Here is a 57,671-nt window from a genome sequence, read left to right as displayed (position 1 = left end):
CACCTCGGGGTGGCGCTTCAGCGCGTCGGCCACCACCGCAGCCGTTTCCGCGGTGTGCGGACTACAGGTCGCGTACCCGATGACACCGCCCGGACGGGTCGCCGCGATCGCCGAGTCGAGAAGCTCGCCCTGGAGGGTCGCCAACGGCGGCACATCGGCGGCGGTCTTGCGCCAACGAGCCTCCGGACGGCGCCGCAGCGCACCGAGACCGGTGCACGGCGCGTCGACCAGCACCTTGTCGTAGGTGTTCGGCTCCTCGCGGCCGAGGTCGCGGCCGTCGCCGGTGCCGATCATCACCTCGATGCCCGAGCGCAGCGCGGCGTCCATCGTGCGGCGCACCAACTCGGTGCGGTGCTCGCTCGCCTCGTTGGCGAAGAGCACCGAATCCTGTTCTGCCGCAAGGCAAGCCAGCAGCGCTGCCTTACCGCCCGGCCCGGCACACAGGTCGAGCCACTCCTGCTGGTCGCCGTCGACCGGCACCGACGCGAGCGCGATCGCCAACAACTGCGACCCCTCGTCCTGCACGGCCGCGCGGGTCTCGCGCACCGCACGGATCGCGCCCGGGTCTCCGCCGGACAACCGAGCCGCGAACGGGGAGAGCGTCGAGGCGACCGCGCCGGCGTCGACGAGTTCTTCCACCGTTGCCAAGTGGGGCCGAGCCACCAAGGTCACGTCGGCCGGGTCGTTGTCGGCTGCCAACAACCGACCGAGTTCGGAATCGGCCGACTCGGCATCGGCGACGCCCGAACCGATCAACGCACCACGCAGCGCGCGGACGACCCACTCGGGGTGCGAGTGCTCGACCGCCAGCGCATCGAGCGGCTGCCGTCCGGCAGTGACCTGCGCGACCCACTCCTCGCGGGTGCGTTCGCTGATGCGGCGCAGCACCGCGTTGGTGAAGCCCGCCGCTCCCGCGCCGTTCACCTCGCGCGCGAGCGCGACCGTCTCGGAAGCCGCCGCATGCGACGGCACCCGCATCGCGAGCAACTGGTGGGCGCCGAGCCGGATGGTGTCGAGCACCGGTGGGTCGATCTGAGCGGCGCCGCGTCCCGCCGCATGTTCGATCACCTTGTCGTAGAACCCCCGCATGCGCAGCGTGCCGTAGACGAGCTCGCTCGCGAAGGCGGCATCGCGACCATCGATCCGCTTGTGCCGCAACGCCTTCGGCAGTGCCAGGTTGGCGTAGGCGCCGTTCTCGTGCACGTCGCGCAGCACCTCCCAGGCGATCCGACGCGTCGGGTCGCCGGTGCGCCGCCGCTGCGACGGTGCCTGCGCCGACCGCGCGCGATCGGAGGTGCGGCGCGCATCAGGCCGCTGCCGTCCGCGGGCGTTGCGATACCCGGAGTCGCCGGGGTCCGAGCCGTCCGCTCCGTGATTCGGTCGGTCGCTCATTCCAGGCCCTCGCCTTCCTCGATGCGGGCGCCGCGCGCCCAGTCAGCCGCCGCCACGGCCTTCTTCCCGTGTGGCTGCACCACGCCGAGCTCGACCACACCGGCACCGGTGCCGACGAAGACCTGCTTCTTGGTGACCCGCAACTGTCCCGCATCCAGGCCGTCGACCGCCACTTCGGCGTCGACCGGGGTGGCCTCGGCCACCTTCAACCGGGCGCCGCGGAACATCGTCCACGCGCCCGGCGCGGGCGTGCACGCGCGCACCCGGCGGTTCACTGCGAATGCCGGCTCGTGCCAACGGATTCGGGCATCGTCGACGGTGATCTTCGGCGCCATCGAGATGCCCTCCGACGGCTGCGCGACCGGCGTGATCGTGCCGTCGTCCAGCGCGTCGAGGGTGGCGACGAGCAGGCCGGCGCCGGCGCCGGCCAGGCGGGTGAGCAGGTCACCGGCGGTGTCGCGCGGACGCACCTGCTCGGTCATCGTGCCGAGCACCGGCCCGGTGTCCATGCCTTCCTCCAACAGGAAGGTCGTCGCGCCGGTGACGTCGTCACCGTGCAGCAGCGCGTGCTGCACCGGCGCCGCACCTCGCCACGCCGGCAACAGCGAGAAGTGCAGGTTGACCCAGCCGTGCACCGGAATGTCCAGCACCGGACGCGGCACCAGGGCGCCGTACGCCACCACCGGGCAGACGTCGGGTGTCAGCGAACGCAGCCACTGCTGGAAGTCGTCGTCGCGCGGATGCCTCGGGGTGGCGACCGGCAGGCCCTCCCGCAGCGCCACCTCCTTCACCGGCGACGGACGCAGCGTGCGGCCGCGACCGGCGGGTGCGTCGGGACGGGTGACGACACCGACCACCTCGTGCCGAGAGGCGAGCAACGCCTCCAACGACGGGACGGCGGGCTCGGGGGTGCCGGCGAACACAACGCGCATGGTCACTCCCCCGTGTGCAGCGACCGGGCCGAGCGCTCGACGAACCTGCTCACGCGACCGGCTTGAGGTTGTAACCGCGGGCGATGAGGTCGGCCCGCAGGTCTTGCGGTCCGGTGAACTGGATCGCGTCGAGACCCGCCTCGACGGCCGACTGGATGTTGGCGATCGAGTCGTCGATGAACAGGAAGTCTTCAAGTCCGCCGATGTGCTCGGTGCGTTCGGCGAGCACCTCCCAGATCTCCGGGTCGGGCTTGACCACGCCCTCCTCGCCGGAGACGACGATGTCCTCGAACACATCGAGGAAGTCGTAGCGGTCGACGGCCTTCTGGAAGAGTTCGGCCGACCAGTTCGTGAGCGCGACCAGCGGAACGCCGGCCTCGTCGAGTTCCCGCAGCACGGCCACCGACTCCTCGATGGGGCTCAGCGCCGCCTCGAAGTTGTCGACATACGCCTGCGCCGACCCCTCGAGCTCGGGGTGCTGCTCGCGCACGAACGCCAACGCGTCCGCGATCGACCGACCCGCGTCGTTGCGCAGATTCCAGGCCGCGAAGTCGAACTCGGGATGCTCGACGAACTCGCGCGCCTTCTGCGCACCGAGCACGGCGGCGACGGCGTCCTGCGGCACCCACCGGATGAGTACGTTGCCGAGGTCGAAGACCACTGCATCAGCCGGTGCGGGGGCGAACCGCTCGTCGTCGAGGTCGACATCCAGATCCATGTCCGAAACCGTATCGCCCGACGGCGACGCGACGAAAACGCCCGCGTCGACGCCGCCGCGGCCCGTCAGAGGGTGGATCCGTCGAGGTCGACCCGCACCGCGAGTGTGTCCTTCGCCTTGCGCAGGCTGCGCCGCACCCGCAGCGCCGACACCTCGGCCGCCGCCTCGCGCGATCGTTGCAACGGCGCGCGCAGCAACAGACGTACTTGTCGTTCGGGCGGCAAGGACTCGCCGGAGGCGGCAGACGCGGCAGACCCGACCGGCGCACCCTGCGTCACCGGCGCCGGACCGAAGCGCTCCAACCACTCGGGCATCGACGCCGCGGCCGCCTCGACGCTGTCGGCACTGCCGGTGAGGGTCGCCGTCCACCTCGTCGGAGGCAGGTCGAGGGCGGCGCGCTGCGCGAGTTCGGTCTCGGCCATCGCCGCTGGGGCCCATCGCACGACGGTCTGCACCACCGGGTTGGTGGCTTCGGCGCCCGCCAGCACGACGACGCCGCCGGCAGACGCGGGCCGGCAGAGCGCCGCCGCCGCCAGCCACTGGCGCAGCGCCTGCTCGTTGCTCTGCAGCGACGGGCGATCAAGCATCGCCCACGCATCGAGCAACAGCACCGCCGAATAGCCTTCGATGGCAACGGGTTCGGCGCCGGGGGTGGCGATCACCAGGGCGGGCTCGGCGGGCACGTCGTCGCGCACCTGCCCTGCACCCGACCGGATCACCGGCACACCGGGGAACGCGCGTCCCAACTCCTCGGCGGTGCGCCGGGCACCGATCACCGAGGCGCGCAGACGGGTGCCCTCGCACTCCGGGCAGCCGAAGGGCCGCGCCACCGTGTCGCACCACGCGCAGTGCGGCGCATCATCGACTCCGGTGAGCTGCACCGGTCCATGGCAGGTGGCACACTCCGCGCCGTGCCCGCACTCGGCGCAGCGCAGCCGCGGCACGTACCCGCGCCGGGGCACCTGGATGAGCACCGGCCCCGACTTCAGCCCTTCGTGCGCGGCCTGCCACGCCGTGACCGGCAGCCGCGCCCTCGCCGCCGCAGGACCATGACGTGCGACATCGCGGTCGTCGCCGGCCACCGCGATGCGCGGCAGCAGCGCACGCACCGGACGGGTCTCCACCGCACGCACGCGTCCTTCGACCAGCCACTGCTGCACCGCCACCGAACGCGCGAAACCACCGAGCACCAGCGCCGCACCGCAGTCGAGGTGGCGCCGCCACAGCACGTCGCGGGTCGTCGGGTAGGGAGCGCGGGGTTCGGTGAGCAGGTTGTCGCCGTCGTCCCAGCAGAGCATCAGCCCGAGGTCGTGCACCGGCGCGAACGCGGCGGCACGGTTGCCGAGCACGCAGCGCACCTGCCCGCGCAGCACCTTCAACCACGCGGTGTATCGCGCCTGCGGGCCCTGGTCGGCGGTGAGTCGCACGTAGGCGTCCTTGCCGATGAGGTCGTCGAGTTGCCGGGCGACCCGTTCGACGTCGCGGTGGTCGGGCACGGTGATGATCACCCCGCGCTTGGCCGCGAGGCAGGTGTGGGTGGCATCGGCGAGGGCGCGCGGCCAGTCGAGCGTCTCCTCGACGCTCGGCAGGGCGAGCCACGACGCCGCGGGGCCCTCGCCGTCGGCGATGCGGCGCAGCAGCGCCGGGCCGGCCGGGTAACGCGCCCAGGCCGCGCTCGGTTCGGGGGCGGGTGTCCACGGCACGGCGGCCTCGGCGGCGAGGGCCGACTCGGCTCGGGCGTGCCGGGGCGGCACCGCGAGCCGCACGACGTCGGCCACCGAACCCGCCTGGTCGGCCGCGACGTGCTGGCACAGCCGCAGGATCTGCGGGGTGAGCACGGGTTCGTCCGACACGACCTTGCGCAGCGGCGACAGTTTGCCGACGTGTTCGGCCTCGGCGCGACGCTCGAGGAGATAGCCGGTGACATCCTGCGGCCCGAAACGCACTTTCACGCGGACGCCGGGCTGTGCGGCGGCGTCGAGGTCTGCGGGCACCGCGTATTCGAAGGTGCGATCGAGATGCGCCAGACCGAGGTCGAGCAGCACGACCGCCACCGGGTCGGTGGCGGCCTCGGTCGCCTCGGCAGCCTTCTTCGGGCGCGCCGACGCGTGCAGCAGCTCCAACTGCTCCGCGGTCGCCGGGTGCTCACTCACACGTGAGGTTCTACCAGTCGGTCACGACAGACGGCGTGGTCGCCCCGGACGGCTGTGGACCATTCCATCGAAGCGATGTGTTGCAAACCGCGGTTCGGCCGCACCACGTAGTGCAAACCGCGCTCCATAGCCCGCGGTTTGCACTACCCCGGGCCCCGGAAACGACGAGGCCCGTGCACTGTCAGCTCAGTGCACGGGCCTCGATCGCGGGCGGAACTACTTCGCTGCGGCCTGCAGTTGCTCCACGCGGTTGGTCTGCTCCCAGGTGAACGGGTTGTCGACACCGTCGGCCTTGGTGCGGCCGAAGTGGCCGTACGCGGCGGTCGGCTTGTAGATCGGACGCAGCAGGTCGAGCTGCTCGACGATCGCGGCCGGACGCAGGTCGAAGACCGAGCTGATCGCTGCCTGGATCTTGTCGGCCGGCACGGTCTCGGTGCCGAAGGTCTCGACGTACAGACCCACCGGCTGCGCCTTGCCGATCGCGTAGGCGACCTGCACCTCGCAGCGCTTGGCCAGGCCCGCGGCGACGACGTTCTTGGCAACCCAGCGCATCGCGTAGGCGGCCGAGCGGTCGACCTTCGACGGGTCCTTGCCCGAGAAGGCGCCGCCACCGTGACGGGCCATGCCGCCGTAGGTGTCGACGATGATCTTGCGGCCGGTGAGGCCGGCGTCGCCCATCGGACCACCGATGACGAACTTGCCGGTGGGGTTGATCAGCTTGCGGTAGTTGCTGAAGTCGAGCGAGTTGCCCGAGTCGGCGAGCTCCTGCAGCACCGGCTTGATGACGTGCTGGTCGATGTCGGGCTCGAGCATGCCGCTCAGCGAGATGTCCTCGGAGTGCTGCGTCGACAGCACGACGGTGTCGAGCCGCACGGCCTTGTCGCCGTCGTAGGCGATGGTGACCTGGGTCTTGCCGTCGGGGCGCAGGTAGGCGAGCTCGCCGTTCTTGCGCACCGTGGTGAGGCGCTCCGACAGGCGGTGCGCGAGGAAGATCGGCAGCGGCATCAACTCGGCGGTGTCGTCGCACGCGTAGCCGAACATGAGGCCCTGGTCGCCGGCGCCCTGTGCGTCGAGCGCCTCGGTGCCGCCCTCGGCACGGTGCTCGTGCGCCTGGTCGACACCCTGGGCGATGTCGGCCGACTGCTCACCGATGGAGATCGAGACGCCGCAGGAGTGGCCGTCGAAGCCCTTGAGCGAGCTGTCGTAGCCGACCTCGACGATGGTGTCGCGCACCAGCTTGGCGATCGGCACGTAGCTGTCGGTGCGCACCTCGCCGGCGACGTGCACGAGACCGGTGGTCACCATGGTCTCGACCGCGACACGGGAGCCCGGGTCCTGCGCGAGCATCGCGTCCAGGATCGAGTCGCTGATCTGGTCACAGATCTTGTCCGGGTGTCCCTCGGTCACCGACTCGGACGTGAAAAGGCGTGCCACCTGGTTATCTCCTTCGTTGCAGCGGCTGCTGGCTTGCCACCCGACCCGCGTCCGGACGTGGCCGGGCGACGTAGGAACAGGGTGTGTTCGGTGGTCCGGTCAGGACCGCCCCCGAGTGTACGGGTCAGAGCAGTTCCTCCTGGACGGCGTCCCACACCGTGTCGGAGATCACGTTCTTGTCTGCGGGGCCGACCGTGACCGGCTCACGGCCCGGCCGCAGCAGGTGGACGGTGCTGGAGTCTTGGCCGAAGGTCACCCCGGCGCCCACCTCGTTGGCGACCAACAGGTCGCACTTCTTGCGTTCGAGCTTGGCGCTCGCGTGGTGCAGCACGTCCCCGTCGGCGTCGCCGGTCTCGGCGGCGAACCCCACGATGTACGGACGCCGCGCCTCGCCCCGGGCTTCGACGAGCCCGGCGAGGATGTCGGGGTTGCGCACGAGTTCGACGGTGGGCGCCTCGGGGTCGCCGGCACCGAACTTCTTCTTGATCTTGGTGGCGCCGACCTCGGCCGGTCGGAAGTCGGCCACCGCAGCGGCCATGACGATCACGTCGGCGTCGCCGGCGCGGGCGTTCATTTCGCGCTGCAGGTCGAGCGCGGTCTCGATCGGCACCAGTTCGACACCGCCGGGCACCGGCAGCGACGCGCTGGACACCAGCGTGACGCGGGCGCCACGTCGGGCGGCGGACGCGGCGAGCGCGTAACCCTGCTTGCCCGACGACCGGTTGCCGAGGTAGCGCACCGGGTCGAGCGGCTCGCGGGTGCCGCCGGCGCTGATCACGACGTGCCGACCGACCAACGGTCCCTCGGTCACCGACTCCAGGTAGCGGCGGCAGTGCTCGAAGATGTCCTCCGGCTCGGGCAGCCGGCCCGGGCCGGTGTCGGCGCCGGTGAGGCGCCCGGAGGCGGGTTCGAGGACGTCGATGCCCCGCTCGCGCAAAGTGGCGACGTTCGCGGTCGTTGCCGGATGCGTCCACATCTCGGTGTGCATCGCGGGCGCGAGCACCACCGGGCAGCGCGCGGTGAGCAGCGTGTTGGTGAGCAGATCGTCGGCGAGGCCGTGGGCGGCCTTGGCGATCAGGTCGGCGGTCGCGGGGGCGACGACGACGAGGTCGGCCTGCTGGCCGATGCGCACGTGCGGCACCTGGTGCACGTCGTCCCACACCTGGTCGCTGACCGGCTTTCCGGACAGCGCCGACCAGGTGGGTGCACCGACGAACTTCAGTGCCGACGCGGTGGGCACGACGGTGACGTCATGACCCGATTCGGTGAACCGGCGCAGCAGCGTGCATGCCTTGTAGGCGGCGATGCCACCGCCGACCCCGAGGACGACCTTCATGGAAGTCGGGGAACCCTCAGCCCTCGACCTTGTCGACGTCGAGCAGCCCCTCGTTGAGCTCGCGCAGCGAGATCGACAGCGGCTTGTCGTTGATCTGGCTGTCGACGAGCGGACCGACGTACTCCAGCAGTCCCTCGGACAACTGCGAGTAGTACGCGTTGATCTGGCGGGCGCGCTTGGCGCCCAGGATGACCAGTGCGTACTTGGAGTCGGCGACCTGCAGCAGGTCGTCGATCGGCGGGTTGGTGATGCCCTCGGGGGCAGCCTTGGTGCCAGACACGAAGAAGCTCTCGTTTCCGTTTCGGGGGTGTGCTAACCAGCGGCAGACGCGTGCCGCTCCATCAAGTCTACGAGTTCGGCGGCGGCAACCCCAACATCCTCGTTGACGATCGTCGCGTCGAACTCCATCTGTGCGGCGAGTTCGGCCCGCGCCGTCTCCAACCGGACGGCTTGTTCCTCGGCGCTCTCGGTGCCGCGTCCGATGAGGCGGTGCACCAGTTCGTCCCAGCTGGGCGGGGCGAGGAAGACGAAGAACGCGTCGGGCATCCGCTCACGCACCTGGCGGGCGCCCTGCAGGTCGATCTCCAACAACGGCAGTCGGCCGGCCGCGATCGCGTCGAGCACCGGTTTGCGGGGGGTGCCGTAGCTCGCCCGACCGTGCACCACGGCGTACTCGAGCAGGTCGCCGTCGGCGGCCATCGCGTCGAACTCGGCCTGACTGACGAAGTGGTAGTGGACGCCGTCGACCTCACCCGGGCGCGGCGGACGGGTGGTGGCCGACACCGACAACCACACCTTCGGGTAGTGCTCGCGGATGTGGGCGGCGACGGTGCCCTTGCCGACCGCGGTCGGGCCGGCGAGGACGAACAACGGGGCGGCGCCCGGCCCGTTGTTCGGGGCTGCGGGCTGCTCGGACTGCGACATCAACGCTGCTCGAAACGCTCCAGCAGGGCGGCGACCTGGTGGTTGCCGAGACCGCGCACCCGCCGGGTGGCGGCGATGCCGATCTCGTCCATGATCTGCTGCGCCCGCACCTTGCCGACACCGGGCATCGACTCCAGCAACGCCGAGACCTTCATCTTGCCGATGGTCTCGTCGGTGCGCCCCGAGTCGATGACCTCCTTGAGCGAACCCTGCGAGTTCTTCAACCGGTTCTTCACCGCGGCCCGCTTGCGCCTGGCCTCGGCGGCCTTCTCGAGCGCCTGCGCACGCTGCTCGGGCGTCAACTCGGGAAGTGCCACGTTGCGATCTCCTTGGCCACGGTCGGGTGCTCACCACATCTTCGACATCTTCGACATCTTCGCCACGGCGGACGCCGGGGGCGTCGGTCAGACACTAGCCGAGCACACGGGCAGCGTGGGCCGCGGTTGCCTGCAATGCCTTCCGCAACGCCGAAGTGTCCGGTCCGGCGCCCAGCACCGACCGTGAAGCGGACGGCAACACCTGCCGGGCGGCGGCCCCGAAGGCATCCGCGATGTCCTCGACGGTGCCGCCTTGGGCACCGACACCTGGGGCGAGCAGGGGGCCACGGCAGGCGGCGAGCGCCTCGGCCAGGTCGAGTTCGGCGATGGCGGCACCCGTGGTCGCTCCGACGACCAGCCCGATGTCGCCGACGCGTTGGTCGGTCGGGGTATCGGCGTTGAGTTCGGCGACCGCGTCGACGATCGACCGGGCGACGGTGCGCCCGTCGGGGCGGACGGCGTGCTGCACCTCGTGGCCCTCGGGGTTGCTGGTGAGGGCCAGCACGAACAAGCCGGCGCCGACGTCCTGGGCCAGGTCGAGCGCGGGAGCGAGGCTGCCGAAGCCGAGGAACGGACTCACCGTGATCGCATCGGCGTGCACCGGCGCATCGGGGCCGAGGTGCGCGGCGGCGTATCCGGCCATGGTGCTGCCGACATCGCCGCGCTTCACATCGAGCAGGGTGAGGGTGCCGGCATCACGGAGCCCGTCGAGGGTCTCCTCCAAGACCGCGACCCCGCGCGAGCCGAACTGCTCGAAGAACGCCGACTGGGGCTTGACCACGGCGACCTGCCCGCCGAACGCCTCCACGCACCGCAGCGCGAACTCGCGCAGACCGGACGCGTCGACCGGCAGCCCCCAGTCGCGCAGCAACTGCGCGTGCGGGTCGATGCCGACGCACAGCGGGCCGTGCTCGTCCATCGCGGCGCTCAGTCGCGCGCCGAATCCCTCGGTGGCAGCGGTCGTCGCATCGGTCATGGCAGTCCCCTCATCCTTCGTGGGCAGCCCCGACGATGTCGAGGAAGCTTTCGATTCCGTTGTCCGACAGGTGCGCTCGCAAACCATCGACCAGTTTTCGCGGACTCGACGGGTCGTGCAGCAGGGCCGTGCCGAGCTGCACGGCCGTGGCGCCGACGGCGAACGCGGCGAGCGTGTCGGCAGCCCCCGCCACTCCCCCGACCGCCACCAGGTGCACCGGCGCGAGCCGTCCGGAACGCACCGCGGCGCGAAGATCCCAGATCGCCCGCAGGGTGATCGGCAGGATCGCCGGGCCGGAGAGTCCGCCGTCCGGTGCGCCGACATCGGCCCGGAGGTTCTGGCCGGTCGGGCGGCCGATGGCCCGCAGCGGGCTGCCCACGACGATCGCGGTGGCGCCGGCCTTCACGCAGCCTCGGGCGACCTCGGTGATGTCGGTGACGTCGGCGCTGAGCTTGGCGAACAGGGGCATCGAGCGCGGGAGTTCCTCGCGCACCCGCGCGACCGCCTTGGTGGCCTGGAACTCGTCGTGCGAGAACAGTTTGTCGGAGTTCTTGGCGTCGGGGCAGGCGAGGTTGATCTCGACCGCGGCCACCTTGCGCATCAGGGTGTTGCGGCGCAGACCCTGCGCGACCTCGGCGTACTCGCCGATCGTGGTGCCCGCGATCGACACGATCACCTGCGGCACCTGCTCGGCGTCCCACGGCAGGGCGGCCGGACGCAGCCGGTCGACCCCGAGCGAGGGGCGATCGGTGGGAGCCAGCAACCCGCTGGCCGACTCCCGCAACACCCCACGGCGGGCCGCCGGACGGGTGGTGGCGGTCATCGACGGGGTGACGAACCCGGCGAGGTCACCGGCGACACCCAGGCGGGCGAGCTCGCGTCCGAAACCGACGCACCCGGAGGCACCGAGCACCGGGCTGTCCAGACGCAGCCCGCCCACGTCGACGGCGAGCGGGTCGCGCGGCGTGGCCCCGCGGGGCAAGGTCGGCAGACTCATCCGAGGTCCTGCAGGTAGAGCGGCCAACGCACCCGGTCGGCGCGCAGCACCGCGCCCTCGGTGCAGCAGCGGATGGTGTGCCGGGCGCCCGACGGCGTCTGAACCGGCACCTCGCAACTGCCGCACAGGCCTGTGCCACAGGGCATTTCCTCGTCGATCTGACACTGCACGACGACGCCGTACGGGTGCGCCACCTCGGCCACCGCGGCGAGGTGCACCGCCCGGCCGGCGGCGTAGACGACGGATGCGTCGCCCGTGCGCAGCAGGTGCCGCACGGCCCCGGCCAGCTGGGTCGGCAGTTCGCCGACGTCGGTCGGCACGACCACCGACACATTGCCGACGATGCGCCGGGCTTCGACGACGCCGACGAGGTGCCGGTCGTCGCTGCCGCCGAGCACCAGGTCGATGCGGCACCCGCGGTCGCGCAACTGTTCGGACAACCAGCTCAGGCACGCCGCGCTGGCACCGACGCCCACGACGATCGCGTCGACCGCGCTCGCCGGCAGCGGGAACGGCCGACCGATCGGGCCGATCAGGTCGACCTCGTCGTGGGCTCGTCGCTCGGCGAGCCAACGCATCCCGGCGTCACCGTCGGAGTCGACGAGCACCTCCAGGGTGCCGCCGTACGTGCCGCTCGGCGAGGCGTTCGCGATCGGCAGGGTGCGCCGACCCACCAGCGCGGACGCGGCACCGCCGACGGCCGCCGAGACGAACTGTCCCGGCTTGGCGATGTCGGCGATGTCGGCTGCGACCAGCGAGAGGTGCCGGAAGGCACCGACCCGCCGGGTCGCGATGACCTCAGCCCTGCTGGTGACCAGCACCGACGGTTTCCGAGGCGTCGGACGAGCTCGCCGACTTGCGGCCGTACAGGTCGAGGTCGCGGGCGTGCGCCTGCAGCGGCTTCACCCGGATCTCCCCCGTCTGCAGCGCTTCGATGCCCTGCACCGCCGCGCCGAGCTCCTGCACGGTCGTGACGATGGGCCGGTCGATACTCGTGGTGGCCGCCCGGATCGCGTAGCCGTCGGCCCGCGCGCCGCTGCCCGAGGGGCTGTTGAACACCATGTCGACCTCGCCGGCGAGGATGCGGTCGACGATTGTCGGTTCACCCTCGGTGCCGCGGCCGAGGCTGTGCTTGCGCACGACCTCGGAAGGAATTCCGTTGCGCCGCAGCACTTCTGCAGTGCCCTCGGTGGCCAGGATGGTGAACCCGAGGTCGGCGAGCCGCTTCACCGGGAAGATCATCGCGCGCTTGTCCCGGTTGGCCGCAGAGACGAACACGGTGCCGCCGGTGGGCAGTCCGCCGTATGCACCGAGCTGGCTCTTGGCGAACGCCGAACCGAAGTCGGTGTCGATGCCCATCACCTCACCGGTGGAGCGCATCTCCGGGCCGAGCAGGCTGTCGACGACCTCGCCCTCGCGGGTGCGGAACCGCTTGAACGGCAACACCGCCTCCTTCACCGAGATCGGCGCGTCGGCCGGGAGGGTCGAACCGTCGCCGACGGCGGGCAGCAGGCCCTCCTCGCGCAGCGAGGCGATCGACGCACCGAGCATCACCCGGGCGGCCGCCTTGGCCAGCGGCACCCCGGTGGCCTTCGCGACGAAGGGCACGGTGCGGCTGGCGCGCGGGTTGGCCTCGAGCACGTAGAGGATGTCCTGGGCGAGCGCGAACTGCACGTTCATCAGACCGCGCACCCCGATGCCCTCGGCGAGGCGGCGGGTCGACTCGCGCACCCGCTCGATCTCCTCGGCGCCGAGCGTCACCGGCGGCAGCGCACACGCGGAGTCGCCGGAGTGAATGCCGGCCTCCTCGATGTGCTCCATGATTCCGCCGAGGTACATGTCGGTGCCGTCGTAGAGCGCGTCGACGTCGATCTCGATCGCGTCGTCGAGGAACCGGTCGACCAGCACGGGGTGCTCCGGCGATGCGGTGGTCGCACGGTCGACGTACTCGATGAGCGTCTGGTCGTCGTAGACGATCTCCATGCCGCGTCCACCGAGCACGTACGACGGCCGCACCAGCACCGGGTAGCCGATGCCGCGGGCCACCTCGACGGCTTCGGACGAGCTGTACGCGGTGCCGTGCTTAGGCGCGGGCAACTGGGCTTCGGCGAGCACCCGGCCGAACGCGCCGCGGTCCTCGGCGAGGTCGATCGCCTCGGGCGAGGTGCCCACGATCGGCACCCCCTCGGCCTTGAGCGCCTCGGCGAGGCCGAGCGGGGTCTGGCCACCGAACTGCACGATCACGCCCGCGACCGGGCCGGCCTGCTTCTCGGCGTGGAAGACCTCGAGCACGTCCTCGAGGGTCAACGGCTCGAAGTAGAGGCGACTGGAGGTGTCGTAGTCGGTGGAGACGGTCTCAGGGTTGCAGTTGACCATCACCGTGTCGAAACCGGCGTCGCGCAGCGCGAACGAGGCGTGCACGCAGGAGTAGTCGAACTCCACGCCCTGCCCGATGCGGTTCGGCCCGGAGCCCAGGATGATGACGGCCGGCTTCTCGCGCGGAGCGACCTCGGTCTCCTGGTCGTAGCTGGAGTAGTGGTAGGGCGTGCGTGCCGCGAATTCGGCCGCGCAGGTGTCGACGGTCTTGAACACCGGGCGCACGCCGAGGGCGTGCCGCACACCGCGGACGACGGCCTCGGGGGTGCCGGTGAGCTCGGCGAGCTGGGCGTCGGAGAAGCCGTGCTTCTTGGCGAGCACCAGCAGTTCGGGGGTGAGCTGCGGGGCGTCGGCCACCTCCTGCGCGATCTCGTTGATCAGCTGGATCTGGTCGAGGAACCACGGGTCGATACCGGTGGCGTCGTGCACCTGCTCGACCGACAGGCCCGCGCGCAGCGCCTGCTGCACCAGCACGATGCGTCCATCGGTGGGGGTCTTGGCCCGCTCCAGCAACTCGCGTCCGGCCTCGAGGGTCGGCGCGATGTCCTTGCGCCAATGGAAGGCCGCACCCTTGCGCTCCATCGAGCGCAGCGCCTTCTGCAGCGCCTCGGTGAAGTTGCGGCCGATCGACATCGCCTCACCGACCGACTTCATCGTCGTGGTCAGGGTCGGGTCAGCGGCCGGGAACTTCTCGAACGCGAAGCGCGGCACCTTCACCACGACGTAGTCGAGCGTCGGCTCGAAGCTGGCCGGGGTCTCCTGGGTGATGTCGTTCGGCACCTCGTCGAGGGTGTAGCCGATCGCCATCTTGGCCGCGATCTTCGCGATCGGGAAGCCGGTGGCCTTCGAGGCGAGGGCCGACGAGCGAGACACCCGCGGGTTCATCTCGATGACGACGATGCGGCCGTTCTCGGGGTTGACCGCGAACTGGATGTTGCAACCACCGGTGTCGACGCCGACCTCGCGGATCACCGCGATGCCGATGTCGCGCAGCCGCTGGTACTCGCGGTCGGTGAGGGTGAGGGCCGGGGCGACGGTGATCGAGTCGCCGGTGTGCACGCCCATCGGGTCGAGGTTCTCGATCGAGCAGACCACGACCACGTTGTCGGCGTGGTCGCGCATGACCTCGAGCTCGTACTCCTTCCAGCCGAGGATCGACTCCTCCAGGAGCACCTCGGTGGTCGGGCTGTACTGCAGGCCGGCGCCGGCGATGCGGCGCAGGTCGGCCTCGTCGTAGGCGAAACCGGAGCCGAGCCCGCCCATGGTGAACGACGGACGGACGACGACCGGGTAACCGAGTTCGGTTGCGGCGTCGAGGCATTCGTCCATCGAGTGACAGATCTTCGACTTCGCCGACTCGGCACCGCAGCGCTCGACGACACCCTTGAACCGTTCGCGGTCCTCGCCGAGCTCGATCGCTTCGACGTTCGCGCCGATCAGCGGGCAGTTGTACTTCTCCAGCGTGCCCCGCTCGTGCAGCGCGATCGCGGCGTTGAGCGCGGTCTGGCCGCCGAGGGTGGCGAGCACCGCGTCGGGACGCTCCTTGGCGATGATCGCCTCGATGACGTCGGGGGTGATCGGCTCGACGTAGGTGGCGTCGGCGAACTCCGGATCGGTCATGATCGTGGCCGGGTTGGAGTTGACCAGGATGACGCGCAGGCCCTCCTCGCGCAGCACCCGGCAGGCCTGGGTGCCGGAGTAGTCGAACTCGCAGGCCTGGCCGATGACGATCGGGCCCGAGCCGATGACGAGCACCGACTTGATGTCTGGGTTACGAGGCACTTGTCAGTTTCCTTCTGCAGCAGTCGGGTCGGCGGTTGAACCGGAGTTGTTCTCGAGGAGTTCGACGAACCGGTCGAACAGGTAGGCGGCGTCGTGCGGGCCGGCCGCGGCCTCGGGGTGGTACTGCACCGAGAAGGCCGGCAGGTCGAGGCACTCCAGGCCCTCGACGACGTCGTCGTTGAGGCACACGTGCGAGACACGGACGCGTCCGAACTCGGCGCCCGCGGGCGCCTGCACGTCGCCCTCGAGCGGGGCGTCGACGGCGAATCCGTGGTTGTGGGCGGTGATCTCGACCTTGCCGGTGCGGCGGTCCATGACCGGCTGGTTGATGCCGCGGTGGCCGTACTTCAGCTTGTAGGTGCCGAACCCGAGCGCGCGCCCGAGCAGTTGGTTGCCGAAGCAGATGCCGAAGAAGGGCAGCCCCGCACGCAGCACCTCCTGCAGCAACTCCACCTGGGGGGCGGTCGACGGGTCACCCGGGCCGTTGGAGAAGAACACGCCGTCGGGAGACACCGCCCGCACGTCGTCGAGGGTGGCCGTCGCCGGCAGCACGTGCACCTCGATGCCGCGCTGGGCCATGAGCTGCGGGGTCATCGCCTTGATGCCGAGGTCGATCGCGGCCACGGTGAAGCGCTTGGTGCCCTCGGCGGGCACGACGTAGGTCTGCGGTGTCGACACCTCCGACGCGAGTTCGGCACCGGCCATCACCGGCTGACCGGTGACCTGGCCGACCAGGTCGTCGGCGCCCGCGGCCGAGCCGGAGAAGATGCCGACCCGCATCGCACCCCGCTCACGCAGGTGCCGGGTCAGCGCGCGCGTGTCGATGCCGCAGATGCCCACGACGCCCTGGTCACGCAGGTCGTCCTCGAGGGTGCGCTGCGAGCGCCAGTTCGACGGACGCAGCGCGGGGTCGCGCACCACATAGCCGCTGACCCAGATGCGACGCGATTCGCCGTCGTCGTCGTTGACACCGGTGTTGCCGACGTGCGGCGCGGTCATCACGACGACCTGCCGGTGGTAGCTGGGGTCGGTGAGCGTCTCCTGGTAGCCGGTCATGCCGGTGGAGAAGACCGCCTCGCCGAAGGTGGTGCCCGATGCGCCGTAGGCCTCCCCGTGGAAGGTGGTGCCGTCCTCCAACACGAGCACGGCGGGCTCACGACGCAGTCGCGCCGACCCACGGGGTTGCGAGGACGCCTGAGCGACAGTCGAATTCACGAGATGACCTTTCCGTCGAGGACAGTCGCACGGGAGCGCAGGAAGGTGGCGACCACCTGTCCGCGCAGGGTGTGACCGTGCCACGGGTTGTTGCGGGACAGCGAATGGGACGCGGCGGCGTCGACGACGGCCCGCGCGTCGGGGTCGAACAGGGTGATGTTGCCGGGCTCCCCCACCTGCAACGGACGTCCCTGGTCGCCGAGGCCGGCGATGCGCGCCGGGGCGGCCGAGGTGCGATCGGCGACCGCGGCCCAGTCGAGGCCGTCGTCGACCCGCGACACCGTGTTGACGACCTGCAACGCCTGCTCCAGACCGAGCATGCCGAACGCCGCTTCGGCGAACGCGTGCTCCTTGTCGTGGCGGGCGTGCGGGGCGTGGTCGGTGGCCACCGCGTCGATGGTGCCGTCGACCAGTGCCGTGCGCAGCGCCCGCACGTGCTTGTCGGGACGCAGCGGCGGGTTGACCTTGAAGGTCGGGTCGTAGTCGGCGAGCAGGTCGGTGGTGAGCATCAGGTGGTGCGGGGTGACCTCGGCGGTCACCTTGATGCCCTGGGCCTTGGCCCAGCGGATCACCTCGACCGAACCGGCCGTCGACACGTGCGCGACGTGCACCCGCGACCCGGTGTGCCGGGCGAGCATGACGTCGCGCGCGACGATGACCTCTTCGGCCACGACCGGCCAGCCGGGCAGCCCGAGCCGTCCGGACAGTTCGCCCTCGTGGCAGCAGGCCTGGCCGTCGGCCAGACGCGGGTCTTGGGAGTGCTGGGAGATCACGCCGTCGAAGGCCCGCACGTACTCCAGTGCGCGGCGCATCAACCGCGCGTCGTGCACGCACTTGCCGTCGTCGGAGAACACCCGCACGGCCGCCCGGCTGCGGTGCATCAGACCGAGTTCGGCGAGTTCCTCGCCGGCCAGCCCCTTGGTGACGGCACCGACCGGGTGCACGTCGACCAGGCCGGCCCGCTGCCCCAGGTCGTAGACGTGTTCGGCGGCCTCGGCGGTGTCGGTGACCGGGTTGGTGTTGGCCATCGCGAGCAGCGCGGTGAAGCCCCCCGCGGCGGCCGCGGCCGACCCGGTGGCGACCGTCTCGGCGTCCTCCCGGCCGGGCTCGCGAAGGTGGGTGTGCAGGTCGACCAGTCCGGGCAGCGCGACGAGCCCGTCGGCGTCGACGACGACTGCACCGGACGGCGCGTCGACCTGGCCGAGCTGGGTGATGACGCCGTCCTGCAGCACCATGTCGTGGCGCCCCGCACCGACGATGTCGGCGCCCCTGATCAGGTAGGTCTGATTGGTGTTGTCGTTCGTCGTGGTCACGCGTTGCCTCCGAGCAGGTGGTAGAGCACGCTCATCCGCACCGCGACGCCGGCCGAGACCTGGTCGAGGATCGCCGAGCGCGCCTCGTCGGCGGCGTCGGCCGCGATCTCGAGGCCGCGGTTCATCGGGCCGGGGTGGCAGATGACGGCATGTTCGGGAAGTTTGCGCAGCCGGTCACGGGTGAGCCCGTAACCGACGGTGTACTCGCGCGGCGTCGGGAAGTATCCGCCGCTCATCCGCTCCTTCTGCACCCGCAGCATCATCGCGACGTCGACCGTCGGCAGCACCGGGTCGAACTCGTTGGTGATCGAGAACCCTTCTGCTGCAGCCCAATCGGCGATGCCGCTCGGCATGAGCGTCGGCGGCGCGACGAGTGTGATGTGCGCACCGAGGGTGTGCAGCAGGAGCAGGTTGCTGCGCACGACGCGCGAGTGGGTGAGGTCGCCGACGATCGCGACATGCTTGCCCGCGAGGTCGCCGAGCCGGCGGCGCATCGTGTAGGCGTCGAGCAGTGCCTGGGTGGGGTGCTCGTGGGTGCCGTCGCCCGCGTTGACGACCGCGGCGTCGACCCAGCGGGCGACCTGTGCCGGGGCCCCGCTGGCGTGGTGGCGGATGACCAGGCCGTCGACGCCCATCGAGGCGACGGTGAGCACGGTGTCGCGCAGCGACTCCCCCTTGCTCACCGATGAGCCCTTCGCCGAGACGTTGATGACGTCGGCCGACAGCCACTTGCCGGCGATCTCGAACGACGACCGGGTGCGGGTGGAGTCCTCGAAGAACAGGTTGACCACCGTGCGTCCGCGCAGCGCGGGCAGCTTCTTCACGTCGCGGTGCTGCACGTCGTGCATCTGCTCGGCGGTGTCGAGGATCTCCAGCGCGTGGTCCTTGGACAGGTCGGCTGCGGAGAGCAGGTGCTTCATCGGGCGCCCCCGTCCGTGGTGTCGGCGGTCTTGCCGTCGGTGTTCGTGGGCTCGGTGTTGGTGGGCTCGGTGTTGGTGGGCTCGGTGTTGGTGGGCTCGGTGTTGGTGGGCTGGGTGTTGGTCGGCTCGGTGTTGGTGGCGTCGGCACCGGCGCTGATCCGCACCTCGTCCTCCACACCGTCGAACTCGTTCAGCCGCACGTACACCCGCTCCGCCTTCGAGGTCGGCAGGTTCTTGCCCACGTGGTCGGCCCGAATCGGCAGTTCGCGGTGGCCGCGGTCGACCAGCACGGCCAGCCGCACCGCACGGGGTCGGCCGAGGTCTCCGAGCGCGTCGAGCGCGGCCCGGACGGTGCGTCCGGAGTACAGCACGTCGTCGACGAGCACCACGACCTTGTCGTCGACCCCGTCGGCGGGAATCGTCGTGGCCGCGGCCGTGCGCACCGGGTTGCGCCGCAGATCGTCGCGGTACATCGTCACGTCGAGCGTGCCGACCGGCACCTGCGTGCCTTCCACCTGGTGCAGCGCCTCGGCGAGCCGCTGCGCGAGCACGGCGCCGCGGGCCGGGATGCCGAGCACGACCAGGTCGTCGACACCGCGGTTGTGCTCGACGATCTCGTGCGCGATCCGCCGCAGCGCGCGCTGAATGTCACTGGATGAGAGAACCACTCGACCCGTGCCGAAACCGGCCGGGGAGCCTGCTGAGTCAGGACGCATGACGGCGTCAGGACCTCCTTCGCCGCCTCACAGGACGGAATCGTTAAAGGATGTCGAACGTCGGCAATGGTAGCGATGACGCCTCGGCCCGGCGCGGCCGGTCCACCCATCGGTCCTCGGGGCTGCGCCACCGGGCTCGGCACCGTCAGTCGATCAGGCCACCCCAGCGCGCGAGGATCAGTGCGCCGAAGATCACCGGCTGGTGCACCAGGTAGATCGCGAGCGTGTGCCGTCCCCAGGTGGTCAGTACCGCTGTCGGTCGGGCGGCCGCGCCGCGCGGTCGCCAGTCGCGCACCGCCGTGCCGACCCGCGGTGCCTGCAGCAGCGTGCGGGCGAGCAGCAGCCCGGCCAGCGAGACGGCGAAACCGGGCAGCAGGGGCTGCACGTCGAGACTCGGTGACAGCTGCGGGGTGAGGCCCGTCCAGGTCACCCAGCGGGAGGTCGAGTCGATCGACACCACCATCGGCGCGACGGCCGCGAGGATCGCCACCCCCACGCCCAGTGCGCGGGAGCCGCGCAGGAAGGGCAGCAGCAGCACGCTGGTGAGCGCGATGTCGTGCAGGATGCCGAAGGTGACCACGAGGTCGGGCGCCACCACCAGGCTCACCGCCGTGATCGCGTAGGCGCACAGCAACAGCTTGCCGAGCCGCCGGCAGAAGCCCAGTGGGTCGACTCGGCGCCGGTGCGCGAGCACCAGACTGAAACCGGTCAGGAACAGGAAGGTGCCCGCGATGATGTGACCGACCCAGCGTCCGGTCGGGGTGTGCGCCCAGTGCTCGATCACGCCGAAATGGCCGAGGTCCCACACCAGGTGGTAGAGCACCACGGCCACGATCGCGACGCCGCGCAGCAGGTCGACCGCGACCCAGCGGCCGGGCTTGGCGGCGCCCCCGGTCGAGGGAACCTTCGCCGGGGACGCGTCGGCTGGCAGGTCTGAGGGCAGGCCGGTAGGCAGGTCGGTAGGCAGGGTCGCGGTCACGGGAGGTGCGACGTCAGCTCGGACCTCAGCGTTCCGGTCCTGCGGTCCTACCACCGGTCTCCCTCCCCAGTCACCCGGCTTGTCACCCGGCTCGTGTGGCGAGCCGGGCCGGGCGGTCACGAACCGAAGGCCACCACGTCGACCAACAGATCGGCCGCGACCGACGTCCGGTTCGTCACCGAAACCGTACCGTCGGCGGCGATCGGCACGGCAACGACGGCCGAGCGGGAGACGGCGGGTTCGCTGGAGATGGTGAGGGCCGTGCTCGGGGCTGCCGCGACCGCGAGGCCGCCACGCGCCTGCGGGGCGAGGTTGGTGACCAGCAGGAACGCGGTGCGTGCCGTTGCTGCGCCGGGAACGGTCGGCGACTTGACCGACACCCGCAGGGTGCCCAGCGGGGCCACCTTCCCGGTGTACCGGGTGTCCTGCACCCGCACCGCACCGACTGTCGTCAGCTGCGCCGCACCGGCCGAGGCGTAGCCGCGCACGTCGATCACGACGTGCACCCGCCCGGCGGAGGTGTTGCGCACCGTGAGTTTGCCGTCGGAGCTGAGGATCGCAGTGCCACCACTGGAGGTGTAGGGGTCTTTCGCGTAGTTGAGCACCGACGTCGACGCCCCGAGCGACAGGTAGCCGGTGCTCGTCGGGTCGACCGCCATGATCGACAGCTTCACCGACCGCGTCGTCGACGGCACGCCGCCCGCGCCGGCGATCTGGAAGGTACGGCTGCCGCCGGCCGGGATCGACCCGACCACCGACGAGCCGGCCGCACCCGAGCGGGTGTCACCCAGTCGCAGCGGGTCGGTCGTGGTCCAGGCCGACGCGGACGGCGCGAAGTAGCCCTGCACATCGATGATGAGGTGCAGGGCCCGGGCCGTGTGATTGACGAAGGTGATCCAGCCGTCACCGTCGATCGGCAAGGTGATGTTCGAGTCGGTGGTGCGCCCGGCGACCACCTGGGCCGACGTGGTGCCGTTCGGGTCGACGCCCGGCACGCCGATCCAACCTCCGGCGGCGGGTGTCGGCGTGATGAGGTTCACCATCACGGCCGTTGCGCCGGTCGGCACCCGGGTGCCGTCGACTCCGGCCACCTGCACCCGCAGGGTTCCACCCGGCGGGATCGACCCCTTGCGCGGTGCCACACCCGTTCCGCTGCGGGTGTCGAGCAGACGGGTGGGAGTGACCGCGGTCAGGCCCACCTTGCCCTCCGGCACGACTGCCCCGCTGCTGGCCGACGGGCCGTCGCCGGCGAGGTTCACCGGCACCACCGTGAACGTCGTCGCGCGGTGGTTGGGCAGACCGGTCACCGTTGCGGTCGCGGTTGCCCCGGGCGTCGTGGCGGGCACGACGACCGAGCGTCCGCTCGGTTGCGCGGTGACGCGGTACGTCTCGGCGGTACCGGCGGGCTGGGTCCAGGAAACGGTCGCCGACGCGTCCCCGGCGATCGCACGCAGGCCGGTGACTGCGGTCGCCGGCGGCATGATGAGGGTCAGCGAGACCGCATCGACCGCGATGCGGGTGGACGTGCTTCCCGTGGCGTCCTTGTCGCCGACGTGCACGACGATCGGCGTCTGGGCGGACGCGGTGGCGGTGCCGAGGTCGGCCCAACCACCGGCGACGGACGCCTGTGCGATCGTCACGGTGCGCGTGCCGTTTGCGTCGGTGACGCTGTAGACGGCGCTCGCCGTCGCGTTCTGCGCCGGGATCGAGGCGCGCACCCGGTAGAGGCCCGGGGTCTGCCCCGGCGGCGTCCAGGTGGCCCCGTTGATCTCCTGCGCGGCTGCCGTCGCGCCGGTCCAGTAGGCGCGTCCCTGCACGCCGACGCCGGGCATCGTCCGCCAGCTGGTCATCGGGCCGGTGAAGACGAACCCGGCGCCGCCGGGGCCGGTCGTCAGGTCGCCGTACGCCACGTTGGTGGCGTTGCCCGGCAGGTAGGTGTCGATCCAGTTCTGGTCGACGTTCATGCTCACGCCGCCCCAGGTTTCGGTGACTCCGCCGCTGTATTGCTTCATCCGCTGGTGCTGCGCCCAGTAGTCGCTACGGAACTCCGGCACGTACGGGCTGCCGTCCAGGGTCTGCTTGTAGTCCCACTGGGCGTACCAGATCTGGTCAGGCGCAACGTAATTCGGCCGCCCAGTGGTGATCGCCACGGACAGATCGCGCAAGAGCGAGTTGCTGTTGCCGTACACCGCGGAGCGGAAGCCGGCCTGGTGCAAGGTGTTCGTCCACGCCGTCAGGAAGTCGAGCACCGCGGTGGTGCAGGTGGTGGTGCCGACGTAGTGCTCCATGTCGTAGTAGATCGGGCTGCCGGCCGGCAACCCGAAGGAGCGCGCCTTGGCGATCGCGTCCTGAGCGTTCGCGGTGCCCTGCGCCGCGGCCTTCGTCGGATCGATGGTGGCGAGGTTGCCCTGCTGCACACACGGAGCCTGCGGGCCCACATAGATCGGGATGACTCCCCACCCTGCCCGGCTCACGGTGGAGATCCACGAGGCGTTGAGGTTGCCGTCGGGGCACGCCCGCATCGACCCCCCGATGTAGATGCCGACGGCACGGTAGGGCGAGGCGCCCCAGGCGTTCATCGTGGCGGCGGACGGTGCCGCGCAGGTGTCCATGCCCATGCCGGTGAACGGCGCTCCGGTCGGTGCCACGGTCGTCGTCGGCGCGGCCTGGGCCGACTGAGCCTGCTGAGCCGACTGGGCCCGCTGCTGCGACGTGCGCGCCGGCGGCGAGGTCGAGGCGTCGCTGCGCAGCGTCGCGAGCGCCGCGTCGACGGTGGCCGAGGAGGTGCCCCAGGCGCTCTCGATCGTGACATTGCGTTCGGCCGACACGGCAACGCGGGAGTTGGCGCGTTCCCGCGGCCCCGCGGCCATCGAGAGGCCACCGACCCGCTCGGACGCGGACCCCTTGGGTGCCTGGTCACCCGGGCGCAACCAGATCGTGTTCCCCCGACCGACGGCGTGCGCCGGGCAGTCCTGCTGCGCCGGAGCGGCACCGAGGTAGACCGCGTCACGGTCGAGTCGCACACACTCGCGGGTGCCGTCGAGTTTCACCACCGACCACGAGGCGGGCACCTGCAGGCTCACCGATCCGTACTTCACGGTGCGGGAGTCCGGGGCTGCGGCCCCGGCGGTCGGTACGAACATCGTCATCGCGAGCACGCAGATCGCACCGATGAGCAGTGCGGTGAGACGGGCGAACGAACGAGGGGCAGCCTGTGACATGTGGGGCTCCTGTGGTGGGTTCGACAGGAGATGATGCCGTGGTCGGAGTGAACACGCCAGACCGGGGTCGGGGAAGACGACGAACGGCGGCGATGCACAGGTGCATCACCGCCGTTGCGTTCGCCGCATTTATCTCAGACGAGCGTGTCCTTGACCTCGGCCAGCCGGTTGAGCAGACCGCCGACGAACTTCGGCGACTCGTCGGTGGACAGTTCGGTCGCCAACGCGACGCCCTCGGCGATCGCCACCTTGTCGGGCACCTCGTCGTTGAACAGCAACTCGAAGGCGCTGACCCGCAACAGGTTGCGGTCGACCGCGGGCATGCGGTCGAGCGGCCAGTCCTTGGCGTAGGTGGTCAGTGCGTCGTCGATCTGGCCGAGGTGGGCCACGACGCCGCGCACCAACTGCGCGGTGTACTCCGGCAGCGGCGCCGGGGTCACCGGCACCGCTACCCGCTCGTCGAGCAGGGTGACCGGGTCGACCCGGCGCTGCTCGGCTTCGAAGAGGAGATCGAGGGCCCGCTTACGGGCCTTCGTGCGTGCGCCCATGCGTCAGTTGACCCGACCGAGGTAGGAACCGTCGCGGGTGTCGACCTTGACCTTGGTGCCGACTTCGAGGAACAGCGGCACCTGGATCTCGGCGCCGGTCTCGACGGTCGCCGGCTTGGTGCCACCGGTCGAGCGGTCGCCCTGCAGGCCCGGCTCGGTGTGGGTGATCTCCAGCACGACGGACGTCGGCAGTTCGACGTACAGCACGGTGCCGTCGTGGGTCGCGACGATCGCTTCCTGGTTCTCCAGCAGGAAGTTCGCGGCGTCGCCGACGGTCGCCGACGGGATGTTGATCTGGTCGTACGACTTCACGTCCATGAAGACGTAGTCATCGCCGTCCTTGTAGAGGTACTGCATGTCGGAACGGTCGACGTTCGCGGTCTCGACCTTGACACCGGCGTTGAACGTCTTGTCGACGGTCTTGCCGGACAGCACGTTCTTCAGCTTGGTGCGCACGAAGGCCGGGCCCTTGCCGGGCTTCACGTGCTGGAACTCGACCACCGACCACAACTGGCCTTCGAGGTTGAGCACCATTCCGTTCTTCAGGTCGTTCGTGGATGCCACGCGGGGTTCACTTTCATCGTCGTCATCAGGTCTGGTGTCCCGGCGGCCGACCGGAGATCGGGCGGGAACTGCCCTATCGTACCGGCGCGCCGCGCCTGCCCCGTCCCGTCCGGCGTCCGGGCTGTCGGCACACCCACCTTTCTCGAGCCGGTCGTGCGCGTGTTCGCCCCTACCCGACCTCGCACTGGAGCAGACTGGCGCGCATGAAGCCCATCTCCTGGCTGGCCGCCGTGCCGGCCGTGGCTGCGGCCGGTGTCGCAGCGCACGACCTGTTGCAGAAGAAGCACTCTCTGTTGCGCAACTACCCGGTGATCGGGCACGCGCGGTACGCGATCGAAACCATCGGCCCGGAGATGCGGCAGTACGTCGTGGCCTCCAACGACGAGGAGCGCCCGTTCAGCCGCGCGCAGCGGTCCTGGATCTACGCGTCCGCCAAGGGCGAGAACAACTACGTCGGCTTCGGCACCGACAACAACGTCGAGGAGGAGGAGGGCTACCCGATCATCAAGCAGCGCACGTTCAGCATCATGCCGCCGCCGGCCGACCCGCACCACGGCGATCACGTGCGGTTGCCGAGCGCGAAGATCCTCGGCGGACCGCGCGGTCGGGCCAAGGCATTCCGGCCCAACTCGGTGGTGAACGTGTCGGCGATGAGCTTCGGGTCGCTGTCGTCGCGGGCGATCATCTCGCTCAACGAAGGGGTCAAGCTCGCCGGGGCGATGCACAACACCGGTGAGGGCGGGCTGTCGCCCTACCACCGGCAGGGCGGCGAACTCATCTGGCAGATCGGCACGGGCTATTTCGGCTGCCGCGACGAGCACGGCGCGTTCGACCTCGGCCGGTTGAAGGACACCGTCGCGGGCGCGCCGGTGCGGGCGCTGGAGATCAAGATCTCCCAGGGCGCCAAGCCCGGGCTCGGCGGTGTTTTGCCGGGTGCGAAGGTCACCGCCGAGATCGCCCAGATCCGTGGCATCCCCGAGGGCAAGGACTGCGTCAGCCCGTCGCGGCACGCGACCTTCAACGACGTCGACTCGCTGCTCGACTGGGTCGAGCTGCTGGCCACCGAGACCGGGTTGCCGGTCGGCATCAAGTCGGCGGTCGGAGACCTGTCGTTCTGGGAGCAGTTGGCCGACGCGATGGCCGACGGGCAACGCGGCGTCGACTTCATCACCATCGACGGTGGTGAGGGCGGCACCGGCGCCGCTCCCCTGGTCTTCACCGACGGTGTGGCTCTTCCCTTCTACATCGGGTTCTCCCGGGTCTACCGCGTCTTCGCCCTGCGCGACCTCACCGAGCGGGTGACGTTCATCGGGTCGGGCAAACTCGGCCTGCCCCGCAGCGCCATCACCGCCTTCGCGCTCGGCGTCGACATGGTCAACGTCGCCCGCGAGGCGATGCTGGCGATCGGCTGCATCCAGACCCAGAAGTGCCACACCGACAAGTGCCCCACCGGCGTCGCCACCCAGAACAAGTGGCTGTCGCACGGCCTCGACCCGGCGCTCAAATCGGTGCGCCTGGCCAACTACCTGCAGTCGATGCGTCGCGACCTGGTGAAGGTCAGCGAGGCGGTCGGGGTGCTCCACCCGTCACTGATCACCCCGGACGACGTCGAACTGCTGCTCGGGCAACGTCTCGCGACGCCGCTGCGCGACATCTACCGCTACCAACCGAACTGGGGTGTGCTCGGCGAGCCGTGGCGCAGCCAGATCATCGACATCATGTGCGCCGAGGCACCCAAGGACATCGAGCACGCGGCCACCGACTGACCCAAACACCCCCGCGAAAGTTTGCAGCCTCGCGCACATGCACCGCGTGTCGCGCAAACTTTCGCGGGCTATCGCTCGGTGCTGACGGCTGCGAAGGCCTCCTCGAGCCACTGCGGGTCGGGACTCTCCAGCCGGGTGGGCTGCGCGATGCCGGTCAGCGCGACGAACCGCAGCGTGGCACCGCGGGTCTTCTTGTCGCGCGACATCGCGGTGAGCAGGTCGGCCCAGCGTCCGCCGGTGTAGCTGGTGGGCAGGCCGACAAGTCGGAGCAAGCGGCGGTGTTCGTCGACCAGCTGCTGGTCGATGAGTCCCGCCCGCCTCGACAGCTCAGCGACGTAGACCATCCCGACGGCGACGGCGTCGCCGTGGCGCCAGCTGTAGTGCTCGACCTGTTCGATCGCGTGCGCGAAGGTGTGGCCGTAGTTGAGGATCTCGCGCAGCGACGACTCCTTGAGGTCGACGCTCACGACGTCGGCCTTCACCCGGATCGCGCGCCGCACCAGTTCGGGCAACACCTCGCCGTCGACGTTGAGCGCCGCGTCGGGGTCGGCGTCGAGGAGTTCGAGGATGCGCGGGTCGGCGATGAAGCCGCACTTGATGACCTCGGCCGTCCCGGCGACGAGATCACGCCTGGGCAGGGTGCGCAGCAGGTCGAGGTCGCAGACGACGGCGGTCGGTTCGTGGAACGCGCCGACGAGGTTCTTGCCCTCGGGGGTGTTGATGCCGGTCTTCCCGCCGACGGCGGCGTCGACCATGCCGAGCAGCGAGGTCGGCACCTGCACGACCGGCACCCCGCGCAACCAACTCGCCGCGACGAACCCGCCGAGGTCGGTGGTCGCTCCCCCACCGAGCGCCACGACGACGTCGGTGCGGGTGAAGCCTGCCTGACCGAGCACCGACCACAGGCGCACCAGCACGTCGGCGGTCTTGGCCGCTTCGGCATCGGGCAGTTCCTCGACGAACACCTCACGGCCGCCTGCCCGCAGGGCTTCGGCGAGACGGGAGGCCGCGTCGAGCATCACCGGAGCGTGCACGAGCAGCACGCGGGTCGCGCTGTGGGGCACCACCTCGGGCACCCGCTCGAGCACCCCGCGTCCGAGCAGCAGACCGTAGGTCGGGGTGATCGGAATGAGGTCGCTCATCGCTGGTCCGCCCCCGTCAGCCCGGTCAGCCCGGCGCGGACGTCGTCGACGATCTCTTCGGGGGTGCGGTCACCCGTGTCGACCCGCACGGTGCCGAGCCGTTCGTAGGTGGGGCGGCGTTCGCCCATCATCTTGGTCCAGGCCGCCCGCGGGTTCACCGCGAGCAACGGACGCGACCCGTCGAACCCGATCCGCTTGGCGGCATGGGCGATCGTGACGTCGAGGAAGACGACCTTGTGATCGGCGAGCAGTTCGGCGATGGCCGGCTGCATCGGGGCTCCCCCGCCGAGCGCAACCACGCCGGGCGTGCCGAGCGCGCTGCGGGTGGCCTCGAGTTCGAGCTCCCGGAAGGCGGGTTCGCCGTCCTCGACGAAGATGTCGCTGATGACGCGGCCCGAGGTGGTCTCGACCAGCGCGTCGGTGTCGACGAAGTCGACACCCAGCACCTGCGCCAACGCGCACCCCACGGTGGTCTTGCCGGCGCCGGGCGGGCCGATCAGCACCGCGACCGGACGAGCGGGCTGGTCCGCCATCAGTGCCGTCCACCTTCGAACGAACGCATCAACTCCGGGATCGACTCCAGGTAGCCGCGGTGGTTGCGCGCCGTCTCGGCGACGCTGTCGCCACCGAACTTCTCCACGGACGCCTCGGCGAGCACGAGCGCCACCATCGCCTGGGCAACGACCCCGGCCGCCGGCACGGCGCACACGTCGGACCGCTGGTGGATGGCGGTCGCGGCCTCGCCGGTGCCGACGTCGATCGTGCGCAGCGCACGCGGCACGGTCGAGATCGGCTTCATCGCGGCACGCACCCGCAGCGGCTCACCGGTCGACATGCCGCCCTCGGTGCCGCCGGCCCGGTTGGTGGCGCGGCGGATCACCGCGTCGGCGCGGTCGATCTCGTCGTGCGCCACCGATCCGCGACGGGCCGCGGTGAGGAAGCCGTCGCCCACCTCGACACCCTTGATCGCCTGGATGCCCATCAGCGCACCGGCCAGGCGCGCGTCGAGGCGGCGGTCCCAGTGCACGTGCGAGCCGAGGCCCGGCGGGAGTCCGTAGGCGAGCACCTCGACGACCCCGCCGAGGGTGTCGCCGTCCTTCTTGGCGGCGTCGACCTCGGCGACCATCGCGGCCGAGGCGGACGCGTCGAGCGAACGCACCGGGTCGGCGTCGAGGGCTGCGACGTCGTCCGGGGTGGGCAGGGGCGCGTCGGCCGGGGTGTCGGCGGTGCCGATCGACACGGTGTGCGACACGAGGCGGATGCCGTAGGCCTGCTCCAGGAAGGCCTCGGCCACCGCGCCGAGCGCGACGCGGGCGGCGGTCTCACGGGCCGACGCGCGTTCGAGCACCGGACGCGCCTCGTCGAAGCCGTACTTCTGCATGCCGACCAGGTCGGCGTGTCCCGGACGCGGACGGGTCAGGGGCCGGTTGCGGGCGAGTTCCTGCGGGGCGCCGATGTCGTCGGCCGCGGCGATCGCCGACTCCTCCACCGGGTCGGTGCCCATCACGGCCTGCCACTTGGGCCATTCGGTGTTGGCGATGTGGATCGCGATCGGCGACCCGAGGGTGCGGCCGTGGCGAACACCACCGACGAAGCTCACCTCGTCGAGCTCGAACTTCATCCGCGCACCGCGCCCGTAGCCGAGCCGGCGGCGGGCCAACGCGTCCTGCAGATCGGTCGAGGCCACCTCGACTCCGGCGGGCAATCCCTCCAGGACGGCCGTCAGCGACGGCCCGTGCGACTCACCTGCGGTCAACCAGCGCAACATGACCGCGATCTTTTCACGCCCCGTCGGTCGCGGTCGCAGCGTGTCCAGCCTGCTGGACGACGTCCAGCGGCGGACGCTGTCCCGTCATCAACTCGACCTGACGCACGGCCTGGTGGATGAGCATCTCCAGCCCGCTGACCGGGCGTGCCCCGGCGTGCTCGGCGGCGACACCGAATCGCGTTGGCCAGTCGGCGTAGACGACGTCCATCCAGATCGCGCCGGACGGGCTGCGCCCGGGCGGGCCGGCCAGCACCTCGGCAGCGAACGCGTCGGCCGCACCGTGCGGCAGGGTGCTGATCACCAGTGGGAAGTCGTGAGCGACCTTGTCGACGTCGGCCAACGCGACCACCCGCGCCTCGATGCCGTGGTCGTTCGCCTGCGCCAGGGTCGACGCCCGGGCGTCCTTGCGCACCGCGAAGGTCACCCGGACGACGCCGAGGCCGGCCAGGGCCGCGAGCACCGACCGGGCGGTGGCTCCCGACCCCAACACCAGCGCCGAGGTGGGCGACACCGACGTGCCGACGCCGGCGTCGACGAGCGCGGCCCCGACGCCGTAGACGTCGGTGTTGTAGCCGTGCCACCCGTCGTCCTCGGCCACGAGCGTGTTGACCGCCCCCGTCTTGAGCGCCACCGGGTCGCAGGTGTGTGCCAGCAGCAGCGCCTGCTCCTTCAGCGGCATCGTCAGCGACAGGCCGGCCCATTCCGGGCCGAGTTGGGCGACGAAGTCACCCAAGGCCGCCTCATCGACCTCGAACCGGTCGTACTGCCAGCCGTCGAGTCCCAGCGCCGCATAGGCTGCGCGATGCAGTGTCGGGGACAGCGAATGCTCGATCGGCGAACCCAGCACCGCAGCGCGACGGATCAGCACTTGCCCGGGTTCTGTCGGCACCAGTTCTGGAACTCGACCACGTTGCGTTGGTGCTCGCCGTACGTCGTCGCGAACTTCGTCTCGCCCGTCTCCTGATTGACCGTCACGAAGTACAGCCAATCGCCCGGCGCCGGCTTGGCGGCCGCCTTCAACGCCTCGAGTCCGGGGCTGTTGATCGGGCCGGGCGGCAGTCCGGGGTTCTTGTACGTGTTGTACGGGCTGTCACTGTCGCGTTCCTTGTCGGTCGTGGTGACCGTGCCGCGCGACTGGGTGATGAAGTGGATCGAGGAGTCCATCTGCAGCGGCATCTTGTCCTTCAGCCGGTTCTCGATCACTCGGGCCACCTTGGGCCCGTCGGCTCCGAGGCGGGATTCCCCCTGCACGAAGGAAGCCAGGATGACGACATGGCGCAGCTTGTCGGCGGGCACCCCGAGCTGATTGAGCTGCTTCTTGCCGAGATCGACCATGGCCTTGAGCTGTTCGGTCGCGGTGGCGTTGGGCTCGAACTCGTAGGTGTTCGGGAACAGGAAGCCTTCGAGTTTGCCCTCGGCGGCCGGCGGCAGACCGAGCGTGGCCGGGTTGACCTTCTTGTACTCCGCAACCGGCACTCCGGTCTGCTTCGACAAGGTCGCGAAGACCTCACTCACCCACAGGCCCTCACGGATGGTCACACCCTTGGACAGGCGCGAACCGGGTTCGAGCAGGAGGTTGAGTGCGGCTTGCGAACTCATCTGCTTCTTCAGCTTGTAGGTGCCCGGCTGCACCCGCGCGAACTCCGGGTTGGCTCCGGCCACCGAGGAGAAGGTGGTCGCGGACTTCACGACCCCGGCCTTCTGCAGTGCCTGGCCGATCGCATAACCGGAGTCGCCGGCCTTGACCTTCACCTCGACGCTGCCGGTGCCTTCACCGGAGAAGTCGCCGCCGCCGGAATTGCCGCCACCGAAGCTGGGGATGAGGCTGGTGCCGACGGTCTTCAGCGCGACACCGAGCCCGGCAACCACGACGACCAACGCCATCACCATCACCAGGCAGGATCGGCGATTGCGCTTGACCGTCTGCGCCTCGTGGTCGACGGCGTCGTCCGGGCGGGCCGCACGGGCCTGGGCGCGACTCTGCACCTCGGGAGCCTTCGGCCGACCGGGAAGTCGGCCCGCGGGCTCACCGTGGTTCTCGTCCTCCCCGAAGATCGAATCGGAGAGTCGGGAGTCGTTCATTCAATGTCCTTCTGTCCGGCGACCGCTCCGGTGTCGCGGTTTGCGCCCGCCTACCGCACTGCCGGCGGGGGCACCGGTCGCACGCTCTGTGTCCAACGCAACTTGCAAGATCATGGCAGCCGCCTGGCTGTCGATCACGCTCTTACTGCGCCGTGTCGAAACTCCAGCTTCGCGCATCGCCCGATGCGCGCCGACCGTCGTCAGCCGCTCGTCGACCAGGCGCACCGCGATACCGGGACGCAGACGCAGCAGCCCGGCCGCCCAGTCGCGAGCCGCCTGCGCGGCTGCGCCTTCGTCACCGGACAGCGAGCGAGGCAGTCCGACGACCACCTCGATCGCGCCGCGCTCGTCGACCAGGTCGAGCACGCCACGCAGGTCGGTGCCACCGCCGGCGTCGCGGGCGAAGGTCGCCTCCGGGGTGGCGATGAGCCCGTCCGGGTCGCAGATTGCGATCCCGACCCGGACGGACCCGACGTCGACCCCGACGCGCACACCGCGGCGCATGATCAGGCGAGCACCGACCGGACGGTGTCGGCCACGGCGGTCAACGCCTCGTCGACCTTGCCGGCGTCCTGGCCGCCGCCCTGGGCGACGTCGGGCTTGCCGCCGCCACCACCACCGAGCACCGACGCGGCCTTCTTCACGAGCGCACCCGCCTGCACCCCACGGTCGCGGGCGCCCTGGTTGGTCGCGATGACGACGACCGGACGGCCCGCGTTCACGCCGGTGACCGCCACGACCGAACCGTTCGACTCGCCGAGGCGGTCGCGCAGGTTGAGCACCAGCGACCGCACCTGGTCGGCCGGCAACTCCCCTGCGTGGTGGGTGAGCACCCGCAGGCCGGAGATGTCCTGCGCCTGGTCGACGAGCTTCGCGGCACCCGCCTGCAGCTGCTCCTGCTGGAGCCGGTTGATCTCGCGCTCGGCGTCCTTCACCCGCGCGAGGAGGTCTTCGACCTTGCTGCGCAGTTCGCCGGCCGGAGCCCCGACAAGGCCGCTCAGCTCGGCGACCAGCGCGCGCTCCTTGGCCAGGTAGCGCAGCGCGTCCATGCCGACGAAAGCCTCGACGCGGCGCACACCCGAACCGACGCTCGACTCACCGGTCATGGTGAGGGCACCGATCTGCGAGGAGTGGGCGACGTGCGTGCCACCACACAGCTCACGCGACCACGGGCCGCCGATCTCGACGACGCGCACCTGCTCGTCGTAGGTCTCGCCGAACAGCGCCAGCGCGCCCCACTCCCGGGCTTCGGGCAACGTCATGAACTGTGCCGACACCGGAAGGTCTTGTCGCACAGCGAGGTTCGCGACCTCCTCGATCTCCGACCGGGTCTCCGGCGAGAGCGCGGAGTTCCAAGCGAAGTCGAGCCGCAGGTAGCCGGGCTTGTTGTACGAACCCGACTGGAGCGCCGACGGGCCGAGCACCTGACGCAGCGCCGCGTGCACGACGTGCGTGCCGGAGTGCGCCTGGCAGGCCGACACCCGCCAGTCGGGGTCGACCTTCGTCTCGACGGCGTCGCCGACGGTCAGACCGTGTTCGGTCGCCTCGACGGTGTGCACGACCAGGCCCTTCACCGGACGCTGCACGTCGCGCACGTCGAGCGCGCCGTACGGCCCACTGATCACACCGGCGTCGGCGATCTGGCCACCCGACTCCGCATAGAAGGTGGTGCGGTCGAGCACGACCTGGCCGGTCTGACCGGGCTGCAACTCGGGCACCCGGCGGCCGTCGACGACGATGCCGGTGACCTTCGCCTCCGTCGAAAGGCCCTGGTACGCAAGCCAATCGGTCGCACCGAGCTCGCGCAGTTCCTTCCACACCTCGGTGTGCGCGTGACCTGCCTTCTTCGACTTGGCGTCGGCCTTCGCGCGGTCGCGCTGCTCCTGCATGAGACGGCGGAAGCCCGACTCGTCGACGTGCACGCCCTGTTCGGCCGCCATCTCGAGGGTGAGGTCGATCGGGAAGCCGTAGGTGTCGTGCAACTGGAAGGCCTGCTCCCCCGCGAGGGTCGCCTGCCCGCCACCGGTCGCCGCGGCGCTCTGCTTCGCCTTGGTCACCGCCGTGTCGAGGATGACGGTGCCCGCGCCGAGGGTGCGCCGGAAGGCATCCTCCTCGCCGTACGCGATCTGGCTGATCCGCGCGAAGTCGGTCTCGAGCTCGGGGTAGCTCGCCTTCATCCGCTCCACCGAGACCGGCAGCAGCTCGGGCAGAGCCTTGTCCTCGTAGCCGAGCAGACGCATCGCGCGCACCGCGCGACGCAGCATCCGGCGCAGCACGTAGCCGCGGCCCTCATTGCCCGGCGTCACACCGTCGCCGATGAGCATCAACGACGAGCGGACGTGGTCGGCGACGACCCGCAGGTGCACGTCGTCCGGGTGCGACTGACCGGCAGCGGCGCCGGACTTCGCACCGTAGGTGCGGCCGGTCATCTCGGCCGCCTTCGCCAGCACCGGGAAGACCTCGTCGATCTCGTAGAGGTTGTCCTTGCCCTGGAGCAGCGTCGCCATGCGCTCCAGGCCCATGCCGGTGTCGATGTTCTTCGCCGGCAGCGGGCCCGCGATGTCGAAGTCGGCCTTGCTGCGCACCTGCGACAGGTCGTCCTGCATGAACACCAGGTTCCAGAACTCCATGAAGCGGTCCTCGTCGACCGCCGGTCCGCCGTCCGGGCCGTACTGTGCGCCGCGGTCGTAGAACAGCTCCGAGCACGGTCCACCCGGACCGGGCACGCCCATGTTCCAGTAGTTGTCCTCCTTGCCGCGACGGGTGATCCGCTCCTTCGGCACGCCGACCTTCTGGGTCCAGATCGAGAACGCCTCGTCGTCGTCCTCGTAGACCGTCGGCCAGATGCGGTCGGGGTCGAGGCCGTAACCGCCGTCGGCGATCGGGGTGGTGACCAGGCCCCACGCGAGCTCGATCGCCCGCTCCTTGAAGTAGTCGCCGAAGCTGAAGTTGCCGTTCATCTGGAAGAACGTGCCGTGCCGGGAGGTCTTGCCGACCTCCTCGATGTCGCCGGTGCGCACGCATTTCTGCACGCTGGTGGCCCGCGGCCACGGCGGGGTCTGCTGACCGAGCATGTACGGCTTCATCGGCACCATGCCGGCGTTGACGAACAGCAGGTTCGGGTCGTCGTAGATCAACGGTGCGGACGGCACGACCGCGTGTCCGTTGTCCTCGAAGTACTTCAGCCAGCGGCGCCGGATCTCGGCGGTTTCCATGTGAGTTCCTAACGAATGTGTGTGGTTTCGGGCATGCGAGGGCGGGGCCGGTCGGCCCTAGGCGGCTCGCGTGCCGCTGAACCCGACCGACCCCGCCCCGTGCCCGACCAGTGGTCGTGGCTGCGTGTCGGTGTTCATCGCCCTCAACCATATCGGTCGGTCGCGGGCGACTTCTCCCCAGTTGTTCAGGCGGAGACGTCCTCGATGTCGGCCGTCAGCGAGGTCTTCTTCTCCGGGAAGTGGCAGGCGATGCCGTGTCCGAAGGTGTCACCGTGGCCCTTGATCGGCGGCTCCTCCTGGGAGCAGATCTCCTGCGCCTTCCAGCAACGGGTGCGGAAGCGGCAGCCGCTCGGCGGGTCGATCGGGCTCGGCACGTCGCCGACGAGACGGATGCGCTCGTCGGGCACGTGGCCGCGCACCACGTTCAGGTCGGGCGCCGCCGACAGCAGCGCCTGCGTGTAGGGGTGCTCGGGCGCGCCGTAGATCTCGTCACGGTCACCGAGTTCCATCACCTTGCCGAGGTACATCACGGCGATGCGGTCGCAGAAGTGGCGGACGACGCCGAGGTCGTGCGCGACGAACACGAACGCGATGTCGAGCTCCTTGCGCAGCTTGCCCATCAGGTTCATCACCTGCGCCTGGATCGACACGTCGAGGGCCGACACCGGCTCGTCGGCGACGATCACCTTCGGCTCCACCGCCAACGCCCGGGCGATGCCGATGCGCTGCCGCTGACCGCCGGAGAACTCGTTCGGGTAGCGGTTGATGTGCTCGGGGTTGAGACCTACCAGCTCCAGCAGTTCCTGCACCCGGGCCTTGATCTGCTTCTTCGGCACGATGCCGTGCAGTTCCAGCGGGGTGCCGACGATCGACTGCACGGTGAAGCGCGGGTTCAGCGAACCGTACGGGTCCTGGAAGATCAGCTGGATGTCGCGGCGCAGCGGCCGCAGGTCCTTCTCCTTCATGTGGGTGATGTCGTGCCCGTCGAAGGTGATCTTGCCGCTGGTCGGCTCCAGCAGTCGGGTGATGAGACGTCCGGTGGTGGTCTTGCCACACCCCGACTCACCGACCAGGCCGAGGGTCTCGCCCGCCGCCAGGTCGAAGCTCACACCGTCGACCGCGCGCGTCTGCAGCGTGGTCGGGAACAGACCCGAATACTCCTTGACCGGGAAGTGCTTGACGAGGTCCTCGACCACCAACAGCGGCTGACGGCCGGCGGTCGCCTTGCGCTCGTGCACCACCGGGTCGGCGGCGAGGTGGTCGTTGTTGTTGTCGTTCTTGTTCAGATCAGCATTCATGGCGAACCGTCACTTCCCCAGCTTCGGTGCGACCTCGGTCGCGAAGATCTCGGCGGGCTCGGCCAGGTGGCAGCGGGTGCGTCGTCCCGGCTCACCCGGCACCTCGGTGAACTCGGGCAGTTCGGTGAAGCAGCGCTCCCCCGGCACCCGCTCGGCGAAGTCGCAGCGCGGATTGAACGAGCATCCCTTGGGCAGGTTGAGCAGGCTCGGCGGGTTGCCGCGCACCGGGTTCAGTGTCTCGGACGGGTCGGACGACAGCGACGGCACCGACGACAGCAGACCCCAGGTGTAGGGATGCCGCGGGTCGGCGAGCACCTCGCGCGTCGTGCCGTACTCGACGCCACGACCGGCGTACATGACCAGCACCTTGTCGGAGACCTCGGCGACGACCGCGAGGTCGTGGGTGATCATGATGATCGCCGAGCCGAACTCCTTCTGCAGGTCGTTGAGCAGGTCGAGGATCTGCGCCTGCACGGTGACGTCGAGGGCAGTGGTCGGCTCGTCGGCGATCAGCAGGCGGGGGTCGTTGACCAGGCCGAGCGCGATCATCGCCCGCTGGCGCATACCGCCGGAGAACTCGTGCGGATACTGCTTGGCGCGACGCTGCGGGTTGGGGATGCCGACCCGGTCGAGCATCTCGACGGCGCGTTTCTCGGCCACCGACTTCGACACCTTGTGGTGTACCAGGTAGGCCTCGGCGATCTGCGCACCGATCTTCTTGAACGGGTGCAGCGACGACTGCGGGTCCTGGAAGATCATCGCGACGCTGTTGCTGCGGATCTTCTGGAAGGTCTGCTGCGACGCCCCGACGAGTTCCTGACCGTCGAGCAGGATCGAGCCGCTCATCCGGGTGCGCTTCATGTCGTGCAGGCCCATGACGGCCATCGACGACACCGATTTGCCCGAGCCCGACTCGCCCACGATGGCGAGCGTCTGGCCGAGTTTCACGTCGTAGCTCACGCCGTTGACGGCGTTGACCAGACCGTCCTCGGTCGGGAACTGCACCTGGAGGTCCTTGACCTCCAGGATCGTCTCGGCGTTCGGATCGATCGGCGGACGGCGGGAGCCGTGTTGGTCGACAACTGTGGACATAACTGTTTCCTACCCCGTCCTCAGGAGAGCTTCACGCGCGGGTCGACGACACCGTAGAGCAGGTCGACGACCAGGTTGCCGATGCTGACGAACAGTGCGCCGACGAGTACGACGCCGCTGATCACCTGGAGGTCTTGCTGGTCGAACGACCGGATCGCCAAGTCACCCATACCCTTGAGGTTGAAGATGCGCTCGGTGAAGACGGCACCCGACAGGTCGGCGGCGATGTTGAGGCCGACGAGGGTCATGAACGGTGCCATCGCGGCGCGCAGCGCGTGGCTGATCAGCACCTTTCGCTCGGACAAGCCTTTGGAGCGGGCGGTGCGCACGAAGTCACCCGACAAATTGTCGATCATCGAGGCACGCACGTATCGCACGTAGGAGGTCGCCTGGATCAGGCCGTAGATCATCCAGACCCCGATAAGACCGACGAACCAGCTCCAGGGATTCTCGAACGGGGAGGTGTACTGGGCGCGCGGAAGAATCGGGTTGAGCACCATGAAATAGAGGTAGAACAGCAGCGCGAGGATGTAGTACGGCACCGACGGCACGAACTGGGTGATACCCACGATCGTCCGGTCGAGCCAGTTGCCTCTGTTGCGGGCCGCCACCACCCCGAACAGCAGGCCGAAGATGGTGTAGACGACCGTTCCACCCACCACGATCGAGAGCGTCACCGGCAGCGCTTGGAAGACCATGTCCTTGACCGGACGGTCCTGCACCCACGACCAGCCGAGGCACGGTGCGTCGCACTTCTTCTCGAAGCCGCCGGAGGTGATCGTGCGACCCGTGGCAAGGCCCTTCATGTACTCGGCGTACTGCTGCGGCACCGGCTTGTCGAGGCCCATGCTCTTCTCGATCTCGGCAATGCGGGCCGGTGTGCAGTTGCGGGTGCACAGGTTGCCCGCGGGGTCGTTGGGGCCGAGGAAGAAGATCGCGAAGGTGAAGGTCACCGCCGCGAGCATCACGCTCAGCGTCATCAGCAGACGACGAAGGATGTAGACGAGCACAGGGTCTCCTGGTCGGGGGTGGGGTGCAGGTGACGATCCCAGGGGCCGGGGTCGCTCGGGTTCTCCGAACGGCCCCGACCCCGGAACCTACTTCAAGGTGTGACTACGGACGAACGGTCAGCCGACCCACACCTGGGCCAGGTCGGGCATGCCGCGGTTCGGGTCGTTGATCACGTTGTGCACCTGCTTGCCGAACATGTAGTTCGCCTTGCCGTAGCTGGTGGGAACGGCCGGAACGACGTCCTTGGCCAGCTTCTCGTCCAGCTTGGTCCACTCAGCGCCCTGCTGCTCGACCGGGAGGGCGATGATCCGGTTGATGTCGGCGTCGATCGACTTGTAGTCGGCGTCGGAACCGGCGCCGAGGAAGCCGACGCTCTGACCGGTCAGCTGCACCGCGGAGGTGAACAGGTTCGGGTACCAGGCGTCACCGCTCGGCCAGTCGTAGCACCATCCGGCGGGGCCGGTGAGGGTGTTGACCTTGCCGTCGGTCTCGGCGCGGTGCTTGCGGGCGTCGGCCTTCGGGATGCCGACGTCCTTGACCTTGAAGCCGGCTGCCTCGAACCCAGCCTTACGAGCCGCGTTCTGCTTGACGGCCTCCGGGTTGTCCTGCGAGTAGTACCAGGACAGCTCGAAGTTCTCCTTGCCGGCGTCCTTCAGCATCTGCTTGGCCTTGGCCGGGTCACCGGTGCCCTGACCGGTCATGCTGTTCACCGGTGCGTACTTGGTGAAGCCCGGGATCTGCGGAGCCATGTACGACGTCGCCGGGGCGTAGCTCAGCGTGGTGACGCCGCCTGCCTTGCGGATCTGGTCGAACGGATAAGCCACCGCGACGGCCTTACGGACGGCCAGCGGGATCTTGCGGGTGTCCATGTTGAAGTACGAGACACACGGGTCGGCGCCGGTGACCGTCTGGTCCTTCTGCTGGTTGATCTTCGACAGCAGGGTCGAGTCGAAGGCGTCCCAGTTGAGGGTCGTGGCGTCGGGACCGTTGCTCGCGAGGATCGCGGTCTGGGTCGGCTTGACGTCGGTGCCGAAGTTGAAGGTGTACGAGTCGACGTACTGGTGGCGAGCCGGGTCAGAAGCAGCGTCCCAGTTCGGGTTCTTCTTCAGGGTGAGGCTCTGGCCCTTGACGTACTTGTCGAACATGTACGGACCCTCGGCGAGCGGGTTGTCGCCGTACTTGTCCTTGGTGTCCTTGGCCTCCGGAATCGGGGAGACCTGGCTGAACGCCGCGTAGTACGGGAAGGTCGGCCACTTCTTGGCGAGGTGGATCTCGACGGTCTTGTCGTCCTTGGCGGTCGCGCCCTGGAAGTCACTCTTGTCGGTGAACGGGCCCTTGTAGGTATCGCCACCTTTCAGGTAGCTCTGGGCGTAGCTCGGGCCGTCCGGCAGTTCCTTGACCGCGAACGAACGCTTGATCGCGTAGACCACGTCGGCAGCCTTGATGACGCTGCCGTCGGAGTACTTCATGTTGTCCTTCAACGTGAAGGTCCAGGTGAGTCCGTCCGACGACTGCTTGCCGAGGTCGGTGGCGAGGTCGGGAACCAGCTGCGAACCCTTCTCGGTCACGCGGTAGGTGGTGAGGCTACGCAGCACCAGCTGACCGAGGATCGCGCCGGTGTCCTGGTAGAACGCACGGGTCGGGTCGAAGGTCTCCGGAACGTTCGAGTAGCTGATCGTCAGGTTGCCGCCCTTCTTCGCACCCGAGATCTCGGGCGCCGGGCCCTTCGCGTTCGGGTCGAGCGCGGCATCTGCCGGAGCGCTGCTCGTCGAGCTGCCGGCGCCGCCGGAGCTTGAGTTGGACTTGTTGTTGTCGGAGGGGCTTCCTCCACCGCAGGCTGCGAGCGACAGGGTGCCCGCTGCAGCCAGCGCCACGACCTTGGTCCAGCGCATGTTGTTTCTCCTTTGTGTACTTCCCGGCCAGCACCAGGAAGGTTCCGCCCGACCGCCGGCGGCGATCGGAAGTCTTGGGTTATCGACGGGTGTTCGGGTTGAACGCGTCGGCAATGGCGTCGCCAAGTAGCGACAACGCGAGCACCAACAGCGACACCGCAATGACCGGCACCCACAGGTAGAGCGGTTGCACCTCGTAGTAGTTCGTTGCTGCTGCGATCGTCAGGCCCCACGATGCCGTCGGCTCCTTGAGCCCGACGCCGAGGTATGACAGCCCGGCCTCGGCCGAGATGAACGCCGGGATGGCGAGGGTCAGCGAGACGATGATGAGGCCGACCAGGTTGGGCAGCATCTCCTTGAACAGCAGCCGCCGCGTCGGCACGCCCAAAGCCCGCGCCGCCTGCACGAACTCCTTCTCGCGCATCGAGATCACCTCACCGCGCACCAGACGGGCAAGGCCCGCCCAGAAGAAGAAGGTGAGCACGAAGACCAGCGAACCGAAGCGCACCTTCGTCACCGTGTCGTCGGAAATCTCCAGCGGCGATCCGAACCACGAGGTGATGATCGGCACCAGCGCGATCGCGAACAGCAGGAACGGCAGCGAGAGGATGAAGTCGATGATCCACGAGACCACGTTGTCGATCCAGCCACCGAAGTAGCCGGCGACCAGACCGACGGTCACACCGATCACGGTGGTGGCAATGGCCGCGGAGGTGCCGATAATGATCGACGGCCGTGCGCCGTATACGAATCGCGCGAACAAGTCACGTCCGATTGACGGCTCGATGCCGAGCCAGTGCTCGGCGGTCTGCCCGATCATCGGGAAGCCGTCCTGGTCGAGCAATTCGGGGTGCTGCGTCGCGGGGTCCTGACCCTCCAGCGCTGCGAGCGCGGGGGCAAAGATCGCGATCAGGACATACAGCACGATGATGCCTGCGCAGATCATTGCGATCTTGTCCTTGCGCAGTCGCGCCATCGCGATCTGGACCGGGGACTTGCCCGTGGTGCCCTTGTCCTTCTTCCCACGCCGGCCGGTCGGCTCGGCTGCGGTGACCTCCGAGACGGTCTCGGCCACCTGTTGCGGGCTGAAGCTCATCGATCCTCCGTGGGAACTGACGCGGGGTAAGGCCCGTTGGGTGAACGAGCCTTCTTTCGTGGTGTGTACCAGGCCCCCACCTGGCGACCAGTGGGTGACACGGGTCTCTTACCGGGGAAAAACATGCCATACGAAGGTCACGGTTAAACCCTTCGGTGCCGTACGGTCACCCAATCGTTACCAAGTGTCCGACCTCACTTGGTTCGGCCGCGAATCGTTTCGCGCAGGCTCGCCCATCGACTTCCGAGGGTCGCTTCCCACCCGCGATCACTGGGGTGGTAGTAGTCCGCCTCCCCCACCAAAACATCGGGCAAGAACTGTTGTGGCCCAACGGCATTCGGCTCGTCGTGGGTGTATCGATAACCCTCCCCGTGACCAAGCGCCTTGGCCCCGGCGTACCCCGTGCCCCGAAGGTGTGTAGGCACCACCCCGATCTTCCCGGCGCGCACATCGGCGATCGCCGCGTTCATGGCGGCGTAGGTTGCGTTCGACTTGGGAGCCAGGCAGTTGTGCAGCACAGCTTGTGCCAACACCAGTCGCGCCTCCGGCATCCCGATCTGCGCCACAGCGTGCATCGCTGCGACGGCCGTCTGCAGCGCAGTGGGGTCGGCCATGCCGATCTCCTCGGACGCCGAGATCACGACCCGGCGGGCGATGAACCTCGGGTCTTCCCCCGCCTCGAGCATGCGGGCGAGATAGTGCAATGCGGCGTCGACATCGCTGCCACGCATCGACTTGATGAACGCCGAGGCGACGTCGTAGTGCTGGTCGCCGCCCTTGTCGTAACGGACGGCGGCGGTCGCGACGGCCTGCTCGGTGTCGGCGAGGCTGATCGTGACGTGCTGATCGGGGTCGCGGGTGCCGGCGCGGTCTTCGGCGACCCCGGCGGCCGCCTCCAACGACGTGAGCGAACGGCGTGCGTCGCCACCGGCGATGCGCACCAGGTGATCCAGCGCGTCGGGGTCCAACTCGAAGCGTCCGGCGAGGCCGCGTTCGTCGGCGACGGCGTCGGTCACCAAGTCACGGATGTCGTCGTCGTCGAGCGAGGTCAACGTGACGGTCACCGATCGCGACAACAGCGGCGCGATGATCGAGAACGACGGATTCTCGGTGGTCGCCGCGACCAGGATGATGGTTCGGTTCTCGACGCCGGGCAGCAACGCGTCCTGCTGGGCCTTGCTGAACCGGTGGATCTCGTCGAGGAAAAGCACCGTGTCGCGACCGTAGAGCGACTTGTCGCGCACCGCCTGCTCGAGCACGGCCCGCACGTCCTTGACGCCGGCGTTGATCGCGGAGAGTTCGACGAAGCGCCGGTTGGTCGCACTCGCGACGAGGTGGGCCAGCGTGGTCTTGCCGGTGCCGGGCGGACCCCACAGGATCGCCGAGACCGGACCGGCCGCTCCCCCTGCGCCTTCGATCAGTCGCCGGAGCGGGCTGCCCGGGCGCAGCACGCTCTTCTGGCCGCGCACCTCGTCGAGGTTGCGCGGCCGCATCCGGACGGCGAGCGGCGGGAGGGTGTCGTCGGCCCCGCGGCCGAGGTCGGCGGAGGCGGCGAAGAGGTCGTCGGTCACGCGTGCCACGCTAGCCCGCGTGTCAGACAGCTTTCGCACCTTGTCCGGCAGAGCGGAGCTGCTCGCGGCCACCGGTAACGACCCCTACATCCGCTGGGAGTGCGATGACCAGTTGCTCACCCGTGTGTGGGTGCTCGGCGACGGCGCCGCGTTCCTGCGCAAGAGCCACCACCGGGGCACCACGCACCTCAACCTCTTCGGTTCCGAACACGACGCCGATCTGTTGCTGCGCAACCTCGTCGACGCCGACCTGCTCGCCGACGGGGTCGACGGCATCTCCGTCGAGCAGTCGCTGCTTCCGGTGGCCGAGCGCCACTTCGCCCTCGGGCGAGGCGGTGACTGGGACTGGATGTGGACGGTCGACGAGCCCGCGGCACAGCCCGGCGAAGCAGCGGTGGTCGAGCTGGACGATGAGGCTGACGGCGCGGAACTGCTCGCGCTCAACGAGATCGGGAGTCCGACGGCGGAATCGCGCCCGGGTGAGGGCATCACCGAACTCTGGCTGGGCGTCCGGGAGAAAGGTCGGATCCTCGCCGCCGGCGCCATGCACCGCACCGGTGGCGGAGCGCCGCACCTGGCCGGCATCGTCACCCATCCCGATGCCCGCGGACGCGGCTTCGGTGCTGCTGTGACCGCTGCGCTCACACGGGCGGCGCTGGAGCGCAGCGGTGTCGCCAGCCTCGGGATGTACTCCGACAACGACGTCGCGCGGAGGCTGTACCACCGGTTGGGGTTCCGCACCGCGCACGCCTGGGCCTCGCGCGGATTCGCCGTCGGCTGAGGCGCCCGGCCCCGCTTGCTCCGTCGAGTTGGTGTGTCAGCGGGAGTTGGTTGCCATAGCGGGAGCAGGATCTCCCGCAGGTCCATCCAACGCCCGTGGGGGCCTCAAACCCCGGGTCGTCCACCGTCCGCATCACGTGCTGAGATGAGCGCATGAGCGAGTTCGACGACGCCACTGCCCTGACGGCGCACTCCGACGGCACCTACTCGGCGACCTTGTCCGACGACTGGTCGATCGGCGATGCCGTCAACGGCGGTCTGCTGATGTCGCTGGCGGCGAAGGCCGTCTCGGACGCCGCCGCCGACCACCACCCGCACCCGCTCACCTTCAGCGCGGTGTTCCTGTCGCCGGGTGCTCCCGGCGCGGCGACGGTGGCGCCGACCGTGTTGCGCACCGGCCGGTCGATGTCGACGGCCGAGGTCGTCGTGTCGCAGGACGGCACCGAACGACTACGGGCGCTGGTGACGATGGGCGACGTCTCGGCCCAGGCCGAGCCGATCCGCAAGCAGACCCCGATGCCGGTGTTCGCGCCGATCGAGGAGTGCATCGCGGCCGACAACGCACCGCCCTCGCTCGCGCAGGCGGGCCTGTTGAAGCGTTTCGACCTGCTGATGGACCCCGAGACGGTGGGGTGGGCGATGGGTCAGCCGAGCGGCGACGGCGAGATGCGCGCCTGGATCCGATTCGCCGACGGACACGAGGCCGACCCCGTCGCTCTGCTCACCTTCCTCGACGCGCTCCCGCCGGTGGCGTTCGACCTCGGCGCGCAGGGGTGGGTGCCGACGATCGAGTTCACCGGGTACGTGCGAGCCGTGCCCGCGCCCGGGCCGCTGGCGGTGCGCCTGCGCACCTCGACCGTCACCGGCAACCTGCTCGAGGAGGACGCCGAGATCTGGGACTCGACCGGCCGCCTCGTCGCCCAATCACGCCAACTCGCCTCGGCCCGCTTCCCCGCCTGACCCTCGCTGCCGACAACGCCTCACTCAGAGACGAAGGAACTCGGCGATCTCCTCGCGCAACACCTGCGCACCCGACGCCGGATCGTGGTGCACCACAGCGATTCCGAGCTCTCGGGCGGTGGCAATGTTGGCCGCCGAGTCGTCGACGAACAGTGCCTGCTCGGGGGTGATGCCGAGGTCGTCGAGCACGGCCTCGAAGTACTCCGCGGACGGCTTCATGTGGCCGACCTCGCTGGAGTAGTAGGCGCCGTCGACCCGGTCGTCGTAGCCGCGCTCGTGGCGCATGATCTCCACCCGCACGTCCTGCTGGTTGGTCGCGAGCACACACCGCACCCCGGCAGCGCGCACTGCGTCGACGACCTCCCAGGCGTCCTCGTCCTCGACGAACATCGCCCACAGAGCGAGCACGTCCTGGGTGGAAGCACCCGTCGGACGCTGCTGCAGCAGTTCGTCGACCACATCGCGCAGCGACCGCTCACCACGCAATGCCGTCTTCTCCGCCTCGAACAGCGCCGTCGCGAACTGCGGCCCACCGCCGATGCGTTCGAGGGCCTCGGCCCAGTCATGAGGCGAGTGCTGAAGCACCCCGTCGCAGTCCCACAGCACCGTCGTGATCACGCCGGCGACGATACCCACCCACCGGAAGTTTGCAGGAGCGGGCCGATGTGGGCTATCCGCACTGCTTCACTGGCTGCGGGCCGCGTTCAGGAGGAAGACCATGGTGCCCCGAAGCCTCGCTCATGATCGGTGATCACTGGTGTTCACTATTGGGGTTGAATAGCTGCTCTCGCTGGCGGCCCATCCGGCTCCAGCAACTTCGCTTCCTCCAAAGTCAGATGAAGGCTCACAACGACTTCCACTGGAGTTTGGGCATCGAGCTCGCCATACGAAGCAAGAGATACGGGAACAGACTCCTGCGCAGCGACAAGAACGTGGTCTTTGCGACCGGTCAGCTTCGCGAGCGCTCGCGCCTCCGCGCGCATACGGTCGTCCAACGGGTAGTGATAGGTCGCTGTCGAATCAGCGTGCTCCATGAGCCCACCAAGTGGTACGGCAACGCCCGTAGGTTCACCTTCGCTCCGCGCTATATCGGCTGACCTGCGTACTTCTGCGCTCCAACTAGCCATCTCCATGCTTCCTTTCGACCAAGTGAACCAATCGATTCAGCATGCTCCAACGTCTCGATACTCGGTGCGACAGCGGTAGCTACATACCGAACAACGGACGTACCACATCTGCACGACCCGGCCAGCCGAGCACCATTGATCTTCCAAGGTCCACCAGACTTTCGCACAGTGAGCGTGCGGTGGATCGGCATGCGCTCGAGGCCCAAACGCCAACGCTCCGAACAGGGCCGACAGGGTGACAAGAAATCTACGCCGCGTCGGCGCCCGCTCGGCCGAACCACCGTCACAACCACACTTGCCAGAATCACTAGCCCGTTTCTCAGTCATCACTTCGACCTCCACCCCATCGGCTGTGATCTAAGTCACCAACCGGCGTGCCTGTCAACCTCCGGCCCACCGCCGATGCGTTCGAGGGCTTCGGCCCAGTCATGAGGCGAGTGCTGAAGCACCCCGCCGCAGTCCCACAGCGTCCCACAGCACCGTCGTGATCACGCCGGCGACGATACCCACCCGCCGAAAGCCTGCAGGAGCGGGCCGCTGCGGCACCGCTCCTGCAAACTTTCGCACTGGCGAGTGAGCTACTCGGCAGCCTTCTCGCCGGCCTTCTCTGCAGCCTTCGGCTGCGGCTTGGCGTCGACGCCCGCCTCCTTGCGCTGCTCCGGCGTGATCGGCGCCGGCGCGGCGGTCAGCGGGTCGTAGCCGCCACCCGACTTCGGGAAGGCGATGACCTCACGGATGGAGTCCATACCTGCGAGCAGGGCGCAGATGCGGTCCCAACCGAAGGCGATTCCGCCGTGCGGCGGCGCACCGAACTGGAACGCGTCGAGCAGGAAGCCGAACTTCTCCTGCGCCTCCTCGTGCGAGAGCCCCATCACCTCGAACACCCGCTCCTGGATGTCCTTGCGGTGGATACGGATCGAGCCGCCGCCAATCTCGTTGCCGTTGCAGACCATGTCGTAGGCGTACGCGAGCGCCGAACCGGGGTCGGTGTCGAAGGTGTCCTGGAACTCCTTCTTCGGCATCGTGAACGCGTGGTGCACGGCGGTCCACTTGCCCGAACCGACAGCGACGTCACCCGAGGCGACCGCGTCGGCGGCCGGCTCGAACAGCGGGGCGTCGAGCACCCACAGGAACGACCAGGCGTTCTCGTCGATCAGACCGCAGCGCTTGCCGATCTCGAGGCGGGCCGCACCCAGCAGCGCGCGCGACGACTTCGTGTCGCCCGCGGCGAAGAAGATGCAGTCGCCCGGGTTCGCACCGACGTGCGCCGGGAGGGCAGCAACCTCGGCCTCGGAGAGGTTCTTGGCGACCGGACCGGACAGCGTGCCGTCTTCCTGCACGAGCACGTAGGCGAGACCCTTGGCGCCGCGCTGCTTGGCCCAGTCCTGCCACGCGTCGAGCTGACGGCGCGGCTGCGAGGCCCCGCCCGGCATCACGACGGCGCCGACGTACTCGGCCTGGAACACCCGGAAAGTGGTGTCCTTGAACAGCTCGGTGCACTCGACCAGCTCGTTACCGAAGCGCAGGTCGGGCTTGTCGGAGCCGTACTTCGCCATCGCGTCGGCGTAGGTCATGCGCGGGAACGGCGTCGGGAGCTCGACCCCGATCACCTGCCACAGCGCCTTGGCGATCGCCTCGCCGAGCTCGAGGATGTCGTTCTCCTCGACGAAGCTCATCTCGATGTCGAGCTGGGTGAACTCCGGCTGCCGGTCGGCGCGGAAGTCCTCGTCGCGGTAGCAGCGCGCGATCTGGTAGTAGCGCTCCATGCCGGCCACCATGAGCAACTGCTTGAACAGCTGCGGGCTCTGCGGCAGGGCGTACCAGTTGCCCGGCGCGAGACGTGCCGGCACCAGGAAGTCGCGAGCGCCTTCCGGGGTCGAACGGGTCAGCGTCGGGGTCTCGATCTCGACGAAGTCGCGCTCGGCGAGCACCGAGCGGGCCGCCGCGTTCACCTTCGAACGCAGCCGCAGCGCGTTGCCCTGAGCCGGACGGCGCAGGTCGAGGTAACGGTGCTTGAGGCGGGCCTCTTCGCCGACGTTGATGCGCTCGTCGATCTGGAACGGCAGCGCCGCCGATTCGCTGAGCACCTCGATGGTCTCGGCGACGACGTCGATCTCGCCGGTGGGCAGGTCGGGGTTGACGTCCTTGGGCTCGCGCGGGGTCACCTTGCCGGTGACCTGGATGCAGTACTCGTTGCGCAGGTCGTGCGCACCGCCGGTGAGCACCTCGTCGCGGGCGACGACCTGGACGGTGCCGCTGGCATCACGCAGGTCGAGGAAGGCCACGCCGCCGTGGTCGCGGCGACGGCCCACCCAGCCGGCGAGGGTGACGGTGGTTCCGGTGTCGCTCGCGCGGAGCGTGCCGGACTGATGTGTGCGGAGCACGATCGAATCCCTTCGGGTCGGGTCCTCGAAAGGGTTCGCGGTCTGCGGTCCTGACGAGGAACGGCAGCCCGGGAGGTGTGGGCGGGGGCCAGGTCGCGGTGCCACCACACCTTCGCCGGAAAAGCTCCGGCCTCTCGTCGGTACGCCGTGACGCGCGGTTCGTAGCCGATCGAAAACTGCGATCAGGCGGGTCGTCACTCCGCCACTACGAACGGTGTCCATGGTAGGCCAGCCAACTGGTGCGACGCGAACCGGTTTCCGGCATTCGCCGGACAGCCGCCGGCCCGCTCGGCACACTGAAGGGAAAGGTCCGCGCGGGGGAAGAACAGCAGCGTACGACAGTGCGGACCGGGATCGGCTTCCGTCCGGCGGTGCACTGCGCCGCCATGCGCCGGCACAGACCCGGCTCCGTCACACACCGGCGGCCTCGACACGGTCGCCCGAGCAACACAGGACGCGCACATGCCTCGTAGAACCCCTCTCTCCTCGACCCGTCGATTGCGCCTTCCGGCCGCAGCGCTGTTCGCCGCCGCAGCCGCGACCGCCACCACCGGGCTGCCCGCGCAGGCCGCTCCCGTCCCCGGGGGTGGCACCGCCGTCGTGGCGTCCGGTCTCGACAACCCCCGGCACCTCACCTTCGGGCCCGACGGCACGCTCTACATCGCAGAATCCGGACGCGGCGGCGCGGGCCCCTGTGCCGCGTCGCCCGAGGGCGGCACCGCCTGCCTGGGTCTATCCGGCGCTGTGACCTCGGTGCGTTGGCACGGACGCGCCGTGCAGCAACGTCGCATCATCACCGGCTTGCCCTCGACGGCCGACCAGGACGGTTCCTCCGCGTCCGGCCCGGCGGACGTCGCCGTCACCGGCCGTGGTCAGATCGCGGTCGTCATCGGGCTCGGCGGCAACCCGACGTCCCGGGCCGCCTTCGGACCGAACGCCGCCAAGATGGGAACGGTCGTCAAGGCGAACATCAACAGACCCGGCAAGCTCACGGTCGTCAGCGACGTTGCCGCGTACGAGGCGAAGGCCAACCCGGACGGCGGCGAGGTCGACTCGAACCCGTCGTCGATCCTGCGCGTGGGCAACCGGTATGTCGTCGCCGATGCCGGCGGCAACGACCTGGTGTCCGTCGGCAAGAAGTCGAGCTCGACCCTCGCGGTCTTCCCCGACCGCATCGTCACAACTCCCCCGGGCTCGGGCCTACCGCCGCAGATCCCGATGGAGGCCGTTCCAACCGCTGTCGCGATCGGGCCGGACGGCGCCTACTACGTCAGCGAGCTGACCGGCTTCCCGTTCCCGAAGGGTGCCTCCACCATCTGGCGGGTCGTGCCGGGTCGCGCGCCGACGGCGTACGCCACCGGGCTGACGAACGTCACCGACCTGACCTGGGCCGGCGGGAAGCTCTACGCGGTGCAACTCGCGAACGACGGCCTGCTCGCCGCGCAGGGGCTGCCGATGGGCTCCCTGGTCCAGGTCTCGACCACGGGTGCACACCGGGTGGTCGCCACCGACCTGCCGGCGCCGTACGGCGTCGCGGTGCAGGGCGGATCCGCCTACGTCACCACCTGCGCTGTGTGCGCCGGCGGCGGTGCGGTGCTGCGGGTGTCGCTGCGCTGATCGCACCCCGTCCCACGTTGGGCCCCCGCGCCCCCGGCGGGGGCTCAACCCATGCCCTACGCGTCGCGCGCTGCGACGGCGTCCGGTTGCGCGTCGCGGTAGAACCAGCGTCCGCCGCGCCGCTCGAACCGGCTGCGTTCGTCGAGATGCCCGCCGGTGTACGTCGCCGTGAAGTCGACGATGCCCGTGTCGTCGTGCTCCCCGCCGGCCACGACCTCATGGATCACCAGCCCCGTCCACGAGGTCTCCGGGTCGACCGTCACCTGAGCCGGACGCGTCTTGGGATGCCATGTGCGCCAAAGGTGTTCGCGGTTGCCGTAGAAGTAGGCGGTGTACCGCGAGCGCATGAGTTGCTCGGCCGTCGTCGCCAGCCGCTCGGCTCGCAGCAACGGTCCGCAGCATGCGCCGTACGGCAGCAGGGAGTCGCAGGGGCACAGGGGGCATTGCACTTCGGTCATGTGCCTATTGTCACGCCCTGCCCGAGGTCGGCATCAGGCCGATCACCTCGTCCGGCCTCTGGTTGCTGAAGCCCGAAGGTGGATCGCCGTTGCTCTGGCACCGACGATCCACCTTTGAGATCTCGGGGACGGGCCACCGGATCAGCCGGCCCACCGGGCGCCTCCTACGATGGAGCGCGTGTCCAAGGTTCTGAACTCCCTGCCCGTCGGCGAGCGCGTCGGCATCGCCTTCTCCGGAGGTCTCGACACCTCCTGTGCCGTCGCCTGGATGCGCGCCGGTGGCGCCGTCCCGTGCACCTACACCGCCGACCTCGGCCAGTACGACGAGGACGACATCGAGTCGATCCCGGGCCGCGCCGAGCAGTACGGCGCGCAGCTCGCCCGGCTGGTCGACTGCAAGCCGCTGCTGGTGCAGGAGGGGCTGGCCGCCATCGCGTGCGGCGCGTTCCACATCCGCTCCGGTGGCCGCACCTACTTCAACACAACTCCGTTGGGGCGCGCCGTCACCGGCACCATGCTGGTGCGCGCGATGGCCGAGGACGGCGTGTCGATCTGGGGCGACGGCTCCACCTACAAGGGCAACGACATCGAGCGTTTCTACCGCTACGGTCTGCTCGCCAACCCGGCGTTGCGCATCTACAAGCCGTGGCTCGACGCCGACTTCGTCAGCGAACTCGGTGGTCGCCAGGAGATGTCCGAGTGGCTCGTCGAGCACGGGTTCCCCTACCGCGACAGCGCCGAGAAGGCCTACTCCACCGACGCCAACATCCTGGGTGCGACCCACGAGGCGAAGAAGCTGGAGCACCTCGACACCTCGCTCGAGATCGTCGAGCCGATCATGGGCGTCGCCTTCTGGGACGACTCGGTGTCGGTCGAGACCGAGGACGTCACGATCCGTTTCGAGCGTGGCCTGCCGGTCGCGATCGACGGTGACGACTTCGGCGGTGACCAGGTGGCGTTGTTCCACCAGGCCAATGTCGTCGGTGGACGCCACGGTTTGGGCATGAGCGACCAGATCGAGAACCGCATCATCGAGGCGAAGTCGCGCGGCATCTACGAGGCGCCGGGCATGGCGCTGCTGCACGCCGCCTACGAGCGTCTGCTCAACGCCGTGCACAACGAGGACACCGTTGCGGCCTACCACAACGACGGACGCCGGCTCGGCCGGTTGCTGTACGAGGGCCGCTGGTTCGACCCGCAGTCGCTGATGCTGCGCGAAGGCCTCTTGCGCTGGGTCGCGTCGGCCGTCACCGGTGAGGTGACGCTGCGCCTGCGCCGCGGCGAGGACTACTCGATCATCAACACCGTCGGGGAGGGCTTCAGCTACCACCCGGACAAGCTGTCGATGGAGCGCACCGAGGACGCCGCGTTCGGCCCGGTCGACCGCATCGGTCAGTTGACCATGCGCAACCTCGACATCGCCGACACCCGCTCGAAGCTGGAGCTCTACGCCCAGCAGGGTTCGTTGCCGAGCCGCGAGCGGGAACTGGTCGGCGATCTGCAGCCCGGTGGCGCGCAGCAGATCGCGTCGAACCCCGCCGCGAAGGGTGACGACGAGTCGCTCGACCGGGCCGCGTTCGATCTCGGCACCGACTGAGCAGAGTTCGAGGATGGCTGTCGCCGACCTGGTGCTGGGTGCGATGCACTTCGGCACCCGCACCACGTCCCGCGATGCGTATGCCCTGCTCGACCCGATCGTCGGGGTCTCCTCGATGGCCCAGCTCGACGAAGCGCTCGACGCCGCCGACCTGCCGCTCGACGACGAGATGATGCGACGCCTCGACGAGGCCGGCTGACGGCTCAAGCAGCGATCAAGCGGTGATCAAGCCGCGATCCGGCAGTCGGCGTAGGCACGCACCGCATCGGGCACGACCAGGTAGCAGCCGAGCAGCGACGCACCGAACGCGTCCGACACGTACGCCTGCCAGCGCAGGTCTTCACCGGTCAGCCGCAGCGCGCCGGGGCGGGCGTAGGCGACGAGCACGCTGAAGTCACCGTCGTGCAGATGGGCGGCGAGGCCTTCCAGGAACTGCGTCGGGCAGGGCGCCGGCGCGGGCAGGTCGTTGACCACGATCGGCTGCACCAGGTGCTTTCCCGCATCGAGCACCAGCAGGCACAGCGACCGGCGGTTGCGGTCTTCGTCGTCGACGAACAGGTCGAGCAGTTCGGCGTAGTCGTGCGTCTCGATGGGGCCCTTGACCCAGGCGGGCGAGCGGGCTTCGGAATGCGATTCGGGCTGTGGTGTGAATGTCATGCCCCGGAGTCTGCGGCGCGGCCGGCGTGCGTGCCGGTTTCCACAGGCAGTTTTTCCGCGCGGTACGCGCGGCGGTCAGACAGCTGCGCCGAGCCGGTCGAAGGCGACGTGCAGGTCGTCGGTCGATCCGCAGAACGACAACCGCATGAAGCGGTGGCCGTCGACGGGGTCGAAGTCGACGCCCGGAGCAAGCGCGACGCCGGTGCGATCGAGGATGTCGAGGGTCCACTGCTGCGAGTCGCCGGTGAGGTGACTGATGTCGCAGTAGGCGTAGAACGCGCCGTCCGGCGGGGCGAAGGAGGTCACCCCGATATCCGGCAGACGGTCGAGCACGACCTGCCGGTTTCGGGCATAACGCTCAACGTGACCTTTCAACTCACTCTCGGCCTCGGGCGTGAAGGCGGCGACCGCACCCACCTGCGAGCCCGCCGGCGCACAGATCGCCAGGTTGCCCTGCAGCAGTTCGACCCGGCGCACCAGGTGCTCCGGCACGAGGTTCCAACCCAGCCGCCACCCGGTCATCGAATGGAACTTGCTCACCGACCCCAGCACCACCGCTTCGCGGGAGGTCTGCCATGCCGTCGCGGTCGGTCGGCCGAACTCGATGCCGTGGTAGATCTCGTCCGACAGCAGCAGCACGTCGTTGGCCTCGCACCAGCGGGCGATCGCCGCGAGCTCGGCGGGGTCGATGATCGTGCCGGTGGGGTTCGCCGGGCTGGCGATGATGAGCCCGTCGGGCTTGACGTCAAGGCGCTCGAGTTGCGCCACCGACGGCTGGAAACGTTGCGCCGCACCGCATTCGAGGTCGAGCACGTTCAGGCCGAGCGCATGGACGGTGTTACGGTAGGCCGGGTACCCGGGGCGGGTCATCGCGATCGTCGCGCCGGCGTCGAAGGCGGCCATCAACAGCGTGCTGAACCCGCCCGAGCTGCCCGAACTGACAACGACCTGCTCGGGGTCGACCTGCACGCCGTAGGTGCGCTCGTAGTGGTCGGCGATGGTGGTGCGTAGCTCGAGGATGCCCTTGGCCTCGCTGTAGCCGAGCGTCTGGGTCTGCGACCCGGCGGCGCACCGGCTCGGGTGCGGGGGTCGACGGTTGCCCCACACACAGCATGATCGCGTCGCCGTGCGTCGTGGCGCGCCGGGTGGCCGCGGCGAGCAACTCCATCACGTGGAAGGGCGGCACACTCCCCCGCTGCGACAGGCGCGGCATCAGCGGTATGCCGGGTGGGTCGGCCACGGTGCGTCGGCCGGACGGAGTCGGGAATAGTCGCCGGCACAGCGCAGCACCGCGAGCACACCCGCGATCGCGGTCGCGTTGTGCAGGCGTCCGTCGAGCATGGCGTCGGACGCCGCAGTGAGCGGCAGCCACCCGGTCGGCATGTCGACCTCCTCGCCCTCCCGCTCGAAGTCGGTCGGGTCGCTGCGGCGCACGTCACGGGCCAGGAACACGCGGATGTTCTCCGAGATGCCACCCGGCGAGGTGAACAGGTCGACCAGCACATGCCACTCACCGGCCGCGAGGTCGGCTTCCTCGGCCAGTTCGCGGGCGGCGGCCGCCTGCGGGTCTTCGCCGGCGACGTCGAGCAGTCCGGCCGGGATCTCCCAGTCGAAGGTGCCGACCGGGTGGCGGTACTGCTGGATCAGCAGCACCTCCTCGGCTCCGGGCTCCCCCCGCAGCGCGACCACCGCCACCGCACCGGTGTGCTGCACATAGTCGCGGGTGACGGTGCCGGCCGCGCCCAGATCGACCCGGTCGGTGACGACGTCCCACACCCGCCCCTCGAACGGGGTCGAGCGGTCGAGCACCGGTGCCGGTTCGTACCGGTCGGCCAGGTCTGCGGGCAGCTGCGGGTGAGTCACGAGTTCGACTGTGCCGCAACCTCTTCGCGGCCGTTGTTCTCTGCCTCGACGGCAGCCTTGGGACGCTCGACCTCGACCAGCCGCGCGGCGCGCTGCTGGTCGATCGCCGCACCGACGAGCCCCGCGAACAGCGGGTGGGCGCGGTGCGGGCGCGACTTGAACTCCGGGTGCGCCTGGGTCGAGACGTAGTAGGGGTGCACGTCCTTGGGCAGCTCGACGAACTCCACCAAGCCCCACTCGGGGTGGGTGCCGCTGACCACGAGGCCGGCCTTCGTCAGCTGGTCGAGGTAGTCGTTGTTGACCTCGTAGCGGTGCCGGTGTCGCTCGGTGACCGTCGTGGCGCCGTACGCGGTCGCGACCACCGACCCGTCGACGAGCTTGGCCTCCTGCGCACCCAGGCGCATGGTGCCGCCGAGGTCACCCGCGCCCTCGACGAAGTTCTTCTGCTCCTCCATCGTGGCGATCACCGGAGCGCTGGTCTGCGGGTCGAACTCGGTCGACGACGCCTCGGCGATGCCGGCGACGTTGCGGCCGTACTCGATGACCATGCACTGCAGACCGAGGCAGATGCCCAGGGTCGGCACCTGCTGCTCACGCGCCCACTTCAGCGCGCCGAGCTTGCCCTCGATGCCGCGCACTCCGAACCCGCCCGGGATGAGCACGGCGTCGACACCGCCGAGCGACTTGGCCGCCCCGGCGTCGGTGGTACAGGTGTCGCTGGCGACCCAGCGGATCTTCACCTTCGCGTCGTGGTGGAAGCCTCCGGCGCGCAACGCCTCGGTGACCGACAGGTAGGCGTCGGGCAGGTCGATGTACTTGCCGACGAGTGCCACCTCGACCTGGTGCTCCGGGTTGTGGACGCGCTGCAGCAACTGGTCCCAGTCGTCCCACTGGACGTCCTGGAACGGCACGCCGAGACGACGCACGACGTAGGCGTCGAGCCGCTCACCGTGCAGCACCTTCGGGATGTCGTAGATGCTCGGGGCGTCGACGCACGCGGCGACGGCCTCGAGGTCGACGTCGCACATCGCGGCGATCTTCTTCTTGATCGACTCGGGGATCTCCCGATCGGCCCGCAGCACAAGGGAATCGGGCTGGATGCCGACCTGTCGCAGCGCGGCGACGGAGTGCTGGGTCGGCTTGGTCTTGAGCTCGCCGCTGGGCGCGAGATAGGGCACCAACGAGACGTGCAGGAAGAACACGTTGTCGCGACCGAGGTCTTGCCGCACCTGTCGGGCCGCTTCGAGGAAGGGCAGCGACTCGATGTCGCCGACGGTGCCGCCGATCTCGGTGATGATCAGGTCGACGTCGGGCCCGGCCTGGGCGCGCATCTGTGCCTTGATCTCGTTGGTGATGTGCGGGATCACCTGGACGGTGTCGCCGAGGTACTCACCGCGGCGCTCCTTGGCGATGACCCGGCTGTAGACCTTGCCGGTGGTCACGTTGGCGCTGCCGGCGAGGTTCGCGTCGAGGAACCGCTCGTAGTGCCCGATGTCGAGGTCGGTCTCGGCGCCGTCGTCGGTCACGAACACCTCGCCGTGCTGGAACGGGTTCATCGTTCCTGGATCGACGTTGATGTAGGGATCGAGCTTCTGCATGGTGACCCGAAGGCCCCGCGCGCCGAGGAGATGTCCGAGGCTGGAAGCCGTCAGACCCTTACCGAGAGAGGAGGCGACGCCTCCGGTCACAAAGATGTGCTTCGTCGTGTCCGCCACGGGCTGCCAGTCTACGCGATGCGCAGCCGTGCTCGGTGCCGGGTGTGCACCCGGCGTGCCGCGTCCGTCCAACAGCGCCGGATCGAACCAAGATCAGCGCTGCAGCGCCGACCTGGCGGCGCGCACGGTCGCCCCATCCAGCCGCGCCAGCAGCCCGACGAACACGGCCACCACGACGGCCCCGACGATGCCGGCGGCGAGGGCGGCGCCGCCGAGCGAGCCGGTCACTCCCCCGAGCGCCGCGCCGAGACCGCATCCGGCGGCACCTGCGACGAGCGCCGCGATCGCCGCTCGGACCCAGGAGCGCACCGCGGCACCGAGTTCGGCGTCGGGCCAGTCGCGGCGCACCAGCACCACCAGCACGGCGGCTGCGACCGTCATCCCGACGCTCGAGCAGGCGCCGAGCACGACCAGCGTGCGGGTTGAATCGGCTTGCACCCCAATGAGGCCGGCGAAGGGCGCCAGGGCTGCGACGAGCCACCCGGCGGCGACGGCGAGCCCGGCGGTGCGCGCGTGACCGCGGGTGTAGAGCGCCCGGCTGAGCAGGGCGACCAGGCTGAACCCGACCAGACCCGGGGCGTACGCCGCGAGCGCCGGGGTCATCGCGTGCATCGCCTCGGGCCGTGCATCGAGCGCACGGAAGAACCCGCCGACGGGGCCCGCGATCGCGATGAGTGCCGCAGCGCCGAGCAGGCCGGTGGCGCCGACGAGCGGAAGCACCCGCGCCAGCACCCGCTGACCGTCGTCGCCGGCGAGCCTGGGGAAGGCGGCCATCGCGATCGGGGTGGCGAGCAAGGCGTAGGGCAGCAGGTAGACCGCCTGCACGTAGTTGTAGACGTTCACCGCACCGACGTCACCGCGTCCGTTGGCCAGGCCGATGGTGGTGAGCACCGCGAGTTGTTGGGCCAGCAGGCCGACCATTCCGGCTCCGGCCAGTCGGCGTGCCCGCGCCGCGACACCGTCGGGGAAGTCGAACCGCGGGCGCAGCCGCACCCCCGCACGGTGCACCGGGAGCAGCAGCGGCAGGCTCAGCACGACCACCCCGGCGGTGGTGCCCCACGCGAGCACGTTGCGGGCGGTGTCGCCGGATTCGTCGTGGCCGTTGGTGAGCGCGCCGTAGGCGAGGTAGGCCGCGATCACGACGATGCTCGACAGCAGCGGCGCGAGGGCGGCGGCCAGAAACCGGCGGTGGGCCTGCAACACGCCCGACAGCACGATGCCGACGCCGTAGAGGAGCACCTGCGGCGCGAAGACCACCAGCATCGCGCCGGTGAGGTCGACCATCGACGAGCAGCGTCCGGTGGCGTTGCCGCTCATCGCCGACGCGATCGGCTTGGCGAACAGCGTCACGAGCACGGCCAGCGGCAACAGCACGGCGACCGCCCAGGTCAGCAGCGCGGACGCGATCCGGTCGGCTCGCTCCCGGTCTCCCCGCTCGACCGCGGAGGCCACTAGCGGCACCACGACCGCGGCGAGCGCACCGCCGGCGGTCACCTCGTAGAGCACGTTCGGCAACTGGTTCGCGGTGGCGTACGCCTGGCCGACACAGGTGCCGCCGACTTCGCGGGAAAAGACCAGCCACCGGCCGAAGCCGACGACGCGGCTGGCGAGGGTGACACCGGCGATCGTGGACGCGGCGCCGATCAGGGTGCCGGCGCGCGAGTTCACTGCGGGCGCCCCCACCGGTCGATCGCGCGCAACACCGGCTGCCCGTCGATCACCCGGGAGAAACTCACCTTCTCCGACGCGACCATCAGCGCGACAACG

The 57,671-nt window shown here is 69.6% G+C and carries 49 protein-coding genes (2 of these 49 only partly in view); 6 read left to right on the top strand and 43 right to left on the bottom strand.

Translation table 11 applies throughout. From position 1 onward, the window contains the following. The 21 genes from DFJ65_RS10005 to efp all read right to left on the bottom strand — a co-directional run. Positions 1-1,392 carry the 5' portion of an RsmB/NOP family class I SAM-dependent RNA methyltransferase gene (locus DFJ65_RS10005; RefSeq protein ID WP_115922896.1) on the bottom strand. 147 nt of this gene lie to the left of the window's left edge, so 1,392 of the gene's 1,539 nt are visible here — the first part of the coding sequence; the start codon lies at positions 1,390-1,392; its stop codon lies beyond the left edge, outside the window. After that, a complete protein-coding gene (gene fmt, locus DFJ65_RS10000) occupies positions 1,389-2,324 on the bottom strand; it encodes a methionyl-tRNA formyltransferase (RefSeq protein WP_115924235.1) in 936 nt (311 codons plus the stop codon). Before fmt ends, DFJ65_RS10005 begins: the two co-directional genes overlap by 4 nt. A gap of 49 nt (positions 2,325-2,373) precedes the next feature. Next, a complete protein-coding gene (locus tag DFJ65_RS09995) occupies positions 2,374-3,042 on the bottom strand; it encodes an HAD family hydrolase (protein WP_115922895.1) in 669 nt (222 codons plus the stop codon). A 65-nt stretch (positions 3,043-3,107) separates the two neighbouring features. Beyond that, the gene (locus DFJ65_RS09990) at positions 3,108-5,195 is read right to left on the bottom strand and encodes a primosomal protein N' family DNA-binding protein (protein WP_170144057.1); all 2,088 of its coding nucleotides are present in this window, start codon (positions 5,193-5,195) and stop codon (positions 3,108-3,110) included. Between the two features lie 216 nt (positions 5,196-5,411). Beyond that, positions 5,412-6,629 (bottom strand): methionine adenosyltransferase, encoded by a 1,218-nt coding sequence (gene metK, locus DFJ65_RS09985; protein ID WP_115922894.1) that lies wholly within the window; start codon positions 6,627-6,629, stop codon positions 5,412-5,414. 124 nt (positions 6,630-6,753) lie between these two features. Further along, on the bottom strand, positions 6,754-7,965 hold the full coding sequence (coaBC, locus tag DFJ65_RS09980; RefSeq protein WP_115922893.1) for a bifunctional phosphopantothenoylcysteine decarboxylase/phosphopantothenate--cysteine ligase CoaBC: 1,212 nt from the start codon (positions 7,963-7,965) through the stop codon (positions 6,754-6,756). Between the two features lie 16 nt (positions 7,966-7,981). After that, positions 7,982-8,245, bottom strand: coding sequence for a DNA-directed RNA polymerase subunit omega (gene rpoZ / locus DFJ65_RS09975; protein ID WP_115922892.1), 264 nt, complete (start codon positions 8,243-8,245; stop codon positions 7,982-7,984). A 32-nt stretch (positions 8,246-8,277) separates the two neighbouring features. Continuing rightward, complete coding sequence (gene gmk, locus DFJ65_RS09970; protein ID WP_115922891.1) at positions 8,278-8,889, bottom strand: guanylate kinase; 612 nt, start codon at positions 8,887-8,889, stop codon at positions 8,278-8,280. Continuing rightward, positions 8,889-9,206: an integration host factor, actinobacterial type gene (gene mihF, locus DFJ65_RS09965; protein WP_115922890.1), complete on the bottom strand. Its 318-nt coding sequence runs from the start codon at positions 9,204-9,206 to the stop codon at positions 8,889-8,891. The genes gmk and mihF overlap by 1 nt, the downstream gene beginning before the upstream one ends. Positions 9,207-9,300: 94 nt before the next feature. Continuing rightward, positions 9,301-10,182 carry an orotidine-5'-phosphate decarboxylase gene (gene pyrF, locus DFJ65_RS09960; protein WP_115922889.1) on the bottom strand — a complete coding sequence of 294 codons (882 nt, stop codon included), beginning with the start codon at positions 10,180-10,182 and terminating at the stop codon, positions 9,301-9,303. A gap of 10 nt (positions 10,183-10,192) precedes the next feature. Beyond that, positions 10,193-11,179, bottom strand: coding sequence for a beta/alpha barrel domain-containing protein (locus DFJ65_RS09955; RefSeq protein WP_115922888.1), 987 nt, complete (start codon positions 11,177-11,179; stop codon positions 10,193-10,195). Next, on the bottom strand, positions 11,176-12,000 hold the full coding sequence (locus DFJ65_RS09950) for an iron-sulfur cluster-binding protein (protein ID WP_245950164.1): 825 nt from the start codon (positions 11,998-12,000) through the stop codon (positions 11,176-11,178). The genes DFJ65_RS09955 and DFJ65_RS09950 overlap by 4 nt, the downstream gene beginning before the upstream one ends. Continuing rightward, positions 11,978-15,337: a carbamoyl-phosphate synthase large subunit gene (gene carB / locus DFJ65_RS09945; RefSeq protein WP_115922887.1), complete on the bottom strand. Its 3,360-nt coding sequence runs from the start codon at positions 15,335-15,337 to the stop codon at positions 11,978-11,980. The genes DFJ65_RS09950 and carB overlap by 23 nt, the downstream gene beginning before the upstream one ends. Positions 15,338-15,340: 3 nt before the next feature. After that, entirely contained in the window at positions 15,341-16,552 is a 1,212-nt protein-coding gene (gene carA / locus DFJ65_RS09940) for a glutamine-hydrolyzing carbamoyl-phosphate synthase small subunit (protein ID WP_425452978.1), read from the bottom strand. Then, the gene (locus tag DFJ65_RS09935; RefSeq protein WP_115922886.1) at positions 16,549-17,865 is read right to left on the bottom strand and encodes a dihydroorotase; all 1,317 of its coding nucleotides are present in this window, start codon (positions 17,863-17,865) and stop codon (positions 16,549-16,551) included. Before DFJ65_RS09935 ends, carA begins: the two co-directional genes overlap by 4 nt. Continuing rightward, positions 17,862-18,785, bottom strand: coding sequence for an aspartate carbamoyltransferase catalytic subunit (locus tag DFJ65_RS09930; RefSeq protein WP_115922885.1), 924 nt, complete (start codon positions 18,783-18,785; stop codon positions 17,862-17,864). Before DFJ65_RS09930 ends, DFJ65_RS09935 begins: the two co-directional genes overlap by 4 nt. Next, the gene (gene pyrR, locus DFJ65_RS09925; RefSeq protein ID WP_115922884.1) at positions 18,782-19,501 is read right to left on the bottom strand and encodes a bifunctional pyr operon transcriptional regulator/uracil phosphoribosyltransferase PyrR; all 720 of its coding nucleotides are present in this window, start codon (positions 19,499-19,501) and stop codon (positions 18,782-18,784) included. The genes DFJ65_RS09930 and pyrR overlap by 4 nt, the downstream gene beginning before the upstream one ends. Before the next feature lie 145 nt (positions 19,502-19,646). Further along, complete coding sequence (locus tag DFJ65_RS09920) at positions 19,647-20,480, bottom strand: acetyltransferase domain-containing protein (RefSeq protein ID WP_170144056.1); 834 nt, start codon at positions 20,478-20,480, stop codon at positions 19,647-19,649. Positions 20,481-20,596: 116 nt separating this feature from the next. Further along, a complete protein-coding gene (locus tag DFJ65_RS09915) occupies positions 20,597-23,701 on the bottom strand; it encodes a glycoside hydrolase domain-containing protein (protein WP_115922882.1) in 3,105 nt (1,034 codons plus the stop codon). 134 nt (positions 23,702-23,835) lie between these two features. Then, a complete protein-coding gene (nusB, locus tag DFJ65_RS09910) occupies positions 23,836-24,249 on the bottom strand; it encodes a transcription antitermination factor NusB (protein WP_115922881.1) in 414 nt (137 codons plus the stop codon). A 3-nt stretch (positions 24,250-24,252) separates the two neighbouring features. Then, on the bottom strand, positions 24,253-24,813 hold the full coding sequence (gene efp / locus DFJ65_RS09905) for an elongation factor P (protein WP_115922880.1): 561 nt from the start codon (positions 24,811-24,813) through the stop codon (positions 24,253-24,255). 203 nt (positions 24,814-25,016) lie between these two features. Between efp and DFJ65_RS09900 the strand changes: the two genes are divergently transcribed. After that, a complete protein-coding gene (locus DFJ65_RS09900; protein WP_211308414.1) occupies positions 25,017-26,579 on the top strand; it encodes an FMN-binding glutamate synthase family protein in 1,563 nt (520 codons plus the stop codon). 68 nt (positions 26,580-26,647) lie between these two features. Here the strand turns inward: DFJ65_RS09900 and aroB are convergent, their stop codons facing one another. The 13 genes from aroB to DFJ65_RS09835 form a co-directional block, all read right to left on the bottom strand. Continuing rightward, positions 26,648-27,721 (bottom strand): 3-dehydroquinate synthase, encoded by a 1,074-nt coding sequence (gene aroB, locus DFJ65_RS09895; protein WP_115922879.1) that lies wholly within the window; start codon positions 27,719-27,721, stop codon positions 26,648-26,650. Continuing rightward, entirely contained in the window at positions 27,718-28,254 is a 537-nt protein-coding gene (locus tag DFJ65_RS09890; RefSeq protein ID WP_115922878.1) for a shikimate kinase, read from the bottom strand. The genes aroB and DFJ65_RS09890 overlap by 4 nt, the downstream gene beginning before the upstream one ends. Continuing rightward, positions 28,254-29,489: a chorismate synthase gene (aroC, locus tag DFJ65_RS09885; RefSeq protein WP_115922877.1), complete on the bottom strand. Its 1,236-nt coding sequence runs from the start codon at positions 29,487-29,489 to the stop codon at positions 28,254-28,256. The genes DFJ65_RS09890 and aroC overlap by 1 nt, the downstream gene beginning before the upstream one ends. A gap of 13 nt (positions 29,490-29,502) precedes the next feature. Beyond that, positions 29,503-30,357, bottom strand: a complete 855-nt coding sequence (locus DFJ65_RS09880) for a shikimate dehydrogenase (RefSeq protein WP_211308413.1) — start codon at positions 30,355-30,357, stop codon at positions 29,503-29,505. Further along, a complete protein-coding gene (mltG, locus tag DFJ65_RS09875) occupies positions 30,351-31,571 on the bottom strand; it encodes an endolytic transglycosylase MltG (RefSeq protein WP_115922876.1) in 1,221 nt (406 codons plus the stop codon). The genes DFJ65_RS09880 and mltG overlap by 7 nt, the downstream gene beginning before the upstream one ends. Further along, positions 31,572-32,075 carry a Holliday junction resolvase RuvX gene (gene ruvX / locus DFJ65_RS09870; protein WP_115922875.1) on the bottom strand — a complete coding sequence of 168 codons (504 nt, stop codon included), beginning with the start codon at positions 32,073-32,075 and terminating at the stop codon, positions 31,572-31,574. 2 nt (positions 32,076-32,077) lie between these two features. After that, positions 32,078-34,786: an alanine--tRNA ligase gene (alaS, locus tag DFJ65_RS09865; protein ID WP_115922874.1), complete on the bottom strand. Its 2,709-nt coding sequence runs from the start codon at positions 34,784-34,786 to the stop codon at positions 32,078-32,080. A gap of 185 nt (positions 34,787-34,971) precedes the next feature. Continuing rightward, positions 34,972-36,084 (bottom strand): ABC transporter ATP-binding protein, encoded by a 1,113-nt coding sequence (locus DFJ65_RS09860; protein ID WP_115922873.1) that lies wholly within the window; start codon positions 36,082-36,084, stop codon positions 34,972-34,974. A 9-nt stretch (positions 36,085-36,093) separates the two neighbouring features. Then, positions 36,094-37,176 carry an ABC transporter ATP-binding protein gene (locus DFJ65_RS09855; protein WP_115922872.1) on the bottom strand — a complete coding sequence of 361 codons (1,083 nt, stop codon included), beginning with the start codon at positions 37,174-37,176 and terminating at the stop codon, positions 36,094-36,096. Between the two features lie 20 nt (positions 37,177-37,196). Next, positions 37,197-38,186, bottom strand: a complete 990-nt coding sequence (locus tag DFJ65_RS09850) for an ABC transporter permease (RefSeq protein ID WP_115922871.1) — start codon at positions 38,184-38,186, stop codon at positions 37,197-37,199. Positions 38,187-38,303: 117 nt separating this feature from the next. Continuing rightward, complete coding sequence (locus DFJ65_RS09845; RefSeq protein WP_170144055.1) at positions 38,304-40,079, bottom strand: ABC transporter substrate-binding protein; 1,776 nt, start codon at positions 40,077-40,079, stop codon at positions 38,304-38,306. Between the two features lie 79 nt (positions 40,080-40,158). Further along, positions 40,159-41,175 (bottom strand): ABC transporter permease, encoded by a 1,017-nt coding sequence (locus tag DFJ65_RS09840; RefSeq protein ID WP_115922870.1) that lies wholly within the window; start codon positions 41,173-41,175, stop codon positions 40,159-40,161. 194 nt (positions 41,176-41,369) lie between these two features. After that, positions 41,370-42,746 carry a replication-associated recombination protein A gene (locus DFJ65_RS09835; RefSeq protein ID WP_245950163.1) on the bottom strand — a complete coding sequence of 459 codons (1,377 nt, stop codon included), beginning with the start codon at positions 42,744-42,746 and terminating at the stop codon, positions 41,370-41,372. Positions 42,747-42,765: 19 nt separating this feature from the next. Between DFJ65_RS09835 and DFJ65_RS09830 the strand changes: the two genes are divergently transcribed. Together DFJ65_RS09830 and DFJ65_RS09825 are read left to right on the top strand one after the other, a co-directional pair. Continuing rightward, the gene (locus DFJ65_RS09830) at positions 42,766-43,527 is read left to right on the top strand and encodes a GNAT family N-acetyltransferase (protein WP_115922869.1); all 762 of its coding nucleotides are present in this window, start codon (positions 42,766-42,768) and stop codon (positions 43,525-43,527) included. Positions 43,528-43,679: 152 nt separating this feature from the next. Beyond that, positions 43,680-44,486, top strand: a complete 807-nt coding sequence (locus tag DFJ65_RS09825; RefSeq protein WP_115922868.1) for a thioesterase family protein — start codon at positions 43,680-43,682, stop codon at positions 44,484-44,486. Between the two features lie 24 nt (positions 44,487-44,510). Here the strand turns inward: DFJ65_RS09825 and DFJ65_RS09820 are convergent, their stop codons facing one another. Both DFJ65_RS09820 and aspS read right to left on the bottom strand, forming a co-directional pair. Next, positions 44,511-45,122: an HAD family hydrolase gene (locus DFJ65_RS09820; RefSeq protein ID WP_115922867.1), complete on the bottom strand. Its 612-nt coding sequence runs from the start codon at positions 45,120-45,122 to the stop codon at positions 44,511-44,513. 1,069 nt (positions 45,123-46,191) lie between these two features. Further along, the gene (gene aspS / locus DFJ65_RS09815) at positions 46,192-47,997 is read right to left on the bottom strand and encodes an aspartate--tRNA ligase (protein WP_115922866.1); all 1,806 of its coding nucleotides are present in this window, start codon (positions 47,995-47,997) and stop codon (positions 46,192-46,194) included. A 462-nt stretch (positions 47,998-48,459) separates the two neighbouring features. On the opposite strand from aspS, the gene DFJ65_RS09810 reads away from it, so the two are divergent. After that, complete coding sequence (locus tag DFJ65_RS09810; RefSeq protein WP_115922865.1) at positions 48,460-49,614, top strand: ScyD/ScyE family protein; 1,155 nt, start codon at positions 48,460-48,462, stop codon at positions 49,612-49,614. Positions 49,615-49,670: 56 nt separating this feature from the next. On the opposite strand, the gene DFJ65_RS09805 is transcribed toward DFJ65_RS09810, so the two are convergent. Continuing rightward, entirely contained in the window at positions 49,671-50,072 is a 402-nt protein-coding gene (locus tag DFJ65_RS09805) for a YchJ family protein (RefSeq protein ID WP_115922864.1), read from the bottom strand. Between the two features lie 178 nt (positions 50,073-50,250). Between DFJ65_RS09805 and argG the strand changes: the two genes are divergently transcribed. After that, positions 50,251-51,669 carry an argininosuccinate synthase gene (gene argG, locus DFJ65_RS09800; protein WP_115924227.1) on the top strand — a complete coding sequence of 473 codons (1,419 nt, stop codon included), beginning with the start codon at positions 50,251-50,253 and terminating at the stop codon, positions 51,667-51,669. 13 nt (positions 51,670-51,682) lie between these two features. Then, positions 51,683-51,868: a hypothetical protein gene (locus DFJ65_RS17800; protein ID WP_211308412.1), complete on the top strand. Its 186-nt coding sequence runs from the start codon at positions 51,683-51,685 to the stop codon at positions 51,866-51,868. 26 nt (positions 51,869-51,894) lie between these two features. On the opposite strand, the gene DFJ65_RS09790 is transcribed toward DFJ65_RS17800, so the two are convergent. The 6 genes from DFJ65_RS09790 to DFJ65_RS09765 all read right to left on the bottom strand — a co-directional run. After that, positions 51,895-52,326 carry a hypothetical protein gene (locus DFJ65_RS09790; RefSeq protein WP_115922863.1) on the bottom strand — a complete coding sequence of 144 codons (432 nt, stop codon included), beginning with the start codon at positions 52,324-52,326 and terminating at the stop codon, positions 51,895-51,897. A 75-nt stretch (positions 52,327-52,401) separates the two neighbouring features. Beyond that, the gene (locus tag DFJ65_RS09785) at positions 52,402-53,433 is read right to left on the bottom strand and encodes a pyridoxal phosphate-dependent aminotransferase (protein ID WP_342767510.1); all 1,032 of its coding nucleotides are present in this window, start codon (positions 53,431-53,433) and stop codon (positions 52,402-52,404) included. Between the two features lie 105 nt (positions 53,434-53,538). Next, positions 53,539-54,189 (bottom strand): NUDIX domain-containing protein, encoded by a 651-nt coding sequence (locus DFJ65_RS09780; protein ID WP_115922862.1) that lies wholly within the window; start codon positions 54,187-54,189, stop codon positions 53,539-53,541. Then, complete coding sequence (locus DFJ65_RS09775) at positions 54,186-55,904, bottom strand: CTP synthase (protein ID WP_115922861.1); 1,719 nt, start codon at positions 55,902-55,904, stop codon at positions 54,186-54,188. The genes DFJ65_RS09780 and DFJ65_RS09775 overlap by 4 nt, the downstream gene beginning before the upstream one ends. A 93-nt stretch (positions 55,905-55,997) precedes the next feature. Beyond that, positions 55,998-57,572, bottom strand: a complete 1,575-nt coding sequence (gene murJ, locus DFJ65_RS09770) for a murein biosynthesis integral membrane protein MurJ (protein ID WP_170144054.1) — start codon at positions 57,570-57,572, stop codon at positions 55,998-56,000. Further along, positions 57,569-57,671 carry the end of a hypothetical protein gene (locus DFJ65_RS09765; protein ID WP_211308411.1) on the bottom strand. It continues 689 nt past the right edge of the window, so only the last 103 of its 792 coding nucleotides appear in the window; its start codon lies off the right edge, out of view; it ends in the stop codon at positions 57,569-57,571. Before DFJ65_RS09765 ends, murJ begins: the two co-directional genes overlap by 4 nt.

The organism is Calidifontibacter indicus (assembly GCF_003386865.1).
Classification (GTDB): Bacteria; Actinomycetota; Actinomycetes; order Actinomycetales; family Dermatophilaceae; genus Yimella; species Yimella indica.
This window is presented reverse-complemented; position numbering and strand designations above follow the sequence as displayed.

Bases quoted from the DNA above. Each gene is read 5' to 3' on its own strand.
- fmt (WP_115924235.1), bottom strand. From the start codon at position 2,324: ATGCGCGTTGTGTTCGCCGGCACCCCCGAGCCCGCCGTCCCGTCGTTG.
- DFJ65_RS09995 (WP_115922895.1), bottom strand. From the start codon at position 3,042: ATGGATCTGGATGTCGACCTCGACGACGAGCGGTTCGCCCCCGCACCG.
- coaBC (WP_115922893.1), bottom strand. From the start codon at position 7,965: ATGAAGGTCGTCCTCGGGGTCGGCGGTGGCATCGCCGCCTACAAGGCA.
- gmk (WP_115922891.1), bottom strand. From the start codon at position 8,889: ATGTCGCAGTCCGAGCAGCCCGCAGCCCCGAACAACGGGCCGGGCGCC.
- pyrF (WP_115922889.1), bottom strand. From the start codon at position 10,182: ATGACCGATGCGACGACCGCTGCCACCGAGGGATTCGGCGCGCGACTG.
- DFJ65_RS09955 (WP_115922888.1), bottom strand. From the start codon at position 11,179: ATGAGTCTGCCGACCTTGCCCCGCGGGGCCACGCCGCGCGACCCGCTC.
- DFJ65_RS09930 (WP_115922885.1), bottom strand. From the start codon at position 18,785: ATGAAGCACCTGCTCTCCGCAGCCGACCTGTCCAAGGACCACGCGCTG.
- pyrR (WP_115922884.1), bottom strand. From the start codon at position 19,501: ATGCGTCCTGACTCAGCAGGCTCCCCGGCCGGTTTCGGCACGGGTCGA.
- DFJ65_RS09915 (WP_115922882.1), bottom strand. From the start codon at position 23,701: ATGTCACAGGCTGCCCCTCGTTCGTTCGCCCGTCTCACCGCACTGCTC.
- nusB (WP_115922881.1), bottom strand. From the start codon at position 24,249: ATGGGCGCACGCACGAAGGCCCGTAAGCGGGCCCTCGATCTCCTCTTC.
- DFJ65_RS09900 (WP_211308414.1), top strand. From the start codon at position 25,017: ATGAAGCCCATCTCCTGGCTGGCCGCCGTGCCGGCCGTGGCTGCGGCC.
- aroB (WP_115922879.1), bottom strand. From the start codon at position 27,721: ATGAGCGACCTCATTCCGATCACCCCGACCTACGGTCTGCTGCTCGGA.
- DFJ65_RS09890 (WP_115922878.1), bottom strand. From the start codon at position 28,254: ATGGCGGACCAGCCCGCTCGTCCGGTCGCGGTGCTGATCGGCCCGCCC.
- aroC (WP_115922877.1), bottom strand. From the start codon at position 29,489: ATGTTGCGCTGGTTGACCGCAGGTGAGTCGCACGGGCCGTCGCTGACG.
- mltG (WP_115922876.1), bottom strand. From the start codon at position 31,571: ATGAACGACTCCCGACTCTCCGATTCGATCTTCGGGGAGGACGAGAAC.
- ruvX (WP_115922875.1), bottom strand. From the start codon at position 32,075: ATGCGCCGCGGTGTGCGCGTCGGGGTCGACGTCGGGTCCGTCCGGGTC.
- alaS (WP_115922874.1), bottom strand. From the start codon at position 34,786: ATGGAAACCGCCGAGATCCGGCGCCGCTGGCTGAAGTACTTCGAGGAC.
- DFJ65_RS09860 (WP_115922873.1), bottom strand. From the start codon at position 36,084: ATGAATGCTGATCTGAACAAGAACGACAACAACAACGACCACCTCGCC.
- DFJ65_RS09855 (WP_115922872.1), bottom strand. From the start codon at position 37,176: ATGTCCACAGTTGTCGACCAACACGGCTCCCGCCGTCCGCCGATCGAT.
- DFJ65_RS09845 (WP_170144055.1), bottom strand. From the start codon at position 40,079: ATGCGCTGGACCAAGGTCGTGGCGCTGGCTGCAGCGGGCACCCTGTCG.
- DFJ65_RS09840 (WP_115922870.1), bottom strand. From the start codon at position 41,175: ATGAGCTTCAGCCCGCAACAGGTGGCCGAGACCGTCTCGGAGGTCACC.
- DFJ65_RS09825 (WP_115922868.1), top strand. From the start codon at position 43,680: ATGAGCGAGTTCGACGACGCCACTGCCCTGACGGCGCACTCCGACGGC.
- DFJ65_RS09810 (WP_115922865.1), top strand. From the start codon at position 48,460: ATGCCTCGTAGAACCCCTCTCTCCTCGACCCGTCGATTGCGCCTTCCG.
- DFJ65_RS09805 (WP_115922864.1), bottom strand. From the start codon at position 50,072: ATGACCGAAGTGCAATGCCCCCTGTGCCCCTGCGACTCCCTGCTGCCG.
- DFJ65_RS17800 (WP_211308412.1), top strand. From the start codon at position 51,683: ATGGCTGTCGCCGACCTGGTGCTGGGTGCGATGCACTTCGGCACCCGC.
- DFJ65_RS09790 (WP_115922863.1), bottom strand. From the start codon at position 52,326: ATGACATTCACACCACAGCCCGAATCGCATTCCGAAGCCCGCTCGCCC.